The organism is Streptomyces sp. 35G-GA-8, from assembly GCF_023534745.1.
Taxonomy (GTDB): domain Bacteria; phylum Actinomycetota; class Actinomycetes; order Streptomycetales; family Streptomycetaceae; genus Streptomyces.
This window is the reverse complement of the sequence record NZ_JAMHJQ010000015.1, coordinates 173,014-230,684: the sequence shown is the minus strand read 5'-3', so window position 1 is coordinate 230,684 and position 57,671 is coordinate 173,014. Positions and strand designations below refer to the sequence as shown.

At 70.9% G+C, this 57,671-nt stretch carries 49 protein-coding genes and 1 pseudogene (2 of these 50 only partly in view); 30 read left to right on the top strand and 20 right to left on the bottom strand.

Annotated features, from left to right (window positions below; genetic code table 11):
• The 8 genes from M1203_RS30805 to M1203_RS30770 all read left to right on the top strand — a co-directional run.
• Window positions 1-622: the 3' portion of a two-component system response regulator gene (locus M1203_RS30805; RefSeq protein WP_030350075.1), read on the top strand. It extends 47 nt beyond the left edge of the window; the window shows 622 of its 669 coding nt (coding positions 48-669); its start codon lies beyond the left edge, outside the window; its stop codon occupies window positions 620-622.
• Window positions 623-811: 189 nt separating this feature from the next.
• Window positions 812-3,640: a DNA translocase FtsK gene (locus M1203_RS30800; protein ID WP_249953105.1), complete on the top strand. Its 2,829-nt coding sequence runs from the start codon at window positions 812-814 to the stop codon at window positions 3,638-3,640.
• Window positions 3,641-3,978: 338 nt separating this feature from the next.
• Window positions 3,979-4,752: a helix-turn-helix domain-containing protein gene (locus tag M1203_RS30795; RefSeq protein ID WP_249953117.1), complete on the top strand. Its 774-nt coding sequence runs from the start codon at window positions 3,979-3,981 to the stop codon at window positions 4,750-4,752.
• Window positions 4,753-4,801: 49 nt separating this feature from the next.
• On the top strand, window positions 4,802-6,319 hold the full coding sequence (gene rimO / locus M1203_RS30790) for a 30S ribosomal protein S12 methylthiotransferase RimO (protein WP_249953104.1): 1,518 nt from the start codon (window positions 4,802-4,804) through the stop codon (window positions 6,317-6,319).
• A complete protein-coding gene (gene pgsA, locus M1203_RS30785; RefSeq protein WP_249953103.1) occupies window positions 6,316-7,008 on the top strand; it encodes a CDP-diacylglycerol--glycerol-3-phosphate 3-phosphatidyltransferase in 693 nt (230 codons plus the stop codon). Before rimO ends, pgsA begins: the two co-directional genes overlap by 4 nt.
• A 71-nt stretch (window positions 7,009-7,079) precedes the next feature.
• Window positions 7,080-7,571 (top strand): nicotinamide-nucleotide amidohydrolase family protein, encoded by a 492-nt coding sequence (locus M1203_RS30780; RefSeq protein ID WP_249953116.1) that lies wholly within the window; start codon window positions 7,080-7,082, stop codon window positions 7,569-7,571.
• 109 nt (window positions 7,572-7,680) lie between these two features.
• Window positions 7,681-8,064, top strand: coding sequence for a helix-turn-helix domain-containing protein (locus M1203_RS30775; protein WP_030350081.1), 384 nt, complete (start codon window positions 7,681-7,683; stop codon window positions 8,062-8,064).
• A 373-nt stretch (window positions 8,065-8,437) separates the two neighbouring features.
• A complete protein-coding gene (locus M1203_RS30770) occupies window positions 8,438-8,626 on the top strand; it encodes a hypothetical protein (RefSeq protein WP_249953102.1) in 189 nt (62 codons plus the stop codon).
• 92 nt (window positions 8,627-8,718) lie between these two features.
• Here the strand turns inward: M1203_RS30770 and M1203_RS30765 are convergent, their stop codons facing one another.
• On the bottom strand, window positions 8,719-9,477 hold the full coding sequence (locus M1203_RS30765; protein WP_249953101.1) for an Fpg/Nei family DNA glycosylase: 759 nt from the start codon (window positions 9,475-9,477) through the stop codon (window positions 8,719-8,721).
• An 18-nt stretch (window positions 9,478-9,495) separates the two neighbouring features.
• Complete coding sequence (locus M1203_RS30760; protein ID WP_249953100.1) at window positions 9,496-14,142, bottom strand: ATP-dependent helicase; 4,647 nt, start codon at window positions 14,140-14,142, stop codon at window positions 9,496-9,498.
• 100 nt (window positions 14,143-14,242) lie between these two features.
• On the opposite strand from M1203_RS30760, the gene M1203_RS30755 reads away from it, so the two are divergent.
• From M1203_RS30755 to M1203_RS30745, 3 genes are all read left to right on the top strand, one after another.
• A complete protein-coding gene (locus M1203_RS30755; protein WP_249953099.1) occupies window positions 14,243-15,082 on the top strand; it encodes an AraC family transcriptional regulator in 840 nt (279 codons plus the stop codon).
• A 211-nt stretch (window positions 15,083-15,293) separates the two neighbouring features.
• The gene (locus M1203_RS30750) at window positions 15,294-16,031 is read left to right on the top strand and encodes an AzlC family ABC transporter permease (protein ID WP_249953115.1); all 738 of its coding nucleotides are present in this window, start codon (window positions 15,294-15,296) and stop codon (window positions 16,029-16,031) included.
• The gene (locus M1203_RS30745; RefSeq protein ID WP_249953098.1) at window positions 16,028-16,336 is read left to right on the top strand and encodes an AzlD domain-containing protein; all 309 of its coding nucleotides are present in this window, start codon (window positions 16,028-16,030) and stop codon (window positions 16,334-16,336) included. Before M1203_RS30750 ends, M1203_RS30745 begins: the two co-directional genes overlap by 4 nt.
• 66 nt (window positions 16,337-16,402) lie before the next feature.
• Here M1203_RS30745 and M1203_RS30740 read toward each other — a convergent pair whose 3' ends face one another.
• Window positions 16,403-17,401, bottom strand: coding sequence for a hypothetical protein (locus M1203_RS30740; protein WP_249953097.1), 999 nt, complete (start codon window positions 17,399-17,401; stop codon window positions 16,403-16,405).
• Between the two features lie 80 nt (window positions 17,402-17,481).
• On the opposite strand from M1203_RS30740, the gene M1203_RS30735 reads away from it, so the two are divergent.
• Together M1203_RS30735 and M1203_RS30730 are read left to right on the top strand one after the other, a co-directional pair.
• Entirely contained in the window at window positions 17,482-17,676 is a 195-nt protein-coding gene (locus M1203_RS30735) for a DUF3046 domain-containing protein (RefSeq protein ID WP_030350089.1), read from the top strand.
• 360 nt (window positions 17,677-18,036) lie between these two features.
• Window positions 18,037-19,218: an AI-2E family transporter gene (locus M1203_RS30730; RefSeq protein WP_283959194.1), complete on the top strand. Its 1,182-nt coding sequence runs from the start codon at window positions 18,037-18,039 to the stop codon at window positions 19,216-19,218.
• A gap of 25 nt (window positions 19,219-19,243) precedes the next feature.
• Here the strand turns inward: M1203_RS30730 and M1203_RS30725 are convergent, their stop codons facing one another.
• From M1203_RS30725 to M1203_RS30705, 5 genes are all read right to left on the bottom strand, one after another.
• Window positions 19,244-20,026 carry a cytochrome d ubiquinol oxidase subunit II gene (locus M1203_RS30725; protein ID WP_249953095.1) on the bottom strand — a complete coding sequence of 261 codons (783 nt, stop codon included), beginning with the start codon at window positions 20,024-20,026 and terminating at the stop codon, window positions 19,244-19,246.
• Window positions 20,027-20,035: 9 nt separating this feature from the next.
• On the bottom strand, window positions 20,036-21,367 hold the full coding sequence (locus tag M1203_RS30720; RefSeq protein WP_249953094.1) for a cytochrome ubiquinol oxidase subunit I: 1,332 nt from the start codon (window positions 21,365-21,367) through the stop codon (window positions 20,036-20,038).
• 171 nt (window positions 21,368-21,538) lie between these two features.
• Window positions 21,539-22,204, bottom strand: coding sequence for a response regulator transcription factor (locus M1203_RS30715; protein ID WP_249953093.1), 666 nt, complete (start codon window positions 22,202-22,204; stop codon window positions 21,539-21,541).
• Between the two features lie 27 nt (window positions 22,205-22,231).
• Window positions 22,232-23,461: a sensor histidine kinase gene (locus M1203_RS30710; RefSeq protein ID WP_249953092.1), complete on the bottom strand. Its 1,230-nt coding sequence runs from the start codon at window positions 23,459-23,461 to the stop codon at window positions 22,232-22,234.
• An 87-nt stretch (window positions 23,462-23,548) separates the two neighbouring features.
• Complete coding sequence (locus M1203_RS30705; protein ID WP_249953091.1) at window positions 23,549-25,339, bottom strand: VCBS repeat-containing protein; 1,791 nt, start codon at window positions 25,337-25,339, stop codon at window positions 23,549-23,551.
• A 606-nt stretch (window positions 25,340-25,945) separates the two neighbouring features.
• Between M1203_RS30705 and recA the strand changes: the two genes are divergently transcribed.
• Window positions 25,946-27,073, top strand: coding sequence for a recombinase RecA (gene recA / locus M1203_RS30700; RefSeq protein WP_249953090.1), 1,128 nt, complete (start codon window positions 25,946-25,948; stop codon window positions 27,071-27,073).
• Window positions 26,980-27,663 (top strand): annotated as a pseudogene (recX, locus tag M1203_RS30695) (recombination regulator RecX); the annotation flags it as partial. The gene recA and the pseudogene recX, both read left to right, overlap by 94 nt.
• 94 nt (window positions 27,664-27,757) lie before the next feature.
• Here the strand turns inward: recX and M1203_RS30690 are convergent.
• From M1203_RS30690 to M1203_RS30660, 8 genes are all read right to left on the bottom strand, one after another.
• Complete coding sequence (locus M1203_RS30690; protein ID WP_249953089.1) at window positions 27,758-28,228, bottom strand: rhodanese-like domain-containing protein; 471 nt, start codon at window positions 28,226-28,228, stop codon at window positions 27,758-27,760.
• On the bottom strand, window positions 28,225-28,803 hold the full coding sequence (locus M1203_RS30685; RefSeq protein ID WP_249953088.1) for a cysteine dioxygenase: 579 nt from the start codon (window positions 28,801-28,803) through the stop codon (window positions 28,225-28,227). Before M1203_RS30685 ends, M1203_RS30690 begins: the two co-directional genes overlap by 4 nt.
• Before the next feature lie 76 nt (window positions 28,804-28,879).
• Window positions 28,880-28,927, bottom strand: coding sequence for a hypothetical protein (locus M1203_RS39325; RefSeq protein WP_311314449.1), 48 nt, complete (start codon window positions 28,925-28,927; stop codon window positions 28,880-28,882).
• 93 nt (window positions 28,928-29,020) lie between these two features.
• On the bottom strand, window positions 29,021-30,613 hold the full coding sequence (locus tag M1203_RS30680) for an FAD-dependent monooxygenase (protein WP_249953087.1): 1,593 nt from the start codon (window positions 30,611-30,613) through the stop codon (window positions 29,021-29,023).
• A 214-nt stretch (window positions 30,614-30,827) separates the two neighbouring features.
• Window positions 30,828-31,739, bottom strand: coding sequence for an amino acid ABC transporter permease (locus tag M1203_RS30675; protein ID WP_249953086.1), 912 nt, complete (start codon window positions 31,737-31,739; stop codon window positions 30,828-30,830).
• The gene (locus M1203_RS30670; protein ID WP_249953085.1) at window positions 31,736-32,410 is read right to left on the bottom strand and encodes an amino acid ABC transporter permease; all 675 of its coding nucleotides are present in this window, start codon (window positions 32,408-32,410) and stop codon (window positions 31,736-31,738) included. Before M1203_RS30670 ends, M1203_RS30675 begins: the two co-directional genes overlap by 4 nt.
• A 75-nt stretch (window positions 32,411-32,485) precedes the next feature.
• Complete coding sequence (locus tag M1203_RS30665) at window positions 32,486-33,322, bottom strand: glutamate ABC transporter substrate-binding protein (protein ID WP_249953084.1); 837 nt, start codon at window positions 33,320-33,322, stop codon at window positions 32,486-32,488.
• A gap of 135 nt (window positions 33,323-33,457) precedes the next feature.
• Window positions 33,458-34,243, bottom strand: coding sequence for an amino acid ABC transporter ATP-binding protein (locus tag M1203_RS30660; RefSeq protein ID WP_249953083.1), 786 nt, complete (start codon window positions 34,241-34,243; stop codon window positions 33,458-33,460).
• A gap of 275 nt (window positions 34,244-34,518) precedes the next feature.
• Here M1203_RS30660 and M1203_RS30655 point away from each other — a divergent pair, with 275 nt between their 5' ends.
• Window positions 34,519-35,232: a response regulator transcription factor gene (locus tag M1203_RS30655; RefSeq protein ID WP_249953082.1), complete on the top strand. Its 714-nt coding sequence runs from the start codon at window positions 34,519-34,521 to the stop codon at window positions 35,230-35,232.
• A gap of 6 nt (window positions 35,233-35,238) precedes the next feature.
• Window positions 35,239-36,630 carry a HAMP domain-containing sensor histidine kinase gene (locus tag M1203_RS30650; RefSeq protein WP_249953081.1) on the top strand — a complete coding sequence of 464 codons (1,392 nt, stop codon included), beginning with the start codon at window positions 35,239-35,241 and terminating at the stop codon, window positions 36,628-36,630.
• Between the two features lie 40 nt (window positions 36,631-36,670).
• Here the strand turns inward: M1203_RS30650 and M1203_RS30645 are convergent, their stop codons facing one another.
• Window positions 36,671-37,672, bottom strand: coding sequence for a TAXI family TRAP transporter solute-binding subunit (locus M1203_RS30645; RefSeq protein WP_249953080.1), 1,002 nt, complete (start codon window positions 37,670-37,672; stop codon window positions 36,671-36,673).
• A gap of 156 nt (window positions 37,673-37,828) precedes the next feature.
• Between M1203_RS30645 and miaB the strand changes: the two genes are divergently transcribed.
• Together miaB and M1203_RS30635 are read left to right on the top strand one after the other, a co-directional pair.
• Window positions 37,829-39,316, top strand: coding sequence for a tRNA (N6-isopentenyl adenosine(37)-C2)-methylthiotransferase MiaB (miaB, locus tag M1203_RS30640; protein WP_249953079.1), 1,488 nt, complete (start codon window positions 37,829-37,831; stop codon window positions 39,314-39,316).
• Between the two features lie 141 nt (window positions 39,317-39,457).
• Complete coding sequence (locus tag M1203_RS30635; RefSeq protein WP_249953078.1) at window positions 39,458-40,192, top strand: hypothetical protein; 735 nt, start codon at window positions 39,458-39,460, stop codon at window positions 40,190-40,192.
• A 216-nt stretch (window positions 40,193-40,408) separates the two neighbouring features.
• Here M1203_RS30635 and M1203_RS30630 read toward each other — a convergent pair whose 3' ends face one another.
• Together M1203_RS30630 and M1203_RS30625 are read right to left on the bottom strand one after the other, a co-directional pair.
• Window positions 40,409-40,654 carry an antitoxin gene (locus M1203_RS30630; RefSeq protein ID WP_249953077.1) on the bottom strand — a complete coding sequence of 82 codons (246 nt, stop codon included), beginning with the start codon at window positions 40,652-40,654 and terminating at the stop codon, window positions 40,409-40,411.
• A gap of 41 nt (window positions 40,655-40,695) precedes the next feature.
• Window positions 40,696-40,902 carry a gliding motility protein gene (locus M1203_RS30625; protein WP_249953076.1) on the bottom strand — a complete coding sequence of 69 codons (207 nt, stop codon included), beginning with the start codon at window positions 40,900-40,902 and terminating at the stop codon, window positions 40,696-40,698.
• A 248-nt stretch (window positions 40,903-41,150) separates the two neighbouring features.
• Here M1203_RS30625 and miaA point away from each other — a divergent pair, with 248 nt between their 5' ends.
• From miaA to M1203_RS30590, 7 genes are all read left to right on the top strand, one after another.
• Window positions 41,151-42,089, top strand: coding sequence for a tRNA (adenosine(37)-N6)-dimethylallyltransferase MiaA (miaA, locus tag M1203_RS30620; protein ID WP_249953075.1), 939 nt, complete (start codon window positions 41,151-41,153; stop codon window positions 42,087-42,089).
• 125 nt (window positions 42,090-42,214) lie between these two features.
• Entirely contained in the window at window positions 42,215-42,652 is a 438-nt protein-coding gene (locus M1203_RS30615; protein WP_249953114.1) for a hypothetical protein, read from the top strand.
• 34 nt (window positions 42,653-42,686) lie between these two features.
• Window positions 42,687-43,619, top strand: a complete 933-nt coding sequence (gene dapF / locus M1203_RS30610) for a diaminopimelate epimerase (RefSeq protein WP_249953074.1) — start codon at window positions 42,687-42,689, stop codon at window positions 43,617-43,619.
• A 136-nt stretch (window positions 43,620-43,755) separates the two neighbouring features.
• Complete coding sequence (locus M1203_RS30605) at window positions 43,756-45,906, top strand: bifunctional (p)ppGpp synthetase/guanosine-3',5'-bis(diphosphate) 3'-pyrophosphohydrolase (protein ID WP_249953073.1); 2,151 nt, start codon at window positions 43,756-43,758, stop codon at window positions 45,904-45,906.
• Between the two features lie 135 nt (window positions 45,907-46,041).
• The gene (locus tag M1203_RS30600; protein ID WP_249953072.1) at window positions 46,042-47,577 is read left to right on the top strand and encodes a M1 family metallopeptidase; all 1,536 of its coding nucleotides are present in this window, start codon (window positions 46,042-46,044) and stop codon (window positions 47,575-47,577) included.
• Between the two features lie 112 nt (window positions 47,578-47,689).
• Window positions 47,690-49,180 (top strand): GTPase HflX, encoded by a 1,491-nt coding sequence (hflX, locus tag M1203_RS30595; protein ID WP_249953071.1) that lies wholly within the window; start codon window positions 47,690-47,692, stop codon window positions 49,178-49,180.
• A 389-nt stretch (window positions 49,181-49,569) separates the two neighbouring features.
• Window positions 49,570-51,678, top strand: coding sequence for a WD40 repeat domain-containing serine/threonine protein kinase (locus tag M1203_RS30590; RefSeq protein ID WP_249953070.1), 2,109 nt, complete (start codon window positions 49,570-49,572; stop codon window positions 51,676-51,678).
• A 141-nt stretch (window positions 51,679-51,819) separates the two neighbouring features.
• On the opposite strand, the gene M1203_RS30585 is transcribed toward M1203_RS30590, so the two are convergent.
• Entirely contained in the window at window positions 51,820-53,046 is a 1,227-nt protein-coding gene (locus M1203_RS30585) for a serine protease (RefSeq protein WP_249953069.1), read from the bottom strand.
• A 343-nt stretch (window positions 53,047-53,389) separates the two neighbouring features.
• Between M1203_RS30585 and M1203_RS30580 the strand changes: the two genes are divergently transcribed.
• From M1203_RS30580 to M1203_RS30565, 4 genes are all read left to right on the top strand, one after another.
• Window positions 53,390-54,748 carry a diaminobutyrate--2-oxoglutarate transaminase family protein gene (locus tag M1203_RS30580; RefSeq protein ID WP_249953068.1) on the top strand — a complete coding sequence of 453 codons (1,359 nt, stop codon included), beginning with the start codon at window positions 53,390-53,392 and terminating at the stop codon, window positions 54,746-54,748.
• A 37-nt stretch (window positions 54,749-54,785) separates the two neighbouring features.
• Window positions 54,786-56,699 (top strand): IucA/IucC family protein, encoded by a 1,914-nt coding sequence (locus M1203_RS30575; protein WP_249953067.1) that lies wholly within the window; start codon window positions 54,786-54,788, stop codon window positions 56,697-56,699.
• 41 nt (window positions 56,700-56,740) lie between these two features.
• Window positions 56,741-57,478, top strand: coding sequence for a GNAT family N-acetyltransferase (locus tag M1203_RS30570; protein ID WP_308404931.1), 738 nt, complete (start codon window positions 56,741-56,743; stop codon window positions 57,476-57,478).
• An 86-nt stretch (window positions 57,479-57,564) separates the two neighbouring features.
• Window positions 57,565-57,671, top strand: the 5' end (the start) of a protein-coding gene (locus tag M1203_RS30565) for an IucA/IucC family siderophore biosynthesis protein (RefSeq protein WP_374404384.1). The gene runs 1,816 nt beyond the window's last position; only the first 107 of its 1,923 coding nucleotides appear in the window; it begins with the start codon at window positions 57,565-57,567; the stop codon falls past the right edge of the window.

Below are 57,671 nucleotides of genomic sequence, written 5' to 3'. Positions count from 1 at the left end.
TCTGCTGGCGCTGGAGGCGATCCTCTCCGCGCTCGATCAGACGCTGGTGCGGGCATCGTCAGGGGAGGAAGCGCTCAAAGCGCTGCTGACGGACGACTTCGCGGTCATTCTGCTGGATGTCCAGATGCCGGGGATGGATGGATTCGAGACCGCCGCGCACATCAAGCGGCGGGAGCGTACGCGCGATATCCCGATCATCTTCCTGACGGCCATCAACCATGGTCCGCATCACACCTTCCGGGGGTACGCGGCGGGTGCGGTGGACTACATCTCGAAGCCGTTCGACCCCTGGGTGCTGCGCGCCAAGGTCTCGGTCTTCGTCGAGCTGTATATGAAGAACTGCCAGCTCAAGGAGCAGGCAGAGCTGCTCAGACTCCAGCTGGCCGGGGCGGGCGAGGTCAGGGAGCCGGCCGGGCTGCTCGCCGAACTCTCCGCGCGGCTCGCGGCAGTTGAGGAGCAGGCCGAAGCGCTCTCCAAACAGCTGGACGACGATTCGGCGGACGCCTCGGCCGTGGCCACCGCCGCCCATCTGGAGCGCAAACTCACCGGTCTGCGGCGGGCGCTCGACGCGCTGGAGCCGGGGACAGGCAGCGGTTCGCCGCCACTTCCCTCGCCGAACTGAGCGAACCGACCGAATCACGCTGACCGAATCGATCCGAACCGGTCCGAATCGAGCGCGGTGTCCGACGAGGTCGCGGGACCCGGCGACCGGTGAAGCCGCGTCAGTTTCCTGCCGAGTTGTGGACGACACGGACGGGTGAAGCGGTGGGCACACGTGTCCCCGGCGGTTCACAACGGTAACCTCACCATCATGGCCTCACGTACGTCCGGCAAGGGTTCCCAGGGCACGGCGGGCACCGCAAAGCCGCGGGCCGGCCGTACGACCGGTGCCGCGAAGGCGCCCGCCAAGAAGACCGCGGCGAAGAAGACCGCGCCCAAGAAGGCACCGGTCAAGAAGGCTCCCGCGAAAAAGGCTGCCGCCAAGCCGGCACCCAAACCCGCGCCGAGCCCCACCGGCGGTGTGTACCGGCTCGTCCGCGCCGTCTGGCTCGGAGCGGCGCACGGCGTCGGCGCGATGTTCCGCGGCATAGGGCGTGGAGCGAAGGGACTCGACCCGGCCCATCGCAAGGACGGGCTGGCCCTGTTGCTGCTCGGCCTCGCCCTCATCGTCGCGGCGGGCACCTGGTCGAATCTGCGCGGACCGGTGGGCGACCTCGTCGAGATGCTCATCACCGGAGCCTTCGGCCGGCTCGATCTGCTGGTGCCGATACTGCTCGGCGCCATCGCCGTCCGGCTGATCCTCTACCCCGAGAAGCCCGAGGCCAACGGACGGATCGTCATCGGCCTCTCGGCGCTCGTGATCGGCGTGCTCGGGCTGGTCCATGTCGCCTGCGGGGCCCCGGGGCGCGACGAGGGCACGGAAGCGATACAGGACGCCGGCGGACTGATCGGCTGGGCCGCCTCCACCCCACTGATCTTCACCACGGGCGAAGTCCTCGCCGTACCGCTGCTTCTGCTGCTCACCCTCTTCGGCCTGCTGGTCGTCACCGCCACCCCCGTCGCCGCCATCCCGCAGCGGCTGCGGCTGCTGGGCACCAAGCTCGGGATCATCCGGCCCGACCCCGAGCCGGAGCACTTCGACGACGAGCGGTTCGACGACGACGAACGGTACGACGAGCAGTGGCGCGAGGCGCTGCCCTCCAGCGGGCGGCGTCCGGCCACGCGCCGGGGCGGGGGCCCCGCAGAGTACGACCCCGACCGGGCCGAGGTGGAGGCGCTCTCCCAGCGGCGCCGGCCGCGCAGGGCCTCCGTGCAGCCGTTCATGGACCGCCCGATGGACGCCGTGGATGTGGCCGCGGCCGCCGCGGCCGCGCTGGACGGTGCCGTCCTCAACGGAATGCCGCCCTCGCCGATCGTCGCGGACCTCACCCAGAGCGTCTCCGTGGACCGTGGGCGGAAGCCGGGGCAGCGACCAGGAGAGCGGCAGGCGCCCCTCGAAGAGCAGCCGGTCGAGGACGCGGCGGAGCCCTCCGTACCCCTGCCGACGGCGCGTGAGGCCGAGCGGGCGCCCGCCGGCGCGGCCGGTGTCGCGGATCTGACCAAGCCGCCGCCGGCGCGTGACAAGCCGCTGCCGCCGCGCGCCGAACAGCTCCAGCTCCGCGGGGACATCACCTACTCGCTGCCCTCGCTCGATCTGCTGGAGCGCGGCGGTCCGGGCAAGACGCGCAGCGCCGCCAATGACGCCGTCGTCGCCTCCCTCACCAATGTCTTCAAGGAGTTCAAGGTCGACGCGGCCGTCACCGGCTTCACCCGGGGCCCGACGGTCACGCGGTACGAGGTGGAGCTGGGCCCGGCCGTGAAGGTCGAGCGGATCACCGCCCTCACCAAGAACATCGCGTACGCCGTCGCCAGCCCCGACGTACGGATCATCTCGCCGATCCCCGGCAAGTCCGCGGTCGGCATCGAGATCCCGAACACCGACCGGGAGATGGTCAACCTCGGTGACGTACTGCGGCTCGCGGACGCGGCCGAGGACGACCATCCGATGCTGGTCGCGCTCGGCAAGGACGTCGAGGGCGGCTATGTGATGGCCAACCTCGCGAAGATGCCGCACGTACTGGTCGCGGGCGCGACCGGCTCAGGAAAGTCGTCCTGCATCAATTGCCTCATCACGTCGGTGATGGTCCGGGCGACCCCGGAGGACGTCCGGATGGTCCTTGTCGACCCCAAGCGGGTCGAGCTGACCGCGTACGAGGGCATCCCGCATCTGATGACGCCGATCATCACCAACCCCAAGCGCGCGGCCGAGGCGCTGCAGTGGGTCGTACGGGAGATGGACCTTCGCTACGACGACCTCGCGGCATACGGGTACCGCCATATCGATGATTTCAACAAGGCCGTGCGCGACGGCAAGGCCATGGCTCCGGAGGGCAGCGAGCGTGAGCTGTCGCCGTATCCGTATCTGCTGGTGATCGTGGACGAGCTGGCGGACCTGATGATGGTCGCGCCGCGTGACGTCGAGGACTCGATCGTCCGCATCACCCAGTTGGCCCGTGCCGCCGGGATCCATCTGGTGCTGGCCACCCAGCGTCCTTCGGTCGATGTCGTCACCGGTCTGATCAAGGCGAACGTGCCCTCGCGGCTGGCGTTCGCGACATCCTCCCTGGCGGACAGCCGGGTCATCCTCGATCAGCCGGGCGCGGAGAAGCTGATCGGGAAGGGAGACGGCCTCTTCCTTCCGATGGGAGCGAACAAGCCGACCCGTATGCAGGGCGCCTTCGTCACCGAGGACGAGGTCGCGGCGATCGTCCAGCACTGCAAGGATCAGATGGCACCGGTCTTCCGGGACGATGTCGTGGTCGGCACGGCGAAGAAGAAAGAGATCGACGAGGACATCGGCGACGATCTCGACCTTCTCTGCCAGGCGGCCGAACTGGTGGTCTCCACACAATTCGGTTCGACCTCGATGCTTCAGCGGAAGCTGCGGGTCGGCTTCGCCAAGGCCGGCCGGCTGATGGACCTCATGGAATCGAGGAACATCGTCGGCCCGAGCGAAGGCTCCAAGGCCCGCGACGTCCTGGTCAAGGCCGACGAACTCGATGGAGTGCTCGCGGTGATCCGCGGGGAGTCTCCCGCGTAGGGAATCGGAATCCCGAGGCAATCCGAGGGCAACCGTTTCCCGTGCGCATACGTCAAGTTGGAGAGAGGAAGAGCGTTGTGTTCCTCCACTGCGCCGTCCGGCCATTCTGATGGCGTACAAAGCGCGTCCGCCCGGTTGCCCCACCCTTTCGTACCACCCATAGACTGAACGTCCAGCAGGTGGCTACACGCTCGAAAGGCGCCCCCGTGTCCATCGGCAAATCCCCCGACGGCAAGTCCCCAGATTCCCCTGACGGCAACGCTTCCGACGATCAAAACGACGGCCAGGTCGAGGACCACGTCCCCGACGGCGCCGATTCCGACACCAACTCCCCCGCGGTGGAACGGCCTTCGATCGGCCAGGTGCTGCTGCGGGCCCGTATCGCCGCGGATCTGACCGTCGACGAGGTCAGCGGCTCCACGCGGGTGCGCATCCCCATCGTGCACGCGATCGAGGAGGACGATTTCTCGCGCTGCGGCGGCGATGTCTACGCCCGCGGGCACATCCGTATGATCGCTCTCGCGGTCGGGCTCGATCCCGTGCCGCTGGTCGAGCAGTTCGACTCCGAGCACGGCGGGCGGCCGGTTCCCACGCCCGCGGCGCCACTGTTCGAGGCCGAGCGGATCCGGCCGGAGCGCCCCCGGCCCAACTGGACCGCGGCCATGGTCGCGGCGATCGTCGCGGTGGTCGGCTTCGTCGGCTTCACGGCGTTCGACGGCGGGGACGACGGCGCGAAGACCAAGCAGGTCGCCGAGGGGGCGAAGCCCGACAAGAGCACCAAGCCGAGCCCCACCAAGTCGGCCGACCCCAAACCCGAGCCGTCCGACAGCGCCATCGCCGCCGCCCCGCTCGACAAGGTCACGGTGAAGCTGTCGGCCATAGACGACAAGAGCTGGGTCTCGGCCAAATCGTCCAATGGCAAGCTGCTGTTCGACGGAACGCTGAAGAAGGGCGACTCGAAGACCTTCCAGGACGACGAGCAGATCGATCTGATCCTCGGGAACGCGGGTGCGATCGAGCTCTTCGTGAACGGCAAGAAGGTCGAGGACGAGTTCGAGCCGGGCCAGGTTGAACGACTCTCGTACACCCAGGGCGACCCCGAGGCGGGCTGAGCAACCCTGCACGGCGGGGGCGGGGCCAGGACAAAGTAGTCTTGAGCCCATGCCCGAACGCCGTACCGTCGCCCTTGTCACTCTTGGCTGCGCCCGTAACGAGGTGGACTCGGAGGAGCTCGCAGGCCGCTTGGCAGCGGACGGCTGGGAGCTCGTCGAGGACGCCTCGGGGGCGGATGTCGCCGTCGTCAACACCTGCGGCTTCGTCGAAGCCGCGAAGAAGGATTCCGTCGACGCCCTGCTGGAAGCCAACGATCTCAAGGATCAGGGCAGAACCCAGGCCGTCGTGGCCGTCGGCTGCATGGCCGAGCGATACGGCAAGGAGCTGGCGGAAGCCCTTCCCGAGGCCGACGGCGTGCTCGGATTCGACGACTACGCCGATATCTCCGACCGGCTCCAGACCATCCTCAACGGGGGCATCCACGCCTCGCACACGCCCCGCGACCGGCGCAAGCTGCTGCCGCTCAGCCCGGTCGAGCGCCAGGGCGCGGAGGTGGCGCTGCCCGGCCACGCGCAGTCCCAGGCCGAGGTGGCGCCGGCCCCCGAGGACCTTCCCGAAGGAGTCGCTCCGGCCTCCGGGCCCCGCGCGCCCCTGCGGCGGCGGCTCGACCAGAGCCCCGTCGCCTCCGTGAAGCTCGCCTCCGGCTGCGACCGGCGCTGCTCCTTCTGCGCCATCCCGTCCTTCCGCGGCTCCTTCATCTCCCGGCGACCCTCCGATGTGCTGGGCGAGACGCGCTGGCTGGCCGAGCAGGGCGTCAAGGAGGTCATGCTCGTCTCCGAGAACAACACCTCGTACGGCAAGGATCTCGGTGACATCCGGCTGCTGGAGACGCTGCTGCCGGAGCTGGCGGCCGTCGACGGGATCGAGCGCGTGCGCGTCAGCTACCTCCAGCCCGCCGAGATGCGGCCGGGCCTGATCGACGTCCTCACCTCGACCCCCAAGGTCGCGCCGTACTTCGATCTCTCCTTCCAGCACTCCGCTCCGGGTGTGCTGCGCGCGATGCGTCGCTTCGGGGACACCGACCGCTTCCTGGAGCTGCTGGAGACCATCAGGGGCAAGGCGCCGCAGGCCGGAGTGCGCTCCAACTTCATCGTCGGTTTCCCCGGTGAGAGCGAGGCGGACTTCGCCGAGCTGGAGCGCTTCCTCAACGGGGCGCGGCTCGACGCCATCGGCGTCTTCGGTTACTCGGACGAGGACGGTACGGAGGCCGCGACCTACGCCGACAAGCTGGACGGTGACGTGATCGCCGAGCGGCTGGCGCACCTGTCACGGCTGGCGGAGGAGCTGACCTCCCAGCGTGCCGAGGAGCGCCTGGGCGAGACCCTGGAAGTGCTCGTCGAGTCGATCGACCCCGAGGGCGGTAACGGGGAGGCGGCGGTCGGCCGCGCGGCCCACCAGGCGCCGGAGACCGACGGCCAGGTGATCTTCACCTCCGGCGAGGGCCTGCGCCCCGGGCTCATGGTCGAGGCCAAGGTGGTCGGTACCGAGGGCGTGGATCTCGTGGCCGAGTATCACGACCTTCCGGGGGACGGCTTCCGGGTCCCGGGCGAGGAGGCTGCCAGATGACCGGAGTCCCGGCGTCCGCGGCGGGCGGCGGCGCGACACCGGTGCCGGGTGGCAACGGCTCGAAGCAGGCGCCCGGCGGCAAGCTGGGGGCCGCGGCGGTCAATCAGGCCAGTCTCTGGAACATCGCCAATATCCTCACGATGATGCGGCTGGTGCTCGTCCCCGGCTTTGTACTGCTGCTGCTCCAGGACGGCGGTTTCGACCCTGTCTGGCGCGCCTGGGCCTGGGCCGCTTTCGCCGTCGCCATGATCACGGATGTCTTCGACGGGCATCTGGCGCGGGCGTACAACCTGGTCACCGACTTCGGCAAGATCGCCGATCCGATAGCGGACAAGGCGATCATGGGAGCGGCGCTGATCTGTCTATCCGCGCTCGGTGATCTGCCGTGGTGGGTGACGGGCGTCATCCTTTTCCGTGAACTCGGGATCACGCTGATGCGGTTCTGGGTGATCAGGCACGGGGTCATTCCGGCCAGCCGGGGCGGCAAGATGAAGACGCTGGCGCAGGGCGTGGCCGTGGGGATGTACGTACTCGCGCTGACCGGGCCGCTGGCCACGCTGCGGTTCTGGGTGATGGCCGTGGCCGTCGCGCTGACCGTGCTGACGGGACTGGACTACGTACGGCAGGCGGTCGTTCTGCGGCGCCAGGGGCTCGCGGCGGAGCGTGCGGCGGCGGAGTCCGCGCGGTGAGTGCCGTAGGGCCCTCGGTGGTGCGGGACAGCGGCGGGGAGGCCCGCACGGCCGCTGACCGGGCGGCCCGGGTGCTGGAGCTCCTGGCCGAGCGCGGCGGGACGCTGGCCGTCGCGGAATCCCTCACCGGCGGTCTGGTGGCCGCGGAGCTCACCGCGGTCCCCGGTGCCTCCCGGACCTTCCGTGGGTCCGTCACGGCCTACGCGACGGACCTCAAACGGGATGTTCTGGGCGTCGAAGAAACCCTTCTGGAGGAGCGCGGCGCCGTGGACCCCGAGGTGGCCCTTCAGATGGCCGCCGGGGTGCGCCGGGTGCTCCGGGCGGGCTGGGGAGCGGCGACCACCGGGGTCGCGGGCCCCGATCCGCAGGACGGGCAGCCCGTCGGCACCGTGTACGTGGCGGTGGTGGGACCGGAAGGTGTGGGGAAAGTGGCCGCACCGCGGTTGAACGGCGGCCGGGCGGACATCCGTAAAGAGAGTGTACGGAGCGTGCTCGGTCTGCTCCTCAGCGAACTCTCCGGGAACGGGCGGGCACAGGATACGGAACAGAACGGGGGGAATTGATGTTTGCAGCCCTGAGTGAACACGACATCGCTCCCCGCACGGCCGCGGCACTAGGCGGTACGGTGGGGCGTGAAGGATGCGGCTACGCGGTCCGAGGAGGGAGCCACCGATGATTCTGCTCCGTCGCCTGCTTGGTGACGTGCTGCGTCGGCAGCGCCAGCGCCAGGGCCGTACTCTGCGCGAAGTCTCCTCGTCCGCCCGGGTCTCGCTCGGTTATCTCTCCGAGGTGGAACGGGGGCAGAAGGAGGCTTCCTCCGAACTGCTCTCGGCGATCTGCGACGCGCTTGACGTACGGATGTCAGAGCTCATGCGTGAAGTGAGCGACGAGCTGTCGTTGGCCGAGCTGGCCGCGTCGGCGGCGGCGAACGAGCCGGTGCCCGCGGCGGTACGTCCAATGCTCAATTCCGTCTCTGTGACGTCGGTGGCCGGAGTGCCGACGGAGCGGGTGACGATCAAGGCGCCCGCGGAGGCGGTGGATGTCGTCGCCGCCTGACGAAGCTTTGTGGCTTTGACCTGAGCCCCGGTCGGCAGGGATGTCGACCGGGGCTTTCGTCTTTCCCAAATGCCCGTTTTGTTGCAGTTGTGTCGTTGTGTCATGGTGGAACTTGCGTGCGTACCGAACTGTGATCCAAAGAACTGTGACCGGAAACTGTGACCGGAAGGGGAAGGCGCCCGGCCGTCCCGGGCGGAGAGTGCCTGACCGGGTCGGAGCCCCGGTCCCAGGACGAGGGGCCGGCCGCGCCCCTGCCGCGTTGTCGCTGCGGCAGGGGCGCGACCGGGCGTACGGGCGCACGCCGGGGAGTGCACCCGATGCGCCCTCCCGGTGGGTGATCGAGGGGCACTAGGGTCGGCCGGAGGAGGCAGCCATGGCAGGGCGATGGATCCTTCTGCCGGCGCTCGCTCTGGGCGTGGTGTGGTGGTGGGCCGTACTGCGCATCGTGCTGGTGCCCGAGAGCACCGGACTGGTGGAAGGGGCGGTGGCGGCGGGCGGCTGGGGCCTGAGCCTGCTGCCGGTGCATGTCGCGTCGGCGCGGCAGCGCCGTCCCCGGCTGTGAGGCACCGTCAGCCGACGCCCCGACTCGTGCGCGGACGCGCCAACTCTCCGTAGGCGTCGACTCATCCGTGCACCCGTAGGGCAGCTCCTACGTCAACTGGTGGCGGCCGACTGGCAGAGCGGGCACCAGTAGGTGGGCCGGCCGTCCTGTTCGGCCGTACGGATCGAGGTGCCGCAGCGGGGGCAGGGGCGGCCCGCGCGGCCGTAGACATACAGCCTCCGAGAGCCGCCCGGACGGGTCCGGTTCGCTTCGAGCAGCTTCTTCGCCGCGACCACCAGGCGCTCGGGCGAGGGGAGTTCGCCGACCGGGAGCCAGGGGTTCGCGCGAACGAGGAAGCAGGTCTCGGACTTGAAGATATTGCCGACCCCGGCGAGGTTGCGCTGATCGAGCAGGGCCTCCCCGATCGGGCGCGCGGGGTCGGACAGCAGGTTGCGCAGGGCCGTGGCCGGGTCCCAGTCCGGACCGAGCAGATCGGGGCCGAGATGGCCCACCACCCGCTCCTCGTCGCTCGTACGCAGCAGTTCGAGGACGGGGAGGCGATAGCCCACAGCCGTGCGCTCGGCGGTGCCGAGGATGGCCCGGATCTGGTGCGCCGCACCGCCGCTCCAGCGCTCACCCGGGGCGTAGACCTTCCAGGAGCCGTCCATGCGCAGATGCGAGTGGAGGGTGAGGCCGCCCTCGATACGGGTGAGCAGATGCTTGCCGCGCGGTGTGACATCGAGGACGGTCCTGCCGGTGAGATCGGCGGTCGCGAACCGGGGCACCCGCAGGTCCGAGCGGATCAGCCGATGCCCCGCGAGCGCGGTGTGCAGACGCTGGGCGGCCTGCCAGACGGTGTCTCCCTCGGGCATGGCTTCAGGCTCGCATGCTCAGGCCCGCAGACGCAGGCCCCGGGGGGTGGCGTGGAAGCCGGCGGACTCCAGGGCGCGCCCGAGGGGGGATGTCAGGGCAGGGGTGCCGTTCGTACGCTCCACCGTGACCGTACCGAGGGCCCCCGCGCGGGCCGCGCTCGCCAGGGCCTCCGCGGCGGCCCGGAGCGAGGGGTCTTCCGGGTCGGTGGGCCAGGCCAGCAGTGTCTTGCCGCCGCGCTCCATGTAGAGGGTCAGCTCGCCGTCGACGAGAACCACGAGGGAGCCGGCCTTGCGGCCCGGTTTGTGGCCGGCGCCGTCCGGGGGATCCGGCCAGGGAAGCGCGGCCCCATAGGCGTTGGCGGGGTCGGCGGCGGCCAGCACCACGGCACGGGGCGAGGGGTGCGCGTCGGCGCGGTCGCGGGCCGTCGCCGCCGCGCGCAGCCGGTCGACGGCGCCGTCCATCGCGAACTGGGCCGCGCCCAGGCCCTCCACGACATAGCCGCGACGGGTCCGACCGCTGTCCTCGAAGGCGGACAGGACGCGGTACACCGCCGAGAAGCCGCCGGTGACCCCCTCGGCCGCGACCGCGCCCCGGGTCACCACCCCGTGGCGGTCGAGGAGGGTACGGGCGAGCGCGTGGGCGCGGTGCGTGGGCTCCGGTTCCCGGGCGGGCAGCAGCGACCAGCGGCCGCTGACGGTGGGCGGGCCTGTACGGGAGGCGGGGCGGGCCGCGGCCGTGAGCGTCCCGTACCGCCCCCGCGGCACCGGGCGCCGGGCGCGGTGCGCCGTGGAGCCCGCCGTACGGCCCGAGCCGAGCAGCGAGCGCAGCGGCGCCAGCGTGTCGTTGGTGAGCCGGCCCGACCAGGCCAGGTCCCATACGGCGTCGGCCAGTTGAGGGTCGGTCACATCCGGGTGCGTGGTGGCCCGGACCTGGTCGGTGATCTGCCGGAAGAACAGGCCGTAGCCGCCCGAGAGCGTGGCAAGCACCGATTCATGAAGGGCGGTGAGCTCCAGGGGATGCGGGGGCGGGAGCAACAGCGGTGCGGCGTCGGCGAGATAGAGCGAGACCCAGCCGTCCTTGCCGGGCAGGGCGCCCGCTCCGGCCCACAGGACCTCGCCCGTGGTGGTCAGTTCGTCCAGGAGCGCGGGGGAGTAGCCGGAGACCCGGGACGGCAGGATCAGCTTCTCCAGCGCCGACGCCGGAACGGGAGCACCCTGCAACTGCTCCACGGCGCGGGCGAGTCCGTCGATACCGCGCAGGCTGTTGCCGTTCAGATGCTGCCACTGCGGGAGGAAGGCGGCGAGAGCGGCCGGCGCCACCGGCTCCAGCTCCTGGCGCAGCGCCGCCAGCGAGCGGCGGCGCAGCCGGCGCAGGACCGTGGCGTCGCACCACTCCTGGCCGATGCCGGAGGGGTGGAACTCCCCCTGCACGACCCGGGAACTCGCGGCGAGCCGCTGGAGCGCGCCGTCCGTGACCGCCGGGCCGAGACCAAAACGCTCGGCCGCCGCGTTCGACGTGAACGGGCCATGCGTACGGGCGTAGCGGGCGAGGAGATCGCCCAGGGGGTCCTTCACCGGCTCCGTGAACGCCTCGGGGACACCGACCGGCAGCGCCGTGCCCAGGGCGTCCCGCAGCCGGCCCGCGTCCTCGACCGCCGCCCAGTGATCCGCTCCGCCGATCCGCACCCTGATGGCGCGGCGGGCGGCGGCGAGATCCTCCGCCCAGGAGGGCCGCGCGCCGCGCTCGGCCAACTCCGCGTCGGTGAGCGGGCCGAGGACCCGCAGCAGATCGGCGACCCCTTCCAGGTCCTTGACGCGGCGGTCCTCGGTGAGCCACTGGAGCTCCCGTTCCAGCTCGGTGAGGACTTCCGGGTCGAGCAGCTCACGCAGCTCGGCCTGGCCCAGCAGCTCGGCCAGCAGCCGGGAGTCCAGGGACAGCGCGGCGGCCCGCCGCTCCGCGAGGGGGGAGTCGCCCTCGTACAGGAACTGTGCGACATAACCGAAGAGCAGCGACCGGGCGAAGGGCGAGGGCTCGGGGGTGGTGACCTCGATCAGCCGGACCCGCCGGGACTCGATGTCGCCCATGAGTTCCGTGAGACCGGGGACGTCGAAGACATCCTGAAGGCACTCCCGGACCGCCTCCAGCACGATCGGGAAGGAGCCGAACTCGCTCGCCACCTGGAGGAGTTGGGAGGCGCGCTGGCGCTGCTGCCACAGCGGGGTGCGTTTGCCCGGGCTCCGGCGGGGGAGCAGCAGCGCCCGTGCGGCGCACTCCCGGAACCGGGAGGCGAACAGCGCGGAGCCGCCCACCTGGTCGGTGACGATCCCGCGGATATCGCCGCCGTCGAAGGCGACATCCGCGGCTCCGATGGGCGCCTGTTCGCTGTCGAACGCCGTGCTGAGCCGGTCCGGCTCCTCGTCGAGGAGGTCCAGGCCCATCAGATCGGCGTCGGGGAGCCGCAGCACGATTCCGTCGTCGGCGTGCATGACCTGCGCGTCCATGCCGTACCGCTCGGCGAGCCGGGCGCCGAGGGCCAGCGCCCACGGCGCGTGCACCTGGGCGCCGAACGGGGAGTGGATCACCACACGCCAGTCGCCCAGCTCGTCGCGGAACCGCTCGACGAGGATCGTCCGGTCGTCGGGGACATGACCGCAGGCGCGGCGCTGCTCGTCCAGATACGACAGCACATTGCCCGCGGCCCAGGCATCGAGGCCCGCCGTCAGCAGCCGCAGTTTGGCGTCCTCCTCGGAGAGGGCACCCACCTCGCGCAGAAACGCGCCCACCGCGCGGCCCAGCTCCAACGGCCGCCCCAGCTGGTCGCCCTTCCAGAACGGCAGCCGACCCGGGGTGCCGGGGGCCGGGGTGACCAGGACCCGGTCACGCGTGATGTCCTCGATCCGCCAGGAGGTCGTGCCCAGGGTGAAGACATCGCCCACCCGGGACTCGTACACCATCTCCTCGTCCAGCTCTCCGACCCTGCCGCCGCCCTTCTTCGGATCGGCTCCGGCGAGGAAGACGCCGAAGAGCCCCCGGTCGGGGATCGTGCCACCGGAGGTGACGGCGAGCCGCTGCGCGCCCGGACGGCCGGTGACCGTACCGGCCACGCGGTCCCACACCACGCGCGGACGCAGCTCCGCGAAGGCGTCGGAGGGATAGCGCCCGGCGAGCATGTCCAGCACGCCCGTGAAGGCCGACTCGGGCAGCGAAGCGAACGGCGCGGCGCGGCGGGCCAGGGCGAGCAGATCGTCGGCCTGTCTGGTGTCCAGCGCGACCATGGCGACCAGCTGCTGGGCCAGCACATCGAGGGGATTCGCGGGGATGCGCAGGGCCTCGATGGCGCCCGTGCGCATCCGCTCGGTGACCACGGCCGCCTGGACGAGATCGCCGCGGTACTTGGGAAAGACGACGCCCGTGGAGACCGCACCCACCTGGTGTCCCGCGCGGCCGACCCGCTGGAGACCTGAGGCGACCGAGGGCGGCGACTCGACCTGGATCACCAGATCCACCGCGCCCATGTCGATGCCCAGCTCCAGACTGGACGTGGCCACGACGGCGGGCAGCCGGCCCGCCTTGAGGTCCTCCTCGACCTGGGCACGCTGCTCCTTGGACACCGAGCCGTGGTGCGCGCGGGCCAGCAGGGCCGGCGCGCCCCTGGCCGCGCCCGACTGGCCCATCAGCTGCGCCGGGGAGTGGTCCTCGGACATCGCCGGGGCGGTCCCGGACGCGTCAGGGACCGAGCCCATGGCCCGCTCGTACGCGATCTCGTTCAGCCGGTTGCACAACCGCTCCGCCAGCCGCCGGGAGTTGGCGAAGACGATCGTGGAGTGGTGCGCCTGGACGAGATCGGCGATCCGCTCCTCCACATGCGGCCAGATCGACGGCTTGTCCGCGCCGTCCGTCTCCGCGGCGGGGGAGCCGCCCAGCTCGCCCAGATCCTCGACCGGCACGACCACGGAGAGGTCGAACTCCTTGCCGGAGCGCGGCTGGACGATCTCCACTCTGCGCTGCGGCGAGAGATAGCGCGCGACCTCCTCCACCGGACGCACCGTCGCCGACAGACCGATCCGGCGGGCCGGCCGCGGCAGCAGCTCGTCGAGCCGCTCCAGGGACAGGGCGAGATGAGCGCCCCGCTTCGTCCCCGCGACGGCGTGCACCTCGTCCAGGATCACCGTCTCGATCCCGGCGAGCGCGTCCCGCGCCGAGGACGTGAGCATCAGGAACAGCGACTCGGGGGTGGTGATCAGGATGTCCGGCGGCTTCGTGGCGATCGAGCGGCGCTCGGCGGCCGGGGTGTCACCGGAGCGGATACCGACGCGGACCTCCGGCTCGGGCAGCCCGCGCCGCACGGACTCCTGTCGGATTCCGGTGAGCGGACTGCGCAGATTGCGCTCGACGTCGACGGCCAGTGCCTTGAGCGGCGACACGTACAGCACCCGGCAGCGCTTTCTGGCCTCGGCGGGCGGCGGCTGCGAAGCCAGCTGGTCAAGGGCGGCGAGGAAGGCGGCGAGCGTCTTGCCCGAGCCGGTCGGGGCCACGACCAGCACGTCAGAGCCCTCCTGGATGGCACGCCAGGCTCCCTCCTGCGCCGCGGTGGGCGCGGAGAAAGCCCCCGTGAACCAGCCGCGGGTCGCGGGGGAGAAGGAGTCGAGCGCGGAGCGTGCCATGCCCCCCATCGTGCACCCCGCCACTGACAATCGCCCGGACCTGGGCAAACGTCCGGGCACCGGCGGCGCGGACCGGGGACCGGCGGCGCAGAATGGTTCCATGGCACCGCGGGAGCAGGCACGGCACTGGCGCTATTCCGGGCTGCCGGGCGTCGATCTGCTGCGTGCGCGCTACATAGACAAGACGTTTGTGCGGCACACCCACGAGACCTTCGTCATCGCCGCGATCACGGACGGTGTCGACGTCTTCCACCACGGCGGCGGCGATCAGTACGCCGGTGCAGGCTCGCTCGCGCTGATCAACCCCGAGACCCCGCACACCGGCCATGCCCAGGGGCCCGAGGGCTGGCGGTACGGTGCCGTCTACCCGGCCGTCGACGTCATCGCCGCCATCGCGGCGGAGACCACCACGATCCGCGGTACGCCCGGCTTCGTCGCCCCCGTGGTGGACGATCCGTACACCACGCACCTCGTACACCAGGTGCTGCGCGCCGCCGACGAGGGCAACGCGCTCGCCGCCGACACGCTGCTGAGGGTCGCGGTGACCCGGCTGCTGCGGCTGAACGGCGGGCCGCTCCGGCAGCGCCAGGTGAGGGGCGCCGGGGCGCGGATCGCGGCACGCGCGCGTGCCGTGCTGGAGGAGCGGATGGCGGACCCGCCCTCGCTGGATCGGCTCGCGGCGGAGCTCGGCACCAGCCCCTTCGCGCTGCTGCGGGCCTTCAGGAGCGCCTACGGGCTGCCGCCGCACACCTGGCTCACGGACGCGCGGGTGCGCCGGGCCAGGCGGCTGCTGGACGGCGGGACGGCACCGGCCGAGGCGGCCGTGGCCGTCGGGTTCACCGATCAGCCGCATCTGAACCGTCATTTCGCCCGGATCGTCGGGGTGCCGCCCGGTGCCTACCGTAAGGAGCGGACGGCAGCGGCAGCGTCCGAGGGCTGAACCCGCCTCATCGCGGGGCGCGGGGGCGGGGGCGCGGGGCTCAGGGGGCCCGGGGGGCCTGGGGGCGCAAGAACGTACAAGACCCGGCCCTGGCACCCCGCGTAACGTCCCTGACGTGGCAGAACAGACAGCGTCCGCGTCCGCGGACATACCCGCGCACGGTCCCGCCCGGAGCGCCCCGGAGCCCGACTCCGCTCCCGCACCCGCTTCCATCCACGAGCACGAGCCCGAGCACGAGTCCGAGCCCGATCCTGAGCCCAAGTCCGACTCGGCCGTCGTACGTGACGCCCTGGGCGTCGGCATCGCCGTCGGGCTCTCCGGGTTCGCCTTCGGCGTCACCTCGGCGGGCGCGGGGCTCACCCTCCTCCAGACCTGCGCGCTCAGCCTGTTGGTCTTCACCGGCGCCTCGCAGTTCGCGCTGGTCGGCGCGCTCGCGGCGGGCGGCAATCCGCTCACCGCCGCCGCGGGCGCGTTCTTCCTCGGCGTGCGCAACGCCTTCTACGGGCTCAGGCTGTCCCAGCTGCTGCGGCTGCCGGGGCCCGTACGCCCGTTCGCCGCCCAGTGGGTGATCGACGAGACCACCGCCGTCGCACTCGCCCAGCCCACCCGGCGCAGCGCCCGCATCGGCTTCGGCGTCACCGGACTCACGCTCTACGTCCTGTGGAACCTGACCACCCTGGCCGGGGCACTGGGCGCCGAAGCCCTTGGCGACACCGACGCCTGGGGACTCGACGCGGCGGGACCCGCCGTCTTCCTCGCCCTGCTCGCACCGATGCTCCGTACGGCCACCGAGCGGGCGGTCGCGGGCATCGCCGTGGTCCTGGGGCTCGGTTTCCTGCCCGTGCTGCCCGCCGGTGTCCCGGTGCTTGTCGCGGCGCTGGCCGCACCCGCCGTCCTGTGGCTCGAAGGCCGCGGGCTCGGCGCCCGTCGGAAGGGAACGGACCGTTGAACATCTGGATCGCGATCGGCGCGACCGCCGTCGGCTGCTACCTCGTCAAACTCCTGGGCCTGCTCGTGCCCGCGGGCGCGCTGGAGCGCCCCCTCGTCCAGCGGCTGTCCGCCCTGTTGCCCGTGGCCCTGCTCGCCGCGCTGACCGCTCAGCAGACCTTCAGCGCGAACGGCGCACTCGTGCTGGACGCCCGGGGCGCGGGGCTCGCCGCGGCGGCTCTCGCGTTGGTGCTGCGCGCCCCGTTCCTGGTGGTCGTGGCGGCGGCTGTGGTCGTCACGGCAGGAGTGAGGGCACTCGGCGGCTGAACGAGGGCCCGGCGGTGACAGCTCGTCGGGTCCCGCCGGGTCCGGTCCCGTCAGGACTTGACGGCCTCAACTGATGGCACGGCCGTGGGCACGCAGTGTCCGCAGGGCCTCGATGGTCACGATCGGCCGTGTCTCCAGCGCCGTACCCGGTGCCCATGCGCGCCGGGCGATCGGCCAGCCGCCGTCCTCCCGCTGAAGACCGGCCAGATGGTCGAGCGACCGCTCCATCTCCTCGTCCGTGAACCACGCGCGGGCCAGGGACTCGGGCACGCGCGCGTAGTCGTACGGGTAGTGGCGCTCACCCGGCGCGTACGCCGGTGGTACGGGGTACTCCGTGCGCCGCGCCGGATCCAGTACCACCAGCCCGCGCGCCCGTACGAGCCGGCCGAGGCGGTCCGCCGCCGCCTCGGCCCGCGCCCGGTCGGGCACGCCGTCCAGGAAGGCCACCGCTGCTTCGATCTCGTACGGATGCGACTCGTCCAGCCGCTCGACGGCCGCCCAGCAGAAGTCGGTGGCGCGGAAGAGCCAGGCGTGCCAGACCTCGTTGCGGTGCAGCAGCCCGACCACCGGGCCCGTCGCCAGCAGGTCGCCGGACGGATCGTCGACGACGGGGAGGCGGGGCGCGTACGGATAGCCGCGCTGGGACGGGTGGACGGCGGGCAGCGCGCCCTCGGCCGTGGAGACGGCCGTGAGGTAGCGGCAGATCCGCTCGACCCGCAGCCCGTCGCAGCGGCCGATGGAGTCGAGTACGCGCAGCGCGTGCGCCGTGTGCAGCGGCTGGCTCAGGGGGCCGCGCAGATCGGGTTCGAGCCCGTGACCGTACCCGCCGTCCTCCTCGCGGTACGCGGTGAGGGCCGCCTCGACGGCCTCGGCGCCACGGCCCCGACCGGCGCTTCCGGTCAGGAAGTGAAAGGCGAAACGTCGCTGTTCGAGTACCCGGGCCGTGAGCCAGATGAAGTGCTCGGCCCGGGAGAGGGGCGACGAGAGGGGCGACGAGAGGGACACGGAGGGCGGGGAGGATCCGGAAGACCCTGAGGACTCGGAGGATGCTGCGGTGCCGGCCATGTTCCGACCGTAGGGCGGAACCGCGCCCGAGCATGGGGGGACCGGCCGGGCTGCACTCTCAGGGGCGGGATACTGGTGGCATGCGGTTGACGATTTTCTGGGAGCGCATGGCGGACCACTTCGGGGCGGCCTACGCCGACTCCTTCGCCCGCGACCATGTGATGGCGGAGCTGGGCGGTCGTACGGTCCACGAGGCACTGGAAGCGGGCTGGGAGGCCAAGGACGTCTGGCGCGGGGTCTGCGTCGCCATGGGGATTCCACCCGAGAAGCGCTGACCCGCGGGCTCCACAGCGGCCCAGGGGGTCGGGGGGTCGGGGGGTCGGGGTCCCAGGGGGTCAGGGGCGGAGGTATGGCCTCCGCGAGGGCGATGTGATGCCGAGGCGATGTGATTTCGTCCGACCATGGGGCCGGTTGTCACAGCGGTAGGCGACACTTGCTCAGTGGCACCGACCGACAACTCCGCACCGGACCTCCGACCGCCGATCCCTCCGCCGGATCCCGCACCGGGCACGCCTCCCGAGGCGTCTTCGACAGCTCCTGCGGCGGTTCCTCCATCGACGGCTCCCACGGGCTCTTCCACGAGCCCTTCGGGCACGCCGGGGTCCTCTGCGGGCAGTGACGGCGGGCGGCGCCAGATGCCCCGCTGGCTGCCCCGCGCCATGGTCCTCGCGCTGGCGCTCATAGCCTGCTTCCAGCTCGGCAGCTGGGCGTTCCACCAGCTCATCGGCCTGCTGATCAATATGCTGATCGCGTTCTTCCTGGCGCTGGCGGTCGAGCCCGCCGTGAGCCGGATGGCGGACCGCGGGATGCGGCGTGGACTCGCCACTTTCCTGGTTTTCTTCGTGGTCATGATCGTCTGTGTCGGCTTCATGGTGATGCTCGGCTCCATGCTGGCGAGCCAGATCATCGAAATGGTCGAATCCTTCCCCCAGTACCTCGACTCGGTGATCAACTGGATCAACGACACCTTCCACACGGAGCTGTCCAGGGTCGCCGTCCAGGACAGCCTGCTGCACTCCGACTGGCTCCAGCGCTATGTGCAGAACAGCGCGACGGGCGTCCTGGACATCTCCACCACCGTGCTGGGCGGGCTGTTCCGGCTGCTGACGATCTTCCTGTTCTCGTTCTACTTCGCGGCCGACGGGCCCCGGCTGCGGCGCGCGCTCTGCTCCGTGCTCCCGCCGGCCCGGCAGGCCGAAGTGCTGCGCGCCTGGGAGATCGCCGTCGTCAAGACCGGCGGCTATCTCTACTCACGCGGGTTGATGGCCCTCATCTCCGGTGCCGCGCATTACGTCCTGCTGGAGATCCTGGGTGTGCCGTACGCACCGGCGCTGGCGATCTGGGTGGGGCTCGTCTCCCAGTTCATTCCGACGATCGGCACCTATCTGGCGGGCGCGCTTCCGATGCTGATCGCCTTCACCGTGGACCCCTGGTACGCGGTCTGGGTGCTCGGGTTCGTGGTGATCTACCAGCAGTTCGAGAACTACATGCTCCAGCCCAAGCTGACGGCCAAGACCGTCGACATCCACCCGGCCGTGGCCTTCGGGTCGGTCATCGCGGGTACGGCGCTGCTGGGCGCGGTGGGCGCGCTGATCGCGATTCCGGCGGTCGCCACGCTCCAGGCGTTCCTCGGGGCGTACGTGAAGCGGTACGACGTGATGGACGACCCGCGCGTGCACGGCCGCAGGCCGCGCGACGGAGTGCCGCTGCTGCGCCAGATTCGCCGCGTACTGCACACGGACACCCGCGGGGACACCCGTACCGAAACGCGCGCGGACAGCACGAGCGCGGACGACGGGCGGCCGCCGCAGCCGTAGGCGACATCAGGACATCGGAGGGAGGTCAGAGATAGGACGGCCCGGTCACCCGGTGCCGGAAGGTCCACCACAGCCACGCCTGCGCGGCGACCAGCAGTGGGGTGATCACCAGCACCGCGGGCACGAGCAGCGCGAGGGTCGCCCCGTCCGCGGCCGACTCGTACAACGGCAGAAGGCGCCCGGCGAGCAGGGGCAGCGCCGCCATCAGCACGGCGGTCAGCGCCAGGGACTGCGCGGGACGGGTGCGGCCCATCAGCTGCCGGGCCCGTTCGTAGGGCGCCCCGGTCAGCCGTACGGCGGCGAAGCCCAGCCCGTGTACGGCGAAACACGCGGCCACCGCGAGGGCGGTGAGTACGGCCGCCGGGCCCGGCGCCGGCGCCTGGGGGCTTCCGGAGAACAGCGCCGTGAACAGCCGGCCCCAGGACAGCGCGACGGCCCAGCTCCCGCATACCACCGCGCCGTCGCACAGCGCGCGCCAAAGGGAGGAGCCGCCGGGCGCGCGACCCCGCAGCCACAGGCCCGAGTCCCGTACGACCCACCCGATGAGCAGCGGTACGACCACCACGAACTGGCCGCCCAGCAACTCCCCCTCCAGTTCGGGAAAACAGCCGATGAGCACTCCTGCGGTGGCCACCAGCCAAACCTCGTTGCCGAGGAAGAAGGGGGCGAAGGACGCGATGACGAGTCGTCGTCCCGCCTCGTCGCGGCCGAGATACGGCAGCAACATGCCGGTCCCGATGTCCGCGCCGCCGAGGACGAAGTAGCCGGCGATGAAGAAGGCGAGCAGGACGATGGCCAGGGTCTCCACAGAGGCTCCTCAGTAGCGCGTGGCGGGCAGGGTGTCCGCCGGGCCGGGATCGTCCCGGTTGTCACCCACGGCGCGTTCGTCATGGCCGAGTCCTGACTCCACGGGACCGAGCCGGGCATGGCGCCAGAGCAGCCACGCGTTGACGGCGGCCAGCAGGACGAAGAGCGTGGTGAAGGCGATCAGCGAGGTGCGCATCGCGGTGGGGGACAGCTCCGAGACCGCGTCCCGCGTCCGCAGCACCCCGTACACCACCCAGGGCTGCCGGCCCGCCTCCCGGAAGACCCAGCCGCTGATCATCGCGAGATAGGGCAGCGGCACGGACGCCATCAGCACCAGATGCCAGAGCCGGAAGCGGAAGACCACTTTCCGGAAGCAGCCGAGCACCGCACCGGCCACGCAGAGGTACATCATCAGCGCGAAGGCGATCAGCATCACCAGCGCGCCGCCGCGCGTCCACGCCTCCGACGGCACATAGTCCCCAGGCCCGAACCGCGCCACCAAGTCCGTCTGGAGCTGTGCGATCTCGGCCGTCTTCTGCTGGAAGACGGCCGACTTCATGGGCTGCAACTCGGCGAGCGACACCAGTTGAACACCGCCGAAGCCCGCGGTCACCACCAGCGCGGGAAGGGAGACGAACACCCCGATCCGCAGGCCGCGCCCGAAGAACTCCCACTCCGGCGTGCGCCGGAAGAGGTGATACGCGCTGACGCCCGCCATGAAGAAGCCGGCGGTCAGCAGCGACCCGGCCAGGATGTGTCCGAAGGCGAGCAGCGCGCTCGGATTGGTGAGCAGGGCGCCCATGTCGTCGAGGACCGCCTGACTGTCCTCCATCCGGTGCCCCACCGGGTGGTTGAGGAAGCCGTTCGCGACCAGGATCCAGTACGCCGACAGATAGGCCGTCAGCGTGACCACCCAGATCAGCGCCAGATGGACCCACTTGCCGAACCGGTTCCAGCCGAAGATCCACAGCCCGAGGAAGGTGGACTCCACGAAGAAGGCGACGATCGTCTCGACGGCGAGCGAGGCGCCGAGGATATTGCCCACGCCATGGGTCAGCCCGCTCCAGCTCAGTCCGAACTGGAACTCCATCACAATGCCGGTGACGATCCCGACCGCGTAGTTGATCACGTACAACTGGCCCCAGAAGCGCACCATCCGCGCGTGCACCGGACGTCCGCCGCACGCGGCCCGCGTCTGGACGCACGCGACGATCGTCGCCAGGCCCAGCGTCAGGGTGACGAACAGGAAGTGCCCGCCCGCGGTGAGGGCGAACTGGAGCCGCGCGAGATCAAGGGTCTCCGTGGATACGGAACCGCTCGCGCCGGTGAGGAGATCTGCCACGCCCGACAGCGTGGGGGTACGGCTCACGGCGTCGCGTCGGCCTACGGGTGACACCCGGCATACCCCAGGAGTCGCGGGTGAACCGAGCGGCGTACGGCGAAAGTTGCGGGCCCGGCCGCTCGGCCCAGCTGTCCGGCCGCTTCCCCGGCCACTTGGCGCCCGCCCCTGTGCTTACGCCAGCCATCCCGGGGTGATCATCCCCGACTCGTACGCGAGGATCACCAACTGCGCCCTGTCCCGCACCGCCAGCTTGGTCATGATCCGGCTGACATGCGTCTTCGCGGTGGCCGGCGAGAGCACCAGCCGCTGCGCGATCTCCTGATTGGACAGCCCCGCCCCCACCAGGCCCATCACCTCCATCTCCCGCTCGGTCAGGGCGTTCAGCCGGGGGCTCGGGTCGGGCTGCCTGCCGCGGCTCGCGAACTCGGCGATCAGCCGGCGCGTGACGGCCGGGGCGATCAGCGCGTCGCCGCGCGCCACCACCCGTACGCCGTGCAGCAGTTCCATCGGCTCGGTGTCCTTGACCAGGAATCCGGAGGCCCCGGCGCGCAGCGCGCCATAGACGTAGTCGTCGATGTCGAAGGTGGTGAGGATGACGACCCGTACCCCGTCCAGGCGCGAGTCGCCGAGGATCCGGCGGGTGGCCTCCAGACCGTCGAGTCCCGGCATTCTGATGTCCATCAGGACCACGTCGGGGCGCAACTCCCGGGCGAGGGTGATCGCCTGCTCGCCGTCGGACGCCTCGCCGACCACCTCCATGTCGTCCTCGGAGTCGAGGATAGAGCGGAAGCCGGCCCGTACGAGCGTCTGGTCGTCGGCGAGCACCACGCGGATCATTCGGTTCCCTTCACTTCAGTAGCGGCGTCAGCCCAGTGGCAGCCGGGCCTCCACCCGGAAGCCATCGGCCGTGTTACCGGCGGACAGTTCACCGCCGAACGCCCTCGCGCGCTCGGCCATGCCACGGATACCGCTGCCCGCGAGGCCCGGCTTCGAGCCCGCTCCCGTAAGCGCGCTCGGGCGAAGCGGGTCCCCCTCGTCCGCGCCCCCGCCGTCGTCGTCGATCCGCAGCCGTATGTCCGTAGCGCCGTAGACGATGGTCACCAGCGCGCTGCGGGCGCCGGCGTGCCGGGTCACGTTCGTGAGCGATTCCTGGACGATCCGGTACGCGGCCAGGTCGACCGACGGCGGCAGTGAGCGGGAGCCGCCCTCCGTACGGACACGGACGTCGATGCCCGTCGCGCGTGCCCGCTCGACCAGTTCGCCCAGCCGGTCGAGGCCGGACGTCGGAGCGGTCGGCGCCGCCTCGTCGGCCTGGCGCAGGACGCCGAGTGTTGCGCGCAGTTCCCGCAGGGCCTCCTTACTGGTGGCCTTGACCGCCTCCAGTGTCTCCGCCGCCGCGGCGAGCGCGACCGGAGGCTCCGGTTTCTTGCTCAGCCGGTGCAGCGTCGCACCGGCCTGGACGTTGATCAGCGAAATGCTGTGGCCCAGGATGTCGTGGAGTTCGCGGGCGATCCGCAGCCGCTCCTCGGTGGCGCTCTGCCGCGCTCGCGCCTCCTGCTCGCGTTCGGCGGCCAGCGCCCGCTGCTCGGCCTCGTGGAGATAGGCGAGCCGTGTGCGCTGGGCGCGGCCGATCGCGACGAGGCTGATCAGCCAGCCGGCGAGCATGGCGACGGAAACGTCGTCGATCTGGCGGTTTCCGGAGTTCAGGACGACCTCGCCGAAGCCCACGGCGAGCAGGGTGACGGCCGCCAGGGCGACCGAGACGGTGAAGTGTCCTTCGGCGGCCAGCGTGTAGAGCGCGAGCGCGAAGGCGGCCAGCGCAGGGCCGTCGGTCACGCTCACCGGGTAGTAGATTCCGCAGGCCAGCAGCGTGATCACGGCCACGCTCAGCGGCTTGCGGCGCCGGAAGTACAGGGCCCCGCAGCTGATGCCGATCAGTGCCCAGCTGATCGCCGCACGGACGGGCGGTTCGCTCCCGGACGCCATCTGGACCAGCGTCGAAACGACCACGACGGCGGTGACGAGATGTGTCATGGCGACATCGGTGGCGCGCGAGGACAGCCGGCCGCCGCGGACGGACGAGGGGAGCACCATGCGACGAAGGATAGGCGTGGCCGGGCGCCTCAGCCGGTGTGGTGCACCGGCTGAGACGTTCCCCGACGCCCGGGGGGTCCGGCCGGCTCAGAGCAGGTCGGCGTACTGGTTCCAGCCGCCGCTGCCGATCTTCACCCGGGCCTTCAGGGGTGCGGACGCCTTGCCTGTGCCCGCGTAGAAGTACAGCTCGCCCGCCGAGTTCGAGGCCAGCAGGTCCGCGACGCCGTCGCCGTTGAGGTCACCGGGGGCCGCGATGTTCTTGTACTGGCTCCAGCCCGCGCCGCCGACCTGCGCCTTCGCGCCGAACGGTGAACCGGCCTTGCCCGTACCCGCGTACAGATACAGGCCGCTGGAACTGCGCGCGAGGAGATCGGCGCGGCCGTCGCCGGTGAAGTCACCCGCGCCGACGATCTTGTTGAACTGCGACCAGCCGCTGCCGCCGATCTGGACGCGGCCCTTCAGCGACATGCCCGTACCGCTGCCCGCGTAGAAGTAGAGGGCGGTGGAACTGCGGGCAAGCAGGTCGCTCTTGCCGTCGCCGTTGAGATCCCCGGGGCCGATGACCAGGTTGTACGACTTTGAGCCGCCCGCGATCTCGGGGTCGGACGAGGCATAGGAGCCGGTGTTGTACAGATGGCCGTCGTATACGCCGTGCACGATCAGGTCGGAACTGCCGTTCGCGCGCAGCGACACGGCGTGGGTCAGCCGCGACAGCGAGCGGTCCCAGCCGTCGCCGATCAGGTACTTCGAGGTGAGCCGGCCGGTGCCGGTGGTGCCGTAGTAGTAGAGCGTGCCGCCGGAGGTACGGGCGAAGACCCCTGCCTTGCCGAAGTGCGGCCTGTTGCCCGCGCCCGCGAACTGGGTCACCAGGCCCCAGCCCGTGCCGATCCGCTCCCGGGCGCCGAACGCGCCGCGGCCGTTGCCCTCGTAGAAGTAGAGGGTGCCGTCGTAGGCGCGAGCCACCAGGTCGGGGGTGCCGTTCCCGCTGTAGTCCGTGCCGCCGACCAGTTGGTTGTACTGGTTCCAGCCGGCGCCGCCGATCTGGATCCGGTCCTTGAACGGATAGCCGGTGGCGCTGCCGTTGCCGGGGTAGACGTACAGCCCGGTGGCGTTGCGCGCGAGGAGATCGGCCAGACCGTCGCCGTTGACATCGTCCACGCCGACCAACTGGTCGAACTGGCTCCAGCCGGCGCCGCCCACCTGGATCCCGGCCTTGAACCCCTTGCCCGTGCCGGGGAAGAGGAACAGTCCCGAAGAGCCGCGGGCCAGCAGGTCCGGCGTGCCGTCGCCGGTCAGATCGCCGGGGACGACCAGCTTGTCGTACGCCTGCCAGCCGGTGCTGAGCGTGGTGTACGAGGTCATCCCGCCGTAGAGGGTGGAGTTCGCCCCGCTGTGCAGCCGCAGGGAGCCGGTGGGCGTCACGGTGAGCAGGTCGGCCTTGCCGTCGCCGGTGAGGTCGCCGGGCAGCAGCAGATCCTTGACCTGGGAGTCGTCCGCGGAGATCACGGCCGCGCCGTCGGGGCCCCAGTCGGCCCAGACCTCGCCGTAGTCGGTGCGGTACATCAGATCGCCATAGCCGTCGCCGTCCAGGTCACCGCGCTGCGCGGGGGTGTCCGCCGCGGCCCGGCCGGCGGCGAGACGGCGGTCCTGGCCCTTGGCGGTGTCCGGGGTGTCGCGGCCCGGGATGCTGAAGGTGGGCCGGGCGGACTGCGGAACGGGGAGGGTGACGGTGCCGTGCGGTCCGGCGTCCGGCGTATCGGCCGCCGAAGCCGTGGTGACCATCAGCGAACCGCTCACCAGCAGCCCGGCGCAGCCGAGCACGGCCGAGCGGGCGATCCTGCGGGGCCACTCGGCCTCGGGTCTTGCGTGGATGGACATGCTGCCTCCAGTGAGGTGTGAAGAGCCCGGGGATCAGCGGCGGCACACGCCGAGCACGGCGGTGCGCGGGTCGCGGGGCGTCAGGTGGTGTCGCACCACTGGAGTCGTCGTTGGAGTGCCGCCGGCGCATGGCCTGACGGGAACCGCCCGCACGTGATGGAACTGCCCCCCCACGGTGATGGAACTCCCCCCACAGCGATGACGCCCTCCACGCCCTCCCCAGGTCGTGAAGGTAGGTGTATCCGTCCATGGGTTCTGTCGGCAAGTCAGTTGTGAAGTCCCGGTGGATTTTTTGTTAACGAAGGTGGTGAAACGGGTGAATCGCCATGGGGGGGGCGGGGTCCGGGCGGTGGTCCCGGCGGGCCCGGTCGCGTGATTGACGGATGAGGCGCGTGGTGCGCTTGACAGTAAAATCGAACATCCATTCTGATGGATGACTGCCGGTGCTTCCCGGAGCCGGCCGGCGCCGTGATGCGGTGGGGTGTCCGCAGAGGTTGGCCGACGGAGTTTTCCACAGGTCCGGGAGGGCGTCGGGACGCGTTGTCAGTGGCAGGGGATAGCGTCTTTGACGTGAAGCGATCGACTCAAGCAAATCGGGTGGAACCCATGGCAGGAACCGACCGCGAGAAGGCGCTCGACGCCGCTCTCGCACAAATTGAACGGCAATTCGGGAAGGGCGCGGTGATGCGCCTCGGTGAGCGGCCCAACGAACCCGTCGAGGTCATCCCCACCGGGTCGACCGCGCTCGACGTCGCGCTCGGCGTCGGCGGCCTGCCGCGCGGCCGTGTGGTGGAGGTGTACGGTCCCGAGTCCTCCGGAAAGACGACCCTGACACTGCACGCGGTGGCGAACGCGCAGCGGGCGGGCGGCGCGGTGGCCTTCGTGGACGCCGAGCACGCCCTCGACCCCGAGTACGCGAAGAAGCTCGGCGTCGACATCGACAATCTGATCCTGTCCCAGCCGGACAACGGCGAACAGGCGCTCGAAATCGTGGACATGCTGGTCCGCTCCGGCGCGCTCGACCTCATCGTCATCGACTCCGTCGCCGCGCTGGTGCCGCGCGCGGAGATCGAGGGCGAGATGGGCGACTCGCACGTCGGTCTCCAGGCGCGGCTGATGAGCCAGGCCCTCCGGAAGATCACCAGCGCGCTGAACCAGTCCAAGACCACCGCGATCTTCATCAACCAGCTCCGCGAGAAGATCGGCGTGATGTTCGGCTCGCCGGAGACCACGACGGGTGGCCGTGCGCTCAAGTTCTACGCCTCGGTGCGGCTCGACATCCGCCGTATCGAGACGCTGAAGGACGGCACCGACGCCGTCGGCAACCGCACCCGCGTCAAGGTCGTCAAGAACAAGGTCGCGCCGCCCTTCAAGCAGGCGGAGTTCGACATCCTCTACGGCCAGGGCATCAGCCGCGAGGGCGGCCTGATCGACATGGGCGTGGAGCACGGCTTCGTACGGAAGGCCGGCGCCTGGTACACGTACGAGGGCGACCAGCTCGGCCAGGGCAAGGAGAACGCGCGCAACTTCCTCAAGGACAACCCCGATCTCGCCAATGAGATCGAGAAGAAGATCCTGGAGAAGCTGGGCGTCGGCGTGCGGGCGGACGCGGCGACGGCCGAGCCCGCGGCGGACGCGGCGGGTGCTCCGGCTCCCGCGGAGGACCCGGCCAAGTCCGTGCCCGCGCCCGCCTCCAAAGCCAAGTCGGCCAAGGCGGCCACGGCCAAGAGTTAGTACGTCCGATGCCCTATGAGAAGAGGCGGCGGACGGAAAGGCCGGGCGACAGCTCCGACCCGTCGAGGGCCGGGCAGGAGCTGTCGCCCCAGGATCCGGCGGAGCGGGCGCGGGCGATCTGTCTGCGCCTGCTCACCGGAACCCCTCGTACCCGCAAACAGCTGGCGGACGCGCTGGCCAAGCGGGAGATCCCCGAGGACGTGGCGCGGGAGGTGCTCTCCCGCTTCGAGGACGTGGGGCTGATCGACGACGCGGCGTTCGCGGACGCCTGGGTGGAGTCCCGGCATCACGGCCGGGGCCTGGCCCGGCGTGCGCTCGCCCGTGAGCTGCGTACGAAAGGGGTGGACGCCGCCCTGATCGACGAGGCGGTCGGGCAGCTGGACTCCGACCAGGAGGAGGCGACCGCCCGCGAGCTGGTCGCCCGCAAGCTCCGCGCCACTCGCGGCATGGAGCGTGACAGAAGACTGCGCAGACTCGCGGGCATGCTGGCTCGCAAGGGCTATCCGGAGGGCATGGCGCTCCGGGTGGTCCGCCAGGCGCTGGAGGAGGAGGGGGAGGACACCGAGGGGCTGGATGAGGACCTCTACTAGCTGGGCCCTGTCCGGCCGGGCGCGGACGCTTGGACCGACGCTTGATCCAGATCCAGATCCAGATCCAGATCCAGGTGTCCAGGTGTCCGGATGCCTACGCCGCGTCCGCGTCCTCCGCGCCGCCGGTCGCCGCCGGGACAACCGGCAGGCCCTCGGCCCTCCATGCCTGGAACCCGCCGACGAGGTCGGTCGCGCGGTGCAGCCCCAGCTGCCGCAGGGACACCGCCGCGAGGCTTGACGCGTACCCCTCGTTACAGATCACCACGACCCGCAGATCGTGGCTGGTGGCCTCCTGAGCGCGATGGCTGCCCTGGGGGTCGAGCCGCCACTCCAGCTCATTGCGCTCGACGACCAGCGCCCCCGGGATCAGTCCGTCACGCTCCCGCAGCGCCGCGTACCGGATGTCCACCAGCAGCGCGCCGTCCGCGGCGGCCTCGGCCGCTTCCCTCGGCCCCACTCGGTCCAGGTCCTCACGGACCCGTTCCAGCAGCTCGTCTATCCCCACCGGCCCCACGGGCACCCCCGGCTCGATCCCCGCGCGCTCGGTCGTGGCCTGGTCCGTCACTGCCACTCCTCGGGACGCTCGACCTGCTCAAGGCGGAGCACGGCGCCCGTTCGGCTGTAGCGCCGCATCAGCGGTAGCGGCGGGTAGTAGGCGTGTACGGAGACGGCGTGCTCGGCACCGGACTCGTTCCGTACCTCGTGCACATGGTGCCTGCCGAACGCCCGGCCCTCCCCGGCCGTCAACTGCCGCTCGCGGTCGACGCCTTCGGCCAGCTCCAGGGTCTTCCACCCCTCGGTGGGCAGCCGGGCCGCGAGCGAGTCCTCTTTGAGGGTGCCCGACGCGGTGGCGAACGCGCCGTGCGAGCCGCCATGGTCGTGCCAGCCGGTTCCCGTGCCGGGCGGCCAGCCGATCAGCCACGCCTCGCTGCCCGCGGGACCGTTGAGCCGGATCCACGTACGGCCCTCCGGGTCCAGCGGGAGCGAGGAGACCAGATCGGTGTCGGCCGCGCTCCTGCGGACGAAGTCGAGCAGCTCGGCGGGGGTGGGCCCGGCGGTCGAGGGCGTCGCGGCGGCGCGACCGGCGTCAGCGGCGGTGCTGCCGGTGCCGACTGTGGAGGTACGTACAGGTAGAGACATGGTGACCGTCCTGAGATGTTCGCGAAGAGGTGCCGTCGCGGCGTCGCGCGACGAGCGTGTGAAGAGAAAGGGCGAATCAGCAGGACGGGCGACACACGCAGCCCGCGTAGCGGAGCAAGTCCATATGGACTCTCCGCCACAGGCGCACATCGGTGTCGGTCACGTTCCGGAGTACACCATGCGAGCCCGCGTCGGTCAATCGATGTTCGCAGTGTGGTCAGGGGGCGTCCGCGCGCACCTCCGATGGGGCGGAAGGACTGCCTCCGCGCGCCGCGTCCGCCGCCGCGTAGAGGTCGGCCGGGCGTACCCCGCCGAAGGCCGCCACCAGATGGCCGTCCGGCCGCACCAGCAGCACGCTGTGCGCGGAGGCCCCCGGGTAGGCCTCCGTGACCAGCAACTCGGCCCTTACCGGCAGCGCGGTCACCGCCGCGGCCAGCCGGGGCATCACCCCCGCCGTCAGCCAGTGCCGCCGGTCCCACACCCCGGTGCCCGGCGCGACCAGCACCACCAGATGCAGGCCACGGCCGAGCCGGTCCGCGAGCCGTACGGTCGTACCGTCCGGCGCGGTCACCCGTACGTCCTCGACGGGGGCGCCGGGGGGCGTGCCGACAGCCGTCTGCGCCTCGGCGTACGGAGGCGCGAGAGGGGAGTGCGGATAGGAGGGCGGTGCCCCCAATGGTCCGTGCCCCAGATGCCCGTCGGCGAGCAGCGTGTCGTGTCCGCGCGTGGCGCCCGGCATATACGTACGCAGCCCGCCGCCGCCCCGCAGTATCGGCAGCGACTGATCGGCCGCGCGCAGCCGGGCGGCGACGGCCGTGCGCCGCTCCGCCTGATAGCTGTCCAGCAGGGTTTCCGACGCCCCGTGGTGCCAGTCCTCGGCGATCTTCCAGGCGAGGTTGCTGACGTCCCGCAGACCTTCGTCGAGCCCCTGGGTGCCCACCGCGCCCAGCAGATGGGCCGCGTCCCCGGCGAGGAAGGCCCGGCCGGCGCGCCAGCGCCTGGCCAGCCGGTGGTGCAGGGTGTAGACGCCCGTGTCGAGCAGTTCGTACGGCGGTGTCTCGCCGCACCAGCCGGCCAGGGTGTCCCGTAACCGCGTCACCAGCGCGTCGGGCGTGACCAGTTCGCCCCGGGAGGGCAGCAGCCAGTCGAGCCGCCACACACCGTCCGCCAGCGGCCTGGCGGACACCTCCTCGCCGCCGCCGGACCAGGGCGGTTGCCGGTGCAGCAGCGCCTCACCGGGCCAGGGCAGTTCGGCGCGGAGCGCGGCGACGGCATGCCGTTCCACCGCCGTACGCCCGGGAAAGCGGATGCCGAGCAGCTTGCGGACCGTGGACCTGGCGCCGTCGCACCCCACCAGATGGCTGCCGCGCCACCAGGTCGCCCCGGGGCCCTGGCTGTGCACGGTGACTCCCCGGTCGTCCTGCTCCAGCGAGTCGAGCCGGTTGCCGGTGACCACGTGCACCAGCTCCTGGTCGGCGAGGGCGCTCCGCAGCCCGCGGGAGAGGGCGTGCTGGGGGATGTGCAGCGGCGCGGGGGTGCCGTCCTCGCCGAGCGGCAGCTCCCGCATCAGCTGCTTGCGCCGCATCAGACGCCAGCCGACCCAGTGCGCCCCCTCATCACCGAGGGTGGCGCAGCCCAGCCGGGCCAGCAGGGCGGCGGTGTCGGGCCGCAGTATCGCGGTACGGGCCGGACGCGGCTCGTCCGCGCCGGTCCCCTCGTCCAGGAGGACGGAGGGGACACCCTGCGCGGCGAGGGCCAGAGAGAGCGCGAGACCGACGGGGCCCGCGCCGGCGACGATCACCGGGTCCACGGCGCGACCCCTCCGGCCCGTGCGGTCATACGGTCAAGGGCGGTAGGAGCCCGGTGCGTGATCACAGAACGTATGCAACCTACTGGGGGTGCCCGCGTCAAGCGACGGGCTGAGCGGCGCGTACCCTCCTGTCCCGCCCGTCTCACAAGGAACCCGCGTCAGAAGGAACCCGCGTCAGAAGGTCCCTCTCGGAAGGCCCCCCTCGGAAGGCCCCTCAGAGGGAGGCGTTGCCGCCGTCCATGGTGTGCCCCGGGCCGTAGGCGTGCTGCGGCTCTCCTGTTCTCGGTACCGCGCCGGTGCCCTTCTTGCCCTGGCGCAGCCGCTTCTCCAGCCACCCGGCGAAGGTGGTGAGGAGGAAGTTGAGCAGGATGTAGAGCAGCGCGATGACGGTGAGCGTGGCGATGGTGTTGGCGCCGTAGTTCGCGGTGATGGCGCGGTTCTGCGCGAGCAGTTCGGCCAGCCCCAGGAGCGCGCCGCCCAGCGCCGTGTCCTTGACGATCACCACGAGTTGGCTGACCAGGGCCGGCAGCATCGCGGTCACGGCCTGCGGCAGCAGCACGTACGACATGGTCTGGCCCTTGCGCATCCCGATCGCCTTCGCGGCGTCGGTCTGGCCGCTCGGCAGGGTGAGGATGCCGGCCCGGACGACCTCGGCGATGACCGAGGCGTTGTAGAGCACGAGGCCCGTCACCACGGCGTACAGCGGCCTGATGTCCGAGTCGACATTGCTGAACTGCACGTACAGCGCACTGGCGAACACCATCATGATCAGGACCGGGATGGCACGGCAGAACTCCACGACCACGCCGACCGGAATCCGTATCCACGCGTGGTCGGAGAGCCGGCCGATGCCGAGCAGCGCGCCGAACGGCAGGGCTATCACGACGGAGAGGGCCGCGGCCTTGAGGGTTTCCCCGAGTCCGGGCAGCAGATACGTCGTCCAGACCTCGGAGTCCGTGACGAACGGGGTCCACTTCTCGGACGCGAGCTGTTCCTTCTCGGCCATGGTGGCCAGCACCCACCACGCGGCGAGCACGAAGAGCACCAGGAACACGATCGTGTAGAGGATGTTGCGCCGCTTGGCGCGTGGTCCCGGGGCGTCGTACAGGACGGACGTGTCACTCATCGCTTCACCGCCACGCGCTTGCTGACCCAGCCCAGAAGCAGGCCGGTCGGGAGGGTGAGAACGACAAAGCCGAAGGCGATCACCGCGAAGACGGCGAAGAGCGCGCTGGCCTCGTTCTCGATCATTTTCTTCATCAGTGCCGAGGCTTCCGCGACCCCGATGGCCGCGGCGACCGTCGTGTTCTTCGTCAGCGCGATCAGTACGTTGGCCAGCGGCGCCACCACGGAGCGGAACGCCTGGGGCAGCACGATCAGTACCAGCACCTGGAAGAAGCTCAGCCCCAGCGCGCGGGCGGCCTCCGCCTGCCCGACGGGCACGGTGTTGATGCCGGAGCGCAGGGACTCGCAGACGAAGGTGCCCGTGTACGCGACCAGGCCCAGTACGGCCAGCCGGAAGCCGATGGACTTGAAGTCCCCGCCGCCGAGCGTGATCTGGAGCGTCTGGCCGAGCCCCAGCGAACAGCCGACGAGAACGACGGTCAGCGGGGTGTTACGGACGATATTGACGTACGCGGTACCGAAGGCACGCATGAGTGGTACGGGACTGACACGCATCCCGGCCAGCAGCGTTCCCCAAATCAGGGAACCCACCGCGGAATAGAGGGTGAGCTGCACCGTCACCCAGAAGGCGCCGAGCAGGTCGTACTGCCCGGAATCAAGAAAGTCGAACACGATGCCCCGCGCTCTCCCCTGGTTTGCTGGTCGGTACGCGCCGCCGGCCCGGCCGGCGGCGCGTCACTGCTTCTCTCAGCTCGCGTCGATCTTCGGGGCGGGCTCGTTCTTGTAGTTGGCCGGACCGAAGTTGGCGGTCACGGCCTTCTGCCAGGAGCCGTCCGAGACCATCTTGGTCAGGGCGTCGTTGATCTTCTTCTGCAGCTCGGTGTCGCCCTTCTTGAGGCCGATACCGTAGGGCTCGTCGCTGAGCTTGAGGCCCGCGAGCTTGAACTTGCCCTGGTGCTCCTGCTGCGAGGCATAGCCCGCGAGGATGGAGTCGTCCGTGGTCAGGGCGTCAACGGCCTTGTTCTCCAGGCCGGTCAGGCACTCGGAGTAGCCACCGAACTCCTGGAGGTCCGCCTTCGGCGCGAGCTTGTCCGCGATGTTCTGCGCCGAGGTGGAGCCGGTGACCGAACAGAGCTTCTTGGAGTTCAGGTCCTCGGCCTTGGTGATGGAGGAGTCGTCCGCGCGGACCAGCAGGTCCTGGTGGGCGAGGAAGTACGGGCCGGCGAAGTCGACCTTCTTCTTGCGCTCGTCGTTGATCGTGTAGCTGGCGGCGACGAACTTCACGTCTCCGTTGGAGATCAGGTTCTCGCGCTCGGCGCTGGGAGCCTGCTTCCACTCGATGTTCTTGGCGTCGTAGCCCAGTTCCTTGGCCACGTAGGTCGCGACATCGACGTCGAAGCCCGCGAACGTGCCGTCGGGCTTCTTCAGACCGAGGCCCGGCTGGTCGAACTTGATACCGATGGTGATCTTGTCGCCGCCACCGTCACCGCCGGCGCTGTCAGCGCTGTCGCCGCCGCAGGCGGTCGCGGTCAGGGAGAGGACGACAACGGCGGCGGCCGCCGCGCTTGCCTTGCGAAGCTTCATGCGTGAACTTCCCTCGGGTGAGACGTGAACGAACCGGTTCCGCCGTACTCGGCGGAACCGTAAGAAGAGCCGTGATGAGCCAGGTGAACGGTCCGGTGAAGGATCTCTGTGGGAGATCCGTGTCCAGAGCGTCGGTCAGTGATGCAGGATCTTCGACAGGAAGTCCTTGGCGCGGTCGCTGCGGGGGTTGCTGAAGAACTCGTCGGGCGTGGCCTGTTCGATGATCCGGCCGTCCGCCATGAAGACAACCCGGTTGGCGGCGGAGCGCGCGAAACCCATCTCATGGGTGACGACGACCATCGTCATTCCGTCGCGCGCCAACTGCTGCATGACCTCAAGTACTTCATTGATCATCTCGGGGTCGAGCGCGGAGGTCGGCTCGTCGAAGAGCATGACCTTCGGACCCATCGCCAGCGCCCGCGCGATGGCGACACGCTGCTGCTGGCCACCTGAGAGCTGGGCCGGGTACTTGTCGGCCTGCGAGCCGACGCCCACGCGGTCCAGCAGCGCGCGTGCCTTCTCCTCGGCGTCCGCCTTGTCCGTCTTACGGACCTTGATCTGGCCCAGCGTGACGTTCTCCAGCACCGTTTTGTGTGCGAAGAGGTTGAACGACTGGAAGACCATGCCGACATCGGCGCGCAGCCGGGCGAGCTCCCTGCCCTCCTCCGGCAGCGGCTTGCCGTCGATCGTGATCGCGCCCGAATCGATCGACTCCAGGCGGTTGATGGTGCGGCACAGTGTGGACTTGCCGGACCCGGAGGGCCCGATGACGACCACGACCTCGCCACGGGCGATGGTCAGGTCGATGTCCTGGAGCACATGCAGCGCGCCGAAGTGCTTGTTCACGTTGCTCAGTACGACCAGGTCGCCCGTCGCAGGCACGGCGTCCTCGGCGCCCTTGGTCACTGACACTCCGCTCATCGGCTTTTTGCTCCGTCCTCCTCGGTTGGGAGGACCTTAGTCACGCACTGCGATCAGCGTCATTACATCTGAGCGGAAATTGAGCATAACGATCCGGCCGCAACCGGACACTCCGCGTGAAGAGGGCGGTGGGGGGAGTACCGGGTGGGTAACGGAAACCTTGGCGTAACGGGAAGACCCTTGACTGACCGTGCGCGATCGGCGTGGATGCCTGGTACGTACTAACAGCGCATGAATACGGTGCGACGAAATCAGCGCGACCGTGAAGGGGGCCCGTGAGACTGCTGCTCGTGGAGGACGACGACCATGTGGCCGCCGCCCTGTCGGCCGTGCTCGCCAAGCATGGATTCCAGGTCGTACATGCCCGCAGCGGTGAGGAGGCGCTCCAGGCCGTGCTGCCCGCGGCCAATGTGGGCAAGGCGCCCTTCTCGGTCGTCCTGCTCGACCTCGGACTTCCCGACCAGGACGGCTACCAGGTCTGCGGCAAGATCCGCAGGATCACCTCGACCCCGGTGATCATGGTGACCGCGCGGGCCGATGTCCGCTCCCGGATCCATGGCCTCAACCTCGGCGCCGACGACTACGTGGTCAAGCCGTACGACACCGGCGAACTGCTCGCCCGAATCCATGCCGTCAGCCGGCGCGCCGTCGGCGGGGACGAGTCGGCCCCGGTCCCCGGGGGCACCCAGCAGCTCGGGCGGCTCAGCCTCGAACTGCCCACCCGTCGCGTGAGCGTGGACGGCACGGCCGTCCAATTGACTCGCAAGGAGTTCGATCTGCTGGCCCTGCTCGCCCAGCGCCCCGGTGTGGTGTTCGGCCGCGAACAGATCATCAGCGAGGTCTGGCGCACCAGTTGGGAGGGTACGGGCCGCACGCTGGAGGTCCATGTGGCCTCCCTGCGCGGCAAGCTCGGCATGCCGGCGCTGATCGAGACCGTCCGGGGCGTCGGCTACCGCCTGGTCGTCCCCGGCGCACACCAGGGTCCGTAACACCCCGTGCGCACCCGACTGCTTCCGCTGCTCATCATCCTCATGGCGGGCGTGCTCCTCGCCCTGGGCTTCCCGCTCGCCGTGAGCCTCGCCGCCGCCGAGCAGCAGCGCGTCGTCGTCGACCGGATCGACGACACCGCGCGGGTCGCGGCCCTGGCCCAGTTCGTCTCCGAGAGCCGCTCGGGCGCCCAGGAACGGCGCACGATGCTGGAGACCGAACTGACCAGGTACTACGAGGTGTACGGGGTCAGGGCCGGCGTCTTCTACCGCGACAACGGCGTCATGGCCCGCGCCCCCGAGGGCTGGAGCGTCCCCGAGGCGGGCCCGGCCCGGCAGTCCTTCGAGGAGGCGCTGCTCGGCCGGCGCAGTGGCGATCCCGAACAGGTCTGGCCCTGGCAGAACGGCCGGCTGATCGTCGACTCACCGGTCGTACGGGACGGCGATGTCGTCGCCGTGGTCGTGACCGACTCGCCGACCGGCCAGATGCGTTCGCGCATCCTGCACGGTTGGCTGATCATCGCCGCGGGCGAGGTGGCGGCCATGCTGCTCGCCGTCGGGGCCGCGATCCGGCTGACCGGCTGGGTGCTCCGTCCCGTACGGGTACTGGACGCGGCCACCCATGACATCGCCACCGGCCGGATGAACTCCCGGGTCGCGGCGGCCGGCGGGCCGCCCGAGCTGCGCCGGCTGGCGAGCTCCTTCAACGAGATGGCCGACAACGTCGAGGATGTGCTGGAACAGCAGCGCGCCTTTGTCGCGGACGCCTCGCACCAGCTGCGCAATCCGCTCGCCGCCCTGCTGCTCCGTATCGAACTGCTCAGCCTCGAACTGCCCGACGGGAACGAGGAGATCGCCTCCGTACGGACGGAGGGCAGGCGCCTCGCACAGGTCCTCGACGATCTGCTGGACCTGGCGCTGGCCGAGCACACCGCCGCGGATCTGCGGCTCACCGACATCGGTGAGGTGGCCGCCGAGCGGGTCGCCGCCTGGCGGGCCCTCGCCGAGGAGAAGGGCGTCAGGCTCACGGAACACCGCGCGGCGGTCACCGCCTGGGCCGACCCCATCGCACTCTCCGGCGCCCTGGACGCCGTGATCGACAACGCGCTCAAGTTCACCCCGGCCGGCGAAGAGGTCACGGTGGCGGTTGCCCGCGACGGCACGACCTCGAAGATCGTCATCAACGACGGCGGTCCCGGCCTCACGGATGACGAGCTGGCCAGGATCGGGGACCGCTTCTGGCGCAGCAACCGCCACCAGAACATCAAGGGATCGGGCCTCGGCCTGTCGATCTCCCGGGCCCTGCTCGCGCCCGGCGGCGGCTCGATCACCTATGAACACGGCGAACCGGGCGGACTCCAGGTCACGCTGAGCGTCCCGAGATCATCCCCGACGGCCTGATCCTGATCAGGAGCCCGCCCGGCCTACGGGGGCCAAGGCCCTACGGCTTCTCCGACCGGTAGTACCGCTTGGCGCCCTCATGCAGCGGCAGCGGATCCGTATAGATGGCGGTCCGCAGATCGACGAGCTGCGCGGGATGCACCTCGTCGCCGATCCGGTCCCGGCTGTTGATCACCGTGCGCGTCAAGCCCTCCGTCAGCCCGGCGCTCATCCGGTCGGTGGTCACCAGCAGATTCGCCACCGCGACCGTCGGTACGGCCGTGCCGTTCTGCGCCGTGCCATAGGCGTCGACGGGTATCACCGCGGAGCGGTAGTAGCGGGACGCGGCCTCGCCCGAGGAATGCAGCCGGTCGACGAGCGTGGACTCCAGCGGCACTAGCCGTATGCCGAAGCGCTCCGACAGGTCCTGGACCGCCCCGGTGGGCAGCCCGCCCGACCAGAAGAAGGCGTCCAGCTCGCCCCGTTCGAGAAGGCCCGGCATCGTGTCGATCCCGACCGAGAACGGGACGATGTCCTTCCGCGGGTCGAGATCCGCGGCGGACAGCAGCCGGTCCGCTATCAGCCGGACCCCTGAGCCCTCCTGCCCCACCCCCACCTTCTTGCCGCGCAGATCAGCGGTGGAACGGATGTCCGCGTCCTTCGCGGCGACCAGCTGCACATAGTCGTCGTACAGCCGCGCGCAGCCGCGCAGCCGGTCCGCGCCCGGCTTGCCGTCCCTCTGGTACTTGGCGACGGCGTCGGCGGTGGCGATGGTGAAATCGGCCTCGCCCGAGGCCACTCGCGCGATGTTCTGCTGTGAGCCCTCGCTGGTACGGAGCTGTATCGACACATCCGGCAGATCGCGGGCGAGATCCTGCTTCAGCAGCGTTCCGTACCGTTGATAGACCCCGCTCGTCACGCCCGTGCTGAACGTGACCGAGCCGGCCGGCGCGGACGTTCCGATCGGGAGCAGCCACCACAGCAGCAGCCCGAGCAGCACCAGCACCGCGGCGGCGCCCTGGAGAGCGCGACCGCGGCCGATACGGGACGTAAGGCCGAACATGCCCCGATCCTGTCAGCTCACTCCCCGTAATGGCCAGGCCTTGTCTTGTGCCCGCCACAGTCGGTTCTCCGCCCGCCGTGATCTCCACGGGATGCCCGGGCGCCACGGGAATCCCCGGGCAGCCGTCCCGGCCGACCCCGTACCCTGGTGGGCGAGATGAGCGAGAAGACTTACGAGGTACGCACCTACGGGTGCCAGATGAATGTCCACGACTCCGAGCGGCTGTCGGGTCTGCTGGAGGACGCCGGGTACGTCCGCGCGCCCGAGGGCGCCGACGGCGACGCCGATGTCGTTGTCTTCAACACCTGCGCGGTGCGGGAGAACGCCGACAACAAGCTGTACGGCAACCTCGGCCGGCTCGCGCCGATGAAGACCAAGCGGCCCGGCATGCAGATCGCCGTCGGCGGCTGTCTGGCGCAGAAGGACCGCGACACCATAGTGAAGCGCGCCCCCTGGGTCGATGTCGTGTTCGGTACGCACAACATCGGCAAGCTGCCGGTGCTGTTGGAGCGCGCCCGGGTCCAGGAAGAGGCCCAGGTCGAGATCGCCGAGTCGCTGGAGGCCTTCCCCTCCACACTGCCGACCCGTCGCGAGTCCGCCTACGCCGCGTGGGTCTCCATCTCCGTCGGGTGCAACAACACCTGCACCTTCTGCATCGTCCCCGCGCTGCGCGGCAAGGAGAAGGACCGCCGCCCCGGCGACATCCTGGCCGAGATCGAGGCGCTGGTCGCCGAAGGGGTCTCCGAGATCACGCTGCTGGGCCAGAACGTCAACGCGTACGGATCCGACATCGGTGACCGCGAGGCGTTCTCCAAGCTGCTGCGGGCCTGTGGCGCGATCGAGGGCCTGGAGCGGGTCCGCTTCACCTCGCCGCACCCGCGCGACTTCACGGACGACGTGATCGCGGCGATGGCCGAGACGCCGAATGTGATGCCCCAGCTCCATATGCCGCTCCAGTCCGGCTCGGACACCATCCTGAAGGCGATGCGCCGCTCGTACCGGCAGGAGCGCTATCTCGGCATCATCGACAAGGTGCGCGCCGCCATCCCGCACGCCGCCATCTCCACCGACATCATCGTGGGCTTCCCGGGCGAGACCGAGGAGGACTTCGAGCAGACCATGCGGGTCGTGCGCGAGGCGCGCTTCGCGCAGGCGTTCACCTTCCAGTACTCCAAGCGCCCCGGGACCCCGGCCGCCGAGATGGAGGGGCAGATCCCCAAGGCGGTCGTCCAGGAGCGCTACATGCGGCTGTCCGCCCTCCAGGAGGAGATCTCCTGGGAGGAGAACAAGACGCAGGTCGGCAGGGTGCTGGAGGTCATGGTCGCGGAGGGCGAGGGACGCAAGGACGGCGCCACCCACCGGCTCTCCGGACGCGCCCCCGACAACCGCCTCGTCCACTTCACCAAGCCGGACGAGGAGGTGCGTCCCGGCGATGTGGTCACCGTCGAGATCACCTACGCCGCACCGCACCATCTGCTCGCCGAGGGCCCGACGCGGACGGTACGCCGCACCCGCGCCGGAGACGCCTGGGACCGGCGGAACGCGACCGAGGCCGCGAAGCCCGCGGGTGTGCTGCTGGGTCTGCCCATGGTCGGGGTCCCGGCCCCGCTGCCGGCCGTGACGGGCGGCTGCTCCGTCGAGTGACGAGGCACCGCCCTCCGTGCTGCGGCCCGCCGTACGCGGGGGCACCGCCCTCCCCGGGAACCCGCCCTCAGCGCGGACCTTCTGTCCGCGCGGGCGGGACGGAGAACTCGCTCGTCTAGGACAGGGCCTAGGCTGCTGATCATGCTCGTAGCCGCCGCCGTGTGTCCCAGTCCGCCCCTGCTCGTACCCGCCGTGGCCGCCGGAGCAGCCCCCGAGCTCGATGCCGCGCGCGCGGCGTGCGCCGATGCCCTCGGGGTGCTGGCGGCCGCCGGGCCCGAGCGGCTGATCGTCGTCGGACCCGCCGAGCGGGACCGCCGGGGAGAGCACCCCTCGGGGGCCGTCGGCTCCTTCCGCGGCTTCGGCGTGGACCTCGACGTCGTCCTGGGCGCGGCCACGGCCACGGGGCGGGCGGGGACCGGCGAGGGCCCCGGACGGGAGCTGCCGGCGTCCCTGGCGGTGGCCGCCTGGCTGCTCGAACGTGCCCATTGGGCCGCCGCCCCCGTCAGCGGACTGGGCGTGGGGGAACCTCTCGACACCGAGCGGTGCCTTCGGACGGGACGGGAGCTCGCGGCGCGGGCCGGCCGGATGGCGCTGCTGGTGATGGGCGACGCCAGCGCGTGCCGCTCATTGAAGGCGCCGGGATATCTGGACGAACGGGCGGCCGGATTCGACGAGGAGGTGGCACGGGCCCTGCGCACGGCGGACGTGGCGGCGCTGACGGCGCTGGACGCGGAGCTTGCGTACGCGCTCAAGGCGGCCGGCCGGGCGCCCTGGCAGGTGCTGGCGGGCGCCGCCGAGGGGGCCGGTCTGGGCGGCGAGCTGCTGTACGAGGACGCGCCCTACGGCGTGGGTTATCTCGTCGCGGCCTGGTCGTAGCGCAGGTCGGTGGGGCCCTCTCTCAGAGACGGCGCGGTCCCCCGGGAGGAAAGTGGCTCCCCGGAAGAAAGTGGTCCTGGGAAGGAAGCGGCCCCCGGGAAGGAAGTGGCCCCGGGCACAAGAACGACGGCCGCGAAGCGCTGCTGAGCGCCTCGCGGCCGTCCTGGCCTGTGTGCCGACCTCTTGGCCGGTGTGGCGGCCTCTGTGCGCCGAGGATCAGGAAGCGGGCGGTGGCGGCGGGGTGGTGCCGTCATCCTTGTGAGCGAGCTTGCCCAGGGCGTCCTTGGCTTTGCCCGTCCCGCTGTCGATCTTGTCGCTGTACTTGCCCTTGGTCTTCTGATCGACCGTGCGGGCGGCCTTCTCAAGCCCGTGCTCGATCTTGTCCCCGTGCTGCTGCGCGAGGTCAGCGACCTTGTTCTTGGCCGGGCCGATCTTGGCCTTCAATGAATCCAGGAAGCTCATGGGCCACCTTCCCTCGGAGGAGACAACAGCCTACTTGCAGCCTACTTGCGGGTGCTCTTCCCGGCCTCATTGTCCGCCGCGGCCTCCGCCGACTGCTGCTTCGGGATCTCCACGCCCTCGGCCGCAGCCGTCTCGGGCCCGGCACTCTCCGCAGGCTCGGCCGTCGCCGCTCCGGTCTCCCCGGATTCGGCCTCCGCCGCCACGACGACGCTGTCCGCGGCGGGATCGGCCGTTGGAGTGGTAGCCAATGCCTCCGCGGTTGACGCTTCGGACGCGGCTACCGACTTCCGGCGAAACCGTGAAAAAACACCCATATCTTCTCCATACATTACTCGTGAGGGCGAAATTCCGCGCCGCCCGGAGCGTCCCATTGCGTCGCCCAGGGGCACCGGCCAGAAAACCGGCGGCCGGAACCTCGCAACAGGCAACGAAGCCGATCGTGTGCCGTCACGTAACTCATTCGGGGAGCGGCCTGTGTGTTTGCGAGACTGGGGCAGTGAGAAGCGCAGCTACCGCACCGCGGGTCATCGCCGTCGTCGGTCCCACCGCGGCCGGCAAGTCCGATCTGGGCGTTCATCTCGCCCGGCAACTCGACGGTGAGGTCGTCAACGCCGACTCCATGCAGCTCTACCGGGGGATGGACATCGGGACCGCCAAGCTGACGACCGAGGAGCGTGCCGGTGTCCCGCATCACCTCCTGGACATCTGGGAGGTCACCGAGACCGCCAGCGTCGCCGAGTACCAGCGGCTCGCCAGGACGGAGATCGACCGGCTGCTCGCCGCGGGCCGTACCCCCGTCCTGGTGGGCGGCTCGGGACTGTACGTACGCGGTGCCATCGACGCCCTCGATTTTCCCGGCACCGATCCCGAGGTTCGCTCCCGGCTGGAGAGCGAGCTGACCCTGCGCGGGTCCGGCGCCCTGCACGCCCGGCTGTCTGCCGCGGACCCCCAGGCAGGCCGCGCGATCCTGCCCAGCAACGGCCGCCGTATCGTCCGGGCGCTGGAGGTGATCGAGATCACCGGCAAGCCCTTCACCGCCAATCTGCCGGGCCATGACTCGGTCTACGACACCGTTCAGATCGGCGTCGATGTCGCCCGCCCCGAGCTGGACGAGCGGATCACGCGGCGCGTGGACCGGATGTGGGACGAGGGGCTGGTGGACGAGGTGCGCGGCCTGGAGGCCCGGGGGCTGCGCCAGGGACGTACGGCCTCGCGCGCCCTCGGCTACCAGCAGGTGCTCGCGGCGCTCGCGGGGGAGTGCACCGATGAAGAGGCGCGCGCCGAGACCGTACGCGCCACCAAACGCTTCGCGCGCCGGCAGGACTCCTGGTTCCGCCGCGACGCGCGGGTCCACTGGCTGGGCGGCGGATCGGAGCACCGCGAGGAACTGCCGCACCGGGCGCTGGCGTTGGTCGAACGAGCGGTCACAGCCTGATCACGTGATGGCATCGGGACGCTCCGTGCGCCCTTGCGGTACCTCCGGGCGTGCCATCATCGAGCATCGATCGACCATCGGGCATCGATCGACCAGTGAAGTCCGATTGGGGAGGGCGCGTGGCGATGGAGGCCGGCCCTCGCGACAGAGAACCCACGGCGCCGGACATCCCGGACGCCTCCCCGGGGCTGAGCCCCGACGGTCCTGAAGACGAGACCACGACCCCCGAGGTCGAGGTCGAACTGCGTCCCCAGCGCCGGATGCGGATCTGGCAGCTCGCCCCGATCGTGGGGCTCGCGGCGATCGGCTCGCTGATGTTCGCCTTCCCCCTCGCCTTCGGCACCGGGGACGGCGGCGCGGTCGTCGCCATGCTGGGGCTGCTGATCAGCTGCTGCGCGGCGGGCTGGGCCATGATGGCCGCCCGCCGGGTCGGCCACACCTGGCCGGGGCTGCCGACCCGCGCCTCCGGCGAACGCCCCGACTGGCGCGTCATCGCCCTGTACGTCTCCGTGGCCGCCGCCCTGGTCGCCCTCGCCGTCTGGCGGGTCGCGCGGCTGCGCTGACCGCGCGGTGGTGATGTCGGTCCCCGCTCGTACGATGGACCCCGTGAGCACCTTCCAGACCGCGCCGGTCGCCTACCTCAAGGGACACGGGACCGAGAACGACTTCGTGATCGTCCCCGACCCGGACAACGCCATCGACCTGCCCGCCCACGCCGTCGCCGCTCTGTGCGACCGCAGGGCCGGCATCGGCGGCGACGGGCTGCTGCATGTCGTACGGTCGGCCGCGCACCCCGAGGCGCGCGCCATGGCCGGCGAGGCGGAGTGGTTCATGGACTACCGCAACGCCGACGGATCCATCGCCGAGATGTGCGGCAATGGTGTGCGGGTCTTCGCCCGCTATCTCCAGCGCGCCGGCCATGTGACGGCGGGCGATCTGGCGGTGGCCACGCGCGGCGGGGTGAAGCGCGTGCACCTCGCCAAGAGCGCGGGCCGCTCGGTGACCGGGGCCGAGGACGGCGACATCACGGTCCGTATGGGGCGTGCCGTGCTTCCCGACGACGGGGTGACCGTGGCCGTCGGCGGCCGGGAGTGGCCCGCACGGAATGTCAACATGGGCAATCCGCACGCGGTCGCGTTCGTGGAGGAGCTGGCGCACGCGGGGAATCTGTTCTCCGAGCCGCCCGTCAGCCCCGCGTCCGTCTACCCGGACGGCGTGAATGTCGAATTCGTCGTCGACCGCGGTCCGCGCCATGTCGCCATGCGCGTCCATGAGCGCGGCTCGGGCGAGACCCGCTCCTGCGGTACGGGCGCCTGCGCCGTGGCCGTCGCCGCGGCCCGAAGGGACGGCATCGACCCCGCGGTGACCGGAGCCCCCGTCGCCTACACCGTGGATCTGCCCGGCGGACGGCTCGTCATCACGGAACACCCGGACGGCGAGATCGAGATGACCGGCCCCGCCGTCATCGTCGCGGAGGGGTATCTCGATCCGGCCTGGCTCGAAACGGCCTTCGCAACACGCACGGTCTGAAGCTCGCTCGAATGGGTGATCCGTTTCACGCCGGGCGAGAGCGGGACTGCTCCACGTGGTGGGCTCGATAGCATCAAGCACCGGCCCGGAGGGCGCCCTTGCTCTTCACCGCCGGTCGAAGCTGCCGGAGGTGCCCATGAGTGCAGAGGCCACCAACCCTGGTGCCCAGGTGAGTCGCAGACGCGGCCTTGCCCGGATCGACCTTCGCAGAATCGGCCGGGCCGCGTTACTCGGTCCCACCTCCAGGGACAGGCTGCCCGACGCCATGGGCCATGTCGCGGACGCCCACCGCGCGCACCATCCGGACGCGGATCTCGGTGTGCTGCACAAGGCGTATGTGCTCGCCGAGGCCTCGCACCGCGGGCAGTTCCGCAAGAGCGGCGAGCCGTACATCACGCATCCGCTGGCCGTGACCCTGATCCTCGCCGAACTGGGCGCCGAGACCACGACCTTGACGGCCTCTCTCCTCCACGACACCGTGGAGGACACCGAAGTGACGCTCGACCAGGTGCGCGCGGAGTTCGGGGACGAGGTCTGCTATCTGGTCGACGGGGTCACCAAACTGGAGAAGGTCGACTACGGCGCCGCCGCCGAGCCCGAGACCTTCCGCAAGATGCTCGTCGCCACTGGCAACGATGTCCGGGTGATGTCGATCAAGCTCGCGGACCGGCTGCACAACATGCGGACCCTCGGGGTGATGCGCCCCGAGAAACAGGCCCGTATCGCCAAGGTCACCCGGGACGTCCTCATTCCGCTCGCCGAACGCCTCGGTGTACAGGCCCTCAAGACCGAGCTGGAGGACCTGGTCTTCGCGATCCTCCATCCCGAGGAGTACGCGCACACCCGTGCCCTGATCGCCGAGAACGCCACCGCGGGCGACGCGCTCGCGGCGATCTCCGAGGACGTCAGGAGGGTGCTGCGCGAGGCGGGTATCGCCGCTGAAGTCCTCGTACGGCCCCGGCACTTCGTCTCCGTACACCGGTCCGGGCTGAAACGCGGCGAGCTGCGCGGCACGGACTTCGGCCGGCTGCTGGTGCTCGTCGCAGAGGACGCCGACTGTTACGCGGTCCTCGGCGAGCTGCACACCTGTTTCACCCCGGTCATCTCCGAGTTCAAGGACTTCATCGCCGCACCCAAGTTCAACCTGTACCAGTCCCTGCACACCGCGGTCGCGGGTCCCGACGGGGCGGTCGCCGAAGTCCTCATCCGTACGCACCAGATGCACAAGGTCGCCGAGGCCGGGGTGGTCGCGCTCGGTAATCCGTACGCGTCCGTCGAGAACGGGGGAGCACAGGACGGTACGGGGTCCGCAGCCGGGACCACCGCCCCGGCCGGTGCCGCGCCGGTGTCCCCCGGGGACCCGGGGGACGGCGAGCGCGCCGACCCGACCAGGCCGGGCTGGCTCTCCCGGCTCCTGGAGTGGCAGCAGGCGGCGCCCGACCCGGACACCTTCTGGACGACGCTGCGCGCGGACCTCGCCCAGGACCGGGAGATCACCGTCTTCCGCGCCGAGGGCGGCATGCTCGGACTCCCGGCCGGGGCGACCTGCGTGGACGCCGCGTACGCGCAGTACGGCGAAGCCGCGCACGGCTGCCTCGGGGCACGCGTCAACGGCCGGCTGGCGACGCTCAGCACGGTCCTGAGCGACGGGGACACGGTCCAGCTGCTGCTGGACAGGGACGCCGCCTCGGGGCCCTCCCCGGAGTGGCTGAGCCATGCCCGTACCGCCGCCGCCCGGATCGCGATCACGGGATGGCTCGCGGCGCATCCGGAAACGGTCGGACTCCCCGCCGCCACACCCCGCGCGGCCCTCGCCGTCAGTGCGGGCCGGCGGGACGTCGCCAACGCCGTGGTGGACCTGCCGGGCGCGACGGTCCGGCTGGCGGGCTGCTGTACGCCCGTACCGCCGGACGCCGTCACCGGTTTCGCGGTGCGTGGCGGTGTGGTCACCGTCCACCGGCAGGAGTGCCGGGCGGTGGAACGGATGCGGGCCCTCGACCGCGCGCCCGTCGCGGTGAGCTGGGGAGACGCCCCGGAGTGCCGGGTCACGCTGTACGCCGAGTCCTTCGGGCGGCCACGGCTGCTCGCCGATCTCACGGAAGCCATCGCCACGGCGGGCGCCGCGATCGTCGCGGCCACCGTGGAGCCGCCAAGCGAGCAGCGCGTACGGCACACGTACACGCTGGAGCTGCCCGACGCGGCGGGCCTGCCCGGTCTGATGCGGGCGATGCGCGATGTACCGGGGGTGTACGACGTCAGCCGCGCCCAGCATCCGGCGACCGCCTGACCGTTCCGCCGGGCGGCCTCGTCAACCGCGCGCCGCCTGGCATCCGGCCTGTGTCCGCGCTCTGACCTGCCCCTTTCGGGTGGGTGCGGAGCGCGCCGTCGCGGTGCGCCGGGGAGGCGCTGGTAGCCGTGGATCATGCTCCTCACCCACCGCCGACTGCGCGCCGCCCTGCTGGCCGCCGCCTCGGTCACCCTCGTCGCCGCGACCCTGCCCGCCCCCCAACCGCTCGGTATCGGCGACCCGCTCTTCCCCCAGCTCGGCAACCCCGGCTACGACGTGCTCAGCTACGACCTCGACTTCACCTATGGCGGAGACAACCGCAAACCGCTGGACGCCATCACCAAGATCGACGCGCAGGCGACCCAGCGGCTGGAACGGATCAACCTCGACTTCACCCATGGAAAGGTCCGCTCGGTCGAGGTGAACGGCGCCGCGGCGCGCTTCGCGACAGCCGGCGAGGATCTGGTGATCACACCGGCCGCCGCCGTCGAGGACGGCTCGCGGATGCGGATCACCGTCAGCCACACCAGCGACCCGACGGGCGACGTCGGCGGCTGGGTACGGACCACCGACGGACTGGCGATGACCAACCAGGCCGACGCCGCGCACCGCGTCTTCCCCGGCAACGACCACCCCGCCGACAAGGCCTACTTCACCTTCCGGATCACCGCGCCCTCGCGGCTGACGGCCGTGGCCAACGGCGTACTGGAAGCCAGGGCACGCGCGGGCGCGATCGCCACCTGGATCTACCGCACCCGCCACCCCATGGCCACCGAACTGGCCCAGGTCTCCATCGGCGACTCGGCCGTGGTGCGCCGCCAGGGTCCCGGCGGACTGCCCGTACGGGACGTGGTGCCGGCCGCGGACCGCCAGAAGCTGGAGCCCTGGCTCAAGAAGACACCGGACCAGATCGGCTGGATGGAGCGGCAGGTCGGGCCGTACCCCTTCGAGAACTACGGTGTGCTGGTCGCGGCCGCCGACACCGGCTTCGAACTGGAGACACAGACCCTCTCGCTCTTCGAGCGGGCCCTGTTCACCGAGCCCGGATACCCGGAGTGGTACGTCGACTCGGTCATGGTCCATGAGCTGGCCCACCAGTGGTTCGGCGACAGCGTCTCCCCGCGCAGGTGGTCCGACCTCTGGCTGAACGAGGGGCACGCCACCTGGTACGAGATGCGCTACGCGCAGGAGCACGCCGGGAAGTCGATGGAGACCCGGATGCGGGACGCGTACCGGCAGTCCGACGGCTGGCGGGCGGTGGGTGGCCCCCCGGCGGCCCCGAAGCCGCCGGTCGCGGGGCAGCCGATCAGCCTGTTCCGGCCGGTGATGTACGACGGCAGCGCCCTGGTGCTCTACGCGCTGCGGCACGAGATCGGCGAGACGGCCTTCGCGCGTCTGGAGCGTGACTGGGTACGGATCCACCGGGACGGGACGGCGGCCACGACCGACTTCATCGAGCTCGCGTCGTCCACCGCGGGGCGCGATCTCTCCGCGTTCTTCAAGGCGTGGCTGTACCGGCAGAAGACTCCGCCGATGCCCGGCCACCCCGACTGGCGCTCCGAGGCACCGGCCAGGAACCAGAACGCGCCGCGGAACCGGTACGGGGCGCCGCACCGGATGCCCCACGGCACTGGGGGCACGGTCCGGGAACAGAGCGTGAAACCGGAGTGACGGCCGGACCGAACCGTGCCACCATCGATGTGTCGGCACCGCGGCCGGGAATCATTTTCCGCCGTCACGCGTTGTGACCGACGTATCAGAAATCTCTCGACGTAAGGATCCAATGACCTCCTCTTCCTCCCCTTCCCAGGACGCGCAGCGCTTCGCGGACCACCGCACCGAAAGCCTTCGGGCCGATGCCCTGATGGAAGAGGACGTCGCCTGGAGCCAAGAGATCGACGGAGACCGGGACGGCGATCAGTTCGACCGCTCCGAGCGCGCGGCGCTACGGCGTGTGGTGGGCCTCTCCACCGAGCTGGAAGATGTCACCGAGGTCGAGTACCGGCAGCTGCGCCTGGAGCGCGTGGTGCTGGTGGGCGTGTGGACCTCGGGGACCGTGCGGGACGCCGAGAACTCGCTCGCGGAGCTGGCGGCGCTCGCCGAGACGGCGGGCGCGCTGGTGCTCGACGGCGTGATCCAGCGGCGTGACAAGCCCGATCCGGCCACGTACATCGGCTCCGGCAAGGCCCACGAGCTGCGGGACATCGTGCTGGAGAGCGGCGCCGACACCGTCGTCTGCGACGGTGAGCTGAGCCCCGGCCAGCTGATCCATCTCGAAGATGTCGTCAAGGTCAAGGTGGTCGACCGTACGGCCCTGATCCTGGACATCTTCGCCCAGCACGCCAAGTCCCGTGAGGGCAAGGCGCAGGTCGCGCTGGCGCAGATGCAGTACATGCTGCCGCGGCTGCGCGGCTGGGGTCAGTCGCTGTCCCGTCAGATGGGTGGCGGCGGCGGTGGCGGCATGGCCACCCGCGGTCCCGGTGAGACCAAGATCGAGACGGACCGGCGGCGTATCCGCGAGAAGATGGCGAAGATGCGCCGGGAGATCGCGGACATGAAGACCGGCCGCGAGATCAAGCGGCAGGAGCGGCGGCGCAACAAGGTGCCGTCGGTCGCGATCGCCGGATACACCAACGCGGGCAAGTCGTCCCTGCTCAACCGGCTCACCGGCGCGGGCGTGCTGGTGGAGAACGCGCTGTTCGCCACCCTCGACCCGACCGTGCGCCGGGCCGAGACCCCGAGCGGCCGGATCTACACCCTGGCCGACACGGTCGGGTTCGTCCGGCATCTTCCGCACCACCTCGTCGAGGCGTTCCGCTCCACGATGGAAGAGGTCGGTGACTCCGATCTGATCGTGCATGTGGTGGACGGCTCGCACCCCGCGCCGGAGGAGCAGCTGGCCGCCGTGCGCGAGGTGATCCGCGATGTGGGCGCGGTGGACGTACGCGAGATCGTGGTGATCAACAAGGCCGACGCGGCCGATCCGCTGGTGCTCCAGCGGCTGCTGCGCGCGGAGCGGTACGCGATCGCGGTCTCGGCGCGTACGGGCCAGGGGATCGCCGAGCTGCTCGCGCTCATCGACGAGGAGCTGCCCCGGCCCGAGGTCGAGGTCGAGGCGCTTCTCCCGTACACGGAAGGCGCGCTGGTCTCCCGGATCCATGCCGAGGGCGAGGTGCTCTCCGAGGAACACACCCCGGAGGGCACGGTGGTCAAGGCGCGTGTCCACGAGGAGCTGGCAGCCGCGCTCAGCCCGTATGTGCCGGTGGCCCGCTGACCGTAAGGTCCCGGCAGCCTGGACAGGACGAAGGCCCGCCCCCCCCGCGAGGAGGGGGCGGGCCTTCGTGGTGTGCTCCGGTCGTCAGGCTGTCCAGGTCGCGGGCGCGTCCGAGTCGGGATCGGGGATGCCGGCGGCGGTCGCCGGCGCGGCCGGGTGCCGCAGGTCGGTGGCCGGGACGTCGTCAGCCGGCGCCCGCGAGGCGGTCCCGCTTGTGACAGGACCGGGACAGACGCCTCGGCCGGGGCTCCATTACGCTGACGCCCGAACCAGCGCGGGCCTCGATGGAGCGCCGGTTTGCGTACGGCGAGGGCGCGTTGTGCCGTGTCCTCGTACGAGGCGGCTGCCCGCGCTGGCGCAGGCACGATCAGCTAGGGGTGACAGTCGGCATGTCCCAACCGGACCATGGCCCGCGGGCGGTTCCGCATCCGGTCGGCGCCCCGGGGTGGCCGGCCGATCCACCGCCGGTCCACCCGCTGGGATCCGGCGATCCGGTCACCGCGGGCCCGTACCGGCTGGAGGGCCTGCTCGGTGCGGGCGGCATGGGCCGGGTCTACCTGGCGCGCACCCCGGCCGGCAGCGCGGTGGCGGTCAAGGTCGTGCATCGCGAGTACGCGGCCGACGCGTCGTTCCGCAAGCGGTTCGAGCAGGAGGTGTCCGCGGCTCGGCGGGTGCAGGGCCTCTACACCGTGCCGGTCGTGGACGCGGATCTGGGCGCCGGCGAACCGTGGCTGGCCACGGCCTACGTGCCGGGGCCGGCGCTGCACGACGCGGTGGCCGCGCGGGGGCCGCTGGCGGTGGAGGAGGTGCTGGCACTGACGGCGCAGGTGGCCGAGGCACTGCAGTCCATCCATGCGGCCGGGGTGATCCACCGCGATCTGAAGCCCTCCAACATCCTCCTCAGCGCCGACGGCCCCAAGGTCATCGACTTCGGCATCGCCCGGGCGGCGGACGTCACGTCGGTGACGAGTACGGGCATGCTGGCCGGGACGCCCGGCTACATGGCGCCCGAGTACATCAGGGGCGAGAGCCTCACCGAGGCCGTCGACGTCTTCGCGCTCGGCGCCATCGCCGCGTACGCCGCCACAGCGCGACCCGCGTTCGGCGGCACCGGGCACAGTGTGCTGTACCGCATCCTCGAACAGGCACCGGATCTCGACGGCTGCCCCGAGCCCGTCCGGACCGTGGCCGCTCGCTGCCTCGCGAAGGACCCGGCCCAACGGCCGGGCCTGGCCGACGTCATCCGCCTGTGCCGTACCGACGGCACTCACCGGCCGGACCCCGCCGTACCGCCGCAGCGGACCGTCGTCGACCCCGCACCGGACTTCCACAACGCCGCCACCGCGGCTGCGGCTGCGGCACCGCAGCGGCAAGGCCCGGTGCCGGATGCCGTGACCGTACCCGAGCCCGCGCAGCCCGTTCCCCTCACGGACATGCCGCAGATGTCCGTACCGGCGCTGGTGGGCGCGATCGGGGTGCTGGCGGTGGTCGCCGTACTGATCGCCGTACTGCTGCCCGACAACTCCACCGACAAGGACACACCCACCGAGATGGCACCGACCGCCAAGCTCGGCGGCTATACCCGGGGCAAGGGGCCGGACGGTTTGGCGTTCAGCCCCGACGGCAAGACCCTCGCGACGGGCAGCAAGGACGGCAAGGTGCGGCTCTGGGACGTGGCCCGCCGCACGATCCGCGCGACCCTGGCCCCGCGCCCCGCGCCCGGCGACACCGAGGTCTCGGTGACCGCGGTGGCCTTCAGTCCCGACGGGAGTCTGCTCGCCGCCGGAACGGGCAGCAGCATCGTGGCGCTGTGGGATGTGGCCCAGCGGCGGCAGGTCGCCTCCATCACCACCGACGAATACGGTTCGGACACCCTCAACAGCGTGGCGTTCAGTCCCGATGGCCGGCTTCTGGCCACGGCGAGCGTGGACGGCGCCTACCTCTGGAACGCGAGGACCGGCCCGGACCTGGGCAAGCGGGTCGCTGTTCTCGACGACGACATGCAGGCGAAGCAAGTGGAGTTCAGTCGCGACGGGAAGACGCTGGCCACGGTTGGCTACATCGGCGACCGGAGCTCCAGTTCCCAGGGCGTCACGCAGCTCTGGGATGTGGCCCGGCACACGATGCGCGAGGAGCTCGTCAGCGCTGAGGAGGCGTACGGCGTCTCGTACAGCGCCGACGGCAAAACCATCGCCACCGCCGCCAAGGACCGGACGGTCGAGCTGTGGAACGCCTCCGACGGTCGCTTGACGGGCACCGTCGACGAGACGATCGGCGTGCCGGTCCAGAGCGTGCAGTACGGCCCTCGCGACTCCACCCTCGCCGTGTTCAACGGCAATGAGGTCAATCTCTGGGACACGGCCGCGAACGAGCTGAAGTACCGGCTGGTGGGCAACCACTGGAACGTCCTGCACCTGGCGTTCAGCCCCGACGGCACGCTCGTCGCGTCGGCGAGCCCCGATGATGTCGTCTACCTGTGGAAGATCCCGCGGCCTTGACCGCATCCGCAGAACCGGCCGCGCAAATCGCGTTGATCCCGCTGCTGCGGAAGGCGGCACCGCCGGTTCGAACGGTGGTGCCGCCTTCCGGTCGTACGCCGCGGCTCGCGCGCGGCAACCGGCTGCTGCTGCCGTTCCGCGTTACTGACCGGCGAACTTCGCGCTGACCTCGTCGTAGACGCCCTTGGCGACATCACCGAGACGCGGCCCGGCGAGCCAGCCGGCCGTGACCGGGCCGATGGAGGTGTTGGACACCAGGGCGGGCTTGCCGTCCGCGCCGTTCGCGACCCAGCCGCCGCCTGACGAACCTCCGGTCATGGTGCAGCCGATCCGGTACATCGTCGGGTCGTCGGCCGTCATCGACAGCCGGCCCGGCGTGTCCTGGCACTGGAAGAGCTTTTGGCCGTCGAACGGCGGCGCCGCCGGGTAGCCGGTCGCCGTCATGGCGTCGATCTGGGGGGTGGCCGGCGCGTTGAACTCCACGGGCAGCGCCGAACCGACCGTCTCCTCAAGGGACTTGCCGGTGCCGCCCTTCTCCGGGGTGACATGGACGACCGCGAAGTCGTACGGCGCGCCCTGGCCGCCGGTCGAGGCGCCCTGCGAGATCCACTGCTCGGAGGTCTGCGCCCAGTCGGCCCACCACACGCCCTCCGGAGCGATCTGCTCCTTGGGCGCCGTCTCCAGCTCCGCCATCGACAGACCGCTGTTGTTGTACGACGGTACGAAGGCGAGGTTGCGGTACCAGCCGCCGGTCTTGCCCGCGTGCACGCAGTGGCCCGCGGTCCACAGCAGATTGGACTTGCCGGGGTTGGCCGGATCCTCGACCACGGTCGCGGAGCAGACCATCGAGCCCTCGGGGCCGTCGAAGAACAACTTGCCCGCCTCGGCGGCGTTCTCGCGGTACGGCGCGTTCACGGCCTGCGCGGTGACCGGCTCCGGAGTCGGGTCGGTCACGCCCTCGTCGCCGGAGATGTCCTGCTCGTCGACCGCCTTCTCCGGCGGCTCCTCCGCGTCCCGCATCCGGTCCGGGTCCCAGAGGCCCTCGATGATCGGGTTGATGTAGTCCTTGGCCTCACGCAGCCAGGTGTCCTTGTCCCAGTTCTTCCACTCGCCGTTCTTCCACTTGTCCAGATCGAACCCGTGCTCCTTGAGCCGGTCCTTGAGCTCGTCGGGTATCTGGATCTTGCCGTCGGACGAGCCGGTGGCGGCGTCGCTCGCCTGGCCGGTGGCGTTGTCCTCCTCCGGCCCGCAGGCCGTGGCCGTCAGCGCGAGCGCCGCGGCCATCGCGGCCGCGGCGAGGACGGGGGAGGTTCTGCGCCGTGTGCTCCTTCCACGGCGTGCGGCGAGCGTGGGACGAATGGGTCGCATGGCGTGTATCCCCCTGGGACTTCGGATAATTCGGAAGAGCGATCTGGCACGGTGAAGCGGATGACGTGTCCCGGCCGTGATACCGGATCAGGGACAACGGCCCCCCACTATGCCGGTGCCGATGGGGACGGCGTGCGGCAGGGCCGTGGTTCCGCGACCAAGGATCTTTCGACTGCCCGTGATCCCGGGCACTCTCCGTCGTTTGTACGTAAGGGGCGGGCGCTCCGACTCACGGGCGCCCGGTCTCAAGTCGGCGTTCCCTGTCGAACATTCGGCGGCCGAGCGCCGTACTGACAGACGACCGACTGTGACATGACGTGTGACAACGGGAGGACCGACAGCCGTGGCCGTGACCGAACCCCCTCCAGCGGCACCGACCGTCGCCCACGAGGGCATCCTCCGGCGCCAGTCCTTACGGGAATCGGCGGCCCGCACCTACGCGAGGTCCCTGCCCATCGTGCCCGTGCGCGCACGGGGGCTGACCATCGAAGGCGCCGACGGGCGGCGGTACTTGGACTGCCTGTCCGGTGCGGGCACGCTGGCGCTGGGACACAACCATCCGGTCGTTCTCGACGCGATCAGGAAGGTCCTCGACTCGGGGGCGCCGCTCCATGTCCTCGACCTCGCCACACCCGTCAAGGACGCCTTCACCACCGAGCTGTTCGCCACCCTGCCACCGCGGTTCGCCGAGAACGCCCGGGTGCAGTTCTGCGGCCCCGCGGGCACGGACGCCGTCGAGGCCGCGCTCAAGCTCGTCCGTACCGCCACCGGCCGCGGTGGGCTCCTCGCCTTCACCGGCGCGTACCACGGGATGACGGCCGGCGCGCTCGCCGTCTCCGGGGGAGCCGAGGACGTACGGGTGACCCGGCTGCCCTATCCGTACGAGTACCGCTGCCCGTTCGGCATCGGCGGGGAGCGCGGTGCCGAACTCGCCGCGCGCTGGACCGAGAACCTCCTCGACGACCCCAAGGGCGGCCTGGCCGCCCCCGCCGGAATGATCCTCGAACCGGTCCAGGGCGAGGGCGGAGTGATCCCTGCCCCCGACAGTTGGCTGCGCAGAATGCGCGAGATCACCGCCGACCGCTCCATCCCGCTCATCGCCGACGAGGTGCAGACGGGGGTCGGCAGGACCGGCACCTTCTGGGCCGTGGAGCACAGCGGGATCACCCCGGATGTGATGGTGATGTCCAAGGCGATCGGCGGCTCCCTTCCCCTGGCCGTGATCGTCTACCACGCGGATCTGGACTGCTGGCCGCCCGGCGCCCACGCGGGCACCTTCCGCGGCAATCAGCTCGCGATGGCGGCCGGCGCGGCCACCCTCGCCTACGTACGGGAGAACCATCTCGCCGACCGCGCCGCGATCCTCGGCGCGCGCATGCTGGGGCAGCTCCAAGGGCTGGCCGCCAACCATTCCTGTATCGGAGACGTGCGGGGCCGTGGTCTCATGATCGGTGTGGAACTCGTCGCGCCGGAAGCCGGCGATCCGGCCCCGCCGGATCCGGCCCTCGCCAGGGCCGTCCAGCGGGAGTGTCTGAGCCGCGGTCTCATTGTGGAACTGGGTGGCCGCCGGGCCTCCGTCGTACGGCTCCTTCCGCCGCTCACGCTCACCGACGAGCAGGCCGTCGCGGTCCTCGACCGCTTCGCCGACGCCCTGGCCGCCGCCGAGCGCGCCGCACTCCGCCGGAAAGAAACCAGCCCCTAGAACCGCCCCAGGACACCCTCACAAGGAAGCCCCCGCCGTGAACTCCACCCCCGCACCTGATGTGCCCGAGGCCACCGGCCGCCCCACCGCCCACCCCGGAGGACATGACCGGGGGAAGGACGTGTCCCACGCCGCCGGTACCGCCGAGCCGACGACGGTGCCACGGCAGCCGACGGGCGGCTTCGAGGGCCAACCCGCCACCGGTGCCGACGTGTTCGCCGGTGTCCCGGCGGCCGATCAGCTCGACCATCCCGACCCGCTGAAGGCGGCCGACGCGGCGGCCGTCGAGAACCTGCTGCGCTGCTGGGTCAGGGAGAACGATCTGCCACGCCCCGAGGGACAGGTCCTGCGGATCCCCCTCCACGCCAGTGGCACCGCGCTCCTCGTCCCCGTCCGGTACTGGTCGGTGACGGGCTGGCACCGCTTCGGGATGCCGTTCCTGGAGAGCGCCCCCCGGGACGCCCCGGCCGCCGAGGCCGTCACCGTCGCCGCTCTCCTCGGCCGCGAGTCGGGCCGCTACCAGGGCGGGGAACTGGTCGGCAGGGTCGCCAACTCCCTCCTCCACACCGCCGACTTCCTCGCCGACCGCCGACGCCGCCCCGAAACCGCCCCCGACGCCGACCTGTTCCTCACCGCCGAGCAGTCGCTCCTCCTCGGCCATCCGCTGCACCCCACGCCCAAGAGCCGGGAAGGGCTCTCCGAGGCCGAAGCCCGGCTCTACTCGCCGGAGTCGCGCGGCTCGTTCCCGCTGCACTGGATGGCCGTCGACCGGTCCGTACTCGCCGGCGACTCCGCCTGGACCGAGCAGGGCCGTGTCCTGCCAGCGGAGGTGCTCACGGCACGCCTCCTCGGTGACGTCCCCCTTCCCGGGAACGCCGTCGCCCTGCCCCTCCACCCCTGGCAGGCACGCGAGGTGAGGCACCGCCCCGCCGTGGCCCGTCTCCTCGACGCCGGTCTCCTCCATGACCTGGGCCCCCATGGCGCCCCCTGGCACCCGACGTCCTCGATCCGTACCGTCTACCGGCCCGGCGCCCCCGCCATGCTCAAGCTCTCCCTCGGGGTCCGCATCACCAACTCCCGCCGCGAGAACCTCCGTAAGGAACTGCACCGCGGTGTCGAGGTCCAGCGTCTGCTGCGCGGCGGCCTCACCAAGGAGTGGCAGGCCGCCCACCCCGGCTTCGACATCGTCCGCGACCCCGCCTGGCTCGCCGTCGACACCGAGGACGGCGAAGCCGTGACCGGACTCGACGTGATGGTGCGCCACAACCCGTTCACCGCCGGGGACGACGCCGTCTGCATCGCCGGACTCACCGCCGCACGCCCCATTCCCGGCCGCACCGGCATGCGGTCACGGCTCGCCGAGCTCATCTCCACCCTCGCCGCCCGCACCGGCCGCCCCGGCGCGGCCGTGGCCGCCGAGTGGTTCCTGCGCTATCTGGACCAGGTCGTACGCCCGGTGCTCTGGCTGGACGGTACGGCGGGCATCGCCCTGGAGGCGCATCAGCAGAACACACTGGTACTCCTTGACGCCGCCGGCTGGCCCGTCGGTGGTCGCTACCGCGACAACCAGGGCTACTACTTCCGCGAATCCCACCGCGCCTCGCTGGAGCAGCGGCTGCCCGGTATCGGCGCCGTCAGCGACACCTTCGTCTCCGACGATGTCACCGACGAACGCTTCGCCTACTACCTCGGCATCAACAACGTCCTCGGTCTGATCGGGGCGTTCGGTGCCCAGGGCCTCGCCGACGAAAGCGTCCTGATCGCGGCCTTCCGCCAGTTCCTCGCCGGAGCGGGTCACCTCGGCTCACCGCTGTCCGGGCTGCTGTTGGACGCCCCCACCCTCCGCTGCAAGGCCAACCTGCTCACCCGGCTGCACGGCCTGGACGAACTGGTCGGGCCGGTCGACACCCAGTCCGTCTACGTCACCATCGCCAACCCCCTTCGCCGTTGAAGGACCCGAACCGTCCGCACCGCCGAGAGGAGAGCGCCGCTGTGCCTCCCACCGATGCCGGCACCGACACCGATGCCGGCCCCACCCCGCATACCGGCGGGGGTCCCGACGACACCGTCGACATGCGATGGTCCGATGAGCTGGTCGCACTGTTCGGGGAGGGCGATCCGGTGGCCCTGACCCCCTCGCACGACGACCTCCCGGCCGGTGATCTGCTCGACGCCCCCGCCGGATGGGGACCCGCCACCACTTCCGCGGGTGTCTTCCAGCTCGTGCCGGTACGCGTCGCCCGCGATCTGGCGCTGATCAGCCGCTGGATGAACGATCCTGCCGTCGCCGCCTTCTGGGAGCTGGCCGGGCCGGACGAGGTCACCGCCGACCATCTGCGCCCACAGCTCGAAGGCGACGGCCGCAGCGCCCCCTGTCTCGGTGTGCTCGACGGAGTCCCGATGAGCTACTGGGAGATCTACCGCGCGGACCTCGACCCGCTCGCGCGGCACTACCCCGCGCGCCCGCACGACACCGGGATCCATCTCCTGGTGGGCGGCGTGGCCAACCGTGGGCGCGGAGTCGGTACGACCCTCCTCAGAGCCGTCGCCGATCTCGTCCTCGACCACCGTCCCCGCTGCGGGCGCGTCATCGCCGAGCCCGACCTCCGTAACACGCCCTCCGTCGCCGCCTTCCTCAGCGCCGGCTTCCGGTTCTCCGCGGAAGTCGACCTGCCCGACAAACGAGCCGCTCTCATGGTCCGCGAACGCGCCCTGCGCGACCTGCTGTGAACGATCGGCTCCCCCGGCCACCCCGCGCGATGCCCACCACCGCTCGATCCGCTCGTTCCCATCGGTTCCCTCCCTGAGGAGTCCACGTGCCGACGTCCCCTGCGACCCATGACTCCACCGACCCCACCGGCCCCATATCCCCCGGCGATGCCATCGGCCGCACCGGTACCACCGGTTCCACCGAGCCGGCCGC

Bases quoted from the DNA above. Each gene is read 5' to 3' on its own strand.
- M1203_RS30770 (WP_249953102.1), top strand. From the start codon at position 8,438: ATGGCAGGGCGATGGATCCTTCTGCCGGCGCTCGCTCTGGGCGTGGTG.
- M1203_RS30630 (WP_249953077.1), bottom strand. From the start codon at position 40,654: ATGAGCTTCCTGGATTCATTGAAGGCCAAGATCGGCCCGGCCAAGAAC.
- M1203_RS30600 (WP_249953072.1), top strand. From the start codon at position 46,042: ATGCTCCTCACCCACCGCCGACTGCGCGCCGCCCTGCTGGCCGCCGCC.
- M1203_RS30675 (WP_249953086.1), bottom strand. From the start codon at position 31,739: ATGAGTGACACGTCCGTCCTGTACGACGCCCCGGGACCACGCGCCAAG.
- M1203_RS30685 (WP_249953088.1), bottom strand. From the start codon at position 28,803: ATGTCTCTACCTGTACGTACCTCCACAGTCGGCACCGGCAGCACCGCC.
- recA (WP_249953090.1), top strand. From the start codon at position 25,946: ATGGCAGGAACCGACCGCGAGAAGGCGCTCGACGCCGCTCTCGCACAA.
- M1203_RS30755 (WP_249953099.1), top strand. From the start codon at position 14,243: ATGGCACCGCGGGAGCAGGCACGGCACTGGCGCTATTCCGGGCTGCCG.
- M1203_RS30665 (WP_249953084.1), bottom strand. From the start codon at position 33,322: ATGAAGCTTCGCAAGGCAAGCGCGGCGGCCGCCGCCGTTGTCGTCCTC.
- M1203_RS30800 (WP_249953105.1), top strand. From the start codon at position 812: ATGGCCTCACGTACGTCCGGCAAGGGTTCCCAGGGCACGGCGGGCACC.
- M1203_RS30605 (WP_249953073.1), top strand. From the start codon at position 43,756: ATGAGTGCAGAGGCCACCAACCCTGGTGCCCAGGTGAGTCGCAGACGC.
- M1203_RS30645 (WP_249953080.1), bottom strand. From the start codon at position 37,672: ATGTTCGGCCTTACGTCCCGTATCGGCCGCGGTCGCGCTCTCCAGGGC.
- M1203_RS30615 (WP_249953114.1), top strand. From the start codon at position 42,215: ATGGAGGCCGGCCCTCGCGACAGAGAACCCACGGCGCCGGACATCCCG.
- M1203_RS30775 (WP_030350081.1), top strand. From the start codon at position 7,681: ATGATTCTGCTCCGTCGCCTGCTTGGTGACGTGCTGCGTCGGCAGCGC.
- M1203_RS30735 (WP_030350089.1), top strand. From the start codon at position 17,482: ATGCGGTTGACGATTTTCTGGGAGCGCATGGCGGACCACTTCGGGGCG.
- M1203_RS30705 (WP_249953091.1), bottom strand. From the start codon at position 25,339: ATGTCCATCCACGCAAGACCCGAGGCCGAGTGGCCCCGCAGGATCGCC.
- M1203_RS30590 (WP_249953070.1), top strand. From the start codon at position 49,570: ATGTCCCAACCGGACCATGGCCCGCGGGCGGTTCCGCATCCGGTCGGC.
- M1203_RS30635 (WP_249953078.1), top strand. From the start codon at position 39,458: ATGCTCGTAGCCGCCGCCGTGTGTCCCAGTCCGCCCCTGCTCGTACCC.
- M1203_RS30765 (WP_249953101.1), bottom strand. From the start codon at position 9,477: ATGCCCGAGGGAGACACCGTCTGGCAGGCCGCCCAGCGTCTGCACACC.
- dapF (WP_249953074.1), top strand. From the start codon at position 42,687: ATGGACCCCGTGAGCACCTTCCAGACCGCGCCGGTCGCCTACCTCAAG.
- rimO (WP_249953104.1), top strand. From the start codon at position 4,802: ATGCCCGAACGCCGTACCGTCGCCCTTGTCACTCTTGGCTGCGCCCGT.
- M1203_RS30730 (WP_283959194.1), top strand. From the start codon at position 18,037: ATGCCCCGCTGGCTGCCCCGCGCCATGGTCCTCGCGCTGGCGCTCATA.
- M1203_RS30715 (WP_249953093.1), bottom strand. From the start codon at position 22,204: ATGATCCGCGTGGTGCTCGCCGACGACCAGACGCTCGTACGGGCCGGC.
- M1203_RS30740 (WP_249953097.1), bottom strand. From the start codon at position 17,401: ATGGCCGGCACCGCAGCATCCTCCGAGTCCTCAGGGTCTTCCGGATCC.
- M1203_RS30660 (WP_249953083.1), bottom strand. From the start codon at position 34,243: ATGAGCGGAGTGTCAGTGACCAAGGGCGCCGAGGACGCCGTGCCTGCG.
- hflX (WP_249953071.1), top strand. From the start codon at position 47,690: ATGACCTCCTCTTCCTCCCCTTCCCAGGACGCGCAGCGCTTCGCGGAC.
- pgsA (WP_249953103.1), top strand. From the start codon at position 6,316: ATGACCGGAGTCCCGGCGTCCGCGGCGGGCGGCGGCGCGACACCGGTG.
- miaB (WP_249953079.1), top strand. From the start codon at position 37,829: ATGAGCGAGAAGACTTACGAGGTACGCACCTACGGGTGCCAGATGAAT.
- M1203_RS30710 (WP_249953092.1), bottom strand. From the start codon at position 23,461: ATGGTGCTCCCCTCGTCCGTCCGCGGCGGCCGGCTGTCCTCGCGCGCC.
- M1203_RS30585 (WP_249953069.1), bottom strand. From the start codon at position 53,046: ATGCGACCCATTCGTCCCACGCTCGCCGCACGCCGTGGAAGGAGCACA.
- M1203_RS30760 (WP_249953100.1), bottom strand. From the start codon at position 14,142: ATGGCACGCTCCGCGCTCGACTCCTTCTCCCCCGCGACCCGCGGCTGG.